Origin of the sequence: Xanthomonas pisi DSM 18956 (assembly GCF_001010415.1) — a bacterium.
Taxonomy (GTDB): Bacteria; Pseudomonadota; Gammaproteobacteria; order Xanthomonadales; family Xanthomonadaceae; genus Xanthomonas; species Xanthomonas pisi.
This window is the reverse complement of sequence record NZ_JPLE01000058.1, coordinates 1-57,671: the sequence shown is the minus strand read 5'-3', so window position 1 is coordinate 57,671 and position 57,671 is coordinate 1. Positions and strand designations below refer to the sequence as shown.

The following is a 57,671-nucleotide window of genomic DNA, read 5'->3' as shown; positions in this document are numbered from 1 at the left end:
GGCGACAACGATGGCGTGCCATGTGAGGACCAGCTGTGCCGTTGAACGGCGACGACTGAACGCCCCCCCCCCAACGCCGCAGGTGAACCAAACCAGCGTGTAATTGCCGGGTACTTGCGGGCGACGTATTGAAATCAGCGTGTTCACGTGGCGCAAACGCAAACCGGTCTCGCTCACCTGACGTGCAAATCGCTTGTAACGGCCTTCAGTCCATCAGCAGACGCGAACCATATCCGCAAGCGCCTATCAGCGGCCAGCCTCATCCAGCCACGCACGCAAGCGCTGGCCATCGAACGGCCAGTCCAGCTCGCGCCCGCGTGCATCGCGTAGCACCGGCACACGTGCCCCATAAGCGGACTCAAGCGCCGCATCGTCGTCGATAAAGACGCTAGCGAACTCGCCGGCACGCACCTGCGCCAGCACTTCCACGGCCTGGTCGCAGAGGTGGCAATCGTCGCGCTGGTACAGGGTCAGGGCCATCGAACAGGTCTCATGCTGCGCTGCAGCCGTGCCGCAATCATCGAACGACTAGAATAGCCGCCTTTACGCTCACCTCTCCGGCACGCATGGCTGTCAGCACGTTCGACCTGTTCAAGATCGGTATCGGTCCAAGTTCCTCCCACACCGTGGGGCCGATGCGCGCCGCCGAGCGTTTCGTGCATCGCTGGTTGCTCGATGCCGGCCGCCTGCAGGACGTGGTGCGCATCCGCGCCGAAGTGTTCGGCTCGCTGGCGCTGACCGGCCGCGGCCATGGCACCGACAAGGCCGTGTTGCTCGGGCTGGAAGGCCACCGCCCCAACCTGATCGACCCGGACATCATCCCCGCCACGCTGGAGCGCATCCGCTCCAGCAAGCGCATCGCCCTGATGGGGCAGCACGAAATCGGCTTCGACGAGAAGCGCGACCTGCCGATGAACAAGCGGCAGAAGCTGCCGTACCACACCAATGGCATGCGCTTCACCGCGTACGCCGCCGACGACAGCGTGATCGCGACGCGCGATTACTACTCGGTGGGCGGCGGCTTTGTGGTCAACCAGGACGACGCCGCCGACGACCGCATCGTAGCCGACGAAACGCCGCTGCCCTACCCCTTCCTCAGCGGCGACGAACTGCTCGCGCAATGCGCACGCAGCGGCCTGAGCATTGCCGCGCTGATGTTCGAAAACGAAAAGAGCTGGCGCAGCGAGGACGAGATCCGCACCGGCCTGCGCGAACTGTGGGCGGCCATGCAGTCCTGCGTGGAGCGCGGTATCCGCCAGGAAGGCACCTTGCCGGGTGGCCTGAACGTGTCGCGGCGCGCACCGGCGTTGTATCGCGAACTGTCGTCCAAGCCGGAAGCGGCCATGCGCGACCCGCTGACCACGCTGGACTGGGTCAACCTGTATGCACTTGCCGTCAACGAGGAAAACGCGGCCGGTGGCCGCGTGGTCACCGCGCCCACCAACGGCGCGGCCGGCATCATCCCGGCGGTGCTGCATTACTTCGACCGCTTCTGCCCCGGCGCATCCGAGCAGCGCATCTTCGATTTCCTGCTCACCGCTGCGGCCATCGGCATTCTCTACAAGGAGAACGCCTCCATTTCCGGCGCCGAAGTCGGCTGCCAGGGCGAGGTGGGCGTGGCCTGCTCGATGGCCGCCGGCGGCCTGGTCGCCGCGCTGGGCGGCAATCCGGGGCAAATCGAGAACGCCGCGGAAATCGGCATGGAACACAACCTTGGCCTGACCTGCGATCCGATCGGCGGGCTGGTGCAGATCCCATGCATCGAACGCAACGCCATGGGCGCGGTCAAGGCGATCAACGCCAGCCGCATGGCCATGCGTGGCGACGGCAAGCACAAGGTGTCGCTGGACAAGGTCATCAAGACCATGCGCGACACCGGCCGCGACATGCAGGACAAATACAAGGAAACCAGCCGCGGCGGCCTGGCGGTGAACGTCATCGAGTGCTGAGTCTGCCGGTGGCGTGATGCGATCAGAACGCATCGCATCACGCCGGGTTGATCCAGTAATAGGCACCACTGCAGCAGCCCTCAACCGGCCTGCGCCTGCGGCAGAAGACAAGCCCGCATCGCCATGCCATTCCGCAGAAGGCCCCCTTCTCCCGCCTGCGGGAGAAGGTGCCCGAAGGGCGGATGAGGGCACGTCAGCCCGCCATACCCCCTCGCCGCGGCACCGCCCGGATCCACGCCTCCACCACGGTGCGCCAGGTAGCCTTCCGGCACGGATCCCGGATGGAGAACACGATGCGACATCTTGCCTGTGCACTCGCACTGACCCTGGCCTGCGGCCCGCTGATGGCTCAACAAGCCAGCTACGGCCCGCGTCTTGAAGGCTTCGATTACCCCTACCCGGTCAAGACACACGCGTTCACCTCGCAGCAGCAGCCGCTGGAGATGGCGTACCTGGATGTCGCACCCACCGGCAAGCCGAACGGACGCACCGCCGTGCTGCTGCATGGCAAGAATTTCTGCGCGGCCACCTGGGAATCCAGCATCGCGGCCCTGAGCAAGGCCGGCTACCGCGTGATCGCGCCGGACCAGGTGGGCTTCTGCAAATCCAGCAAACCGGCCGCCTATCAATTCTCCTTCGCGCAGCTGGCCGACAACACCCACGCATTGCTGAAAACACTGGGGATCGACCGCGCAGTGGTCGTCGGCCACTCGATGGGCGGCATGCTCGCGATCCGCTACGCGCTGATGTACCCGCAGGCCACCGAACACCTCGCCCTGGTCGACCCGATCGGCCTGGAAGACTGGAACGCCGAAGGCATCCCGTGGCGCAGCGTGGATGCCTGGTACGACAACGAACTGAAAAGCAGTTTCGAGCGCATCAAGAAATATCAGATGGACGTGTATTACGCCGGTCAATGGAAGCCCGAATTCGAACGCTGGGCGCGCATGCAGGCCGGCATGTCGCTGGGCAACGGCAAGCAGGCGGTCGCCTGGAATCAGGCGCTGACTTACGACATGGTGTTCAACCAACCGGTCGTGTATGAGCTGCCCAAGCTGTCGGTACCGACGACGTTGTTTATCGGCCTCAAGGACCGCACCGCGATCGGCAAGGACACCGCACCGCCGCAGGTCAAGGCGCGCGTCGGCGACTACACCAAGCTCGGCAAGCAGGCAGCTGCGGCCATTCCGAAGGCGACCCTGATCGAATTCGCCGACCTGGGGCACTCGCCGCAGGTACAGGACCCGGCGCGTTTCAATGCCGCACTGTTGAAGGCCATCGCGCAGTAATTGCAGCAGCGCACGGCCATCGGCCGCCGTGCGTTACTCCCCTGCCAACCGCTGCCGGGTACTGCCGGTTGCGGCCATCCCGCAGCGTTTGAAGACGACACGGCAGGCAACGGCAGCACAGGCCGCAGCCATCATTGGCTACTCACCATGAGGCGAGCGAGCAGGCAGGTTGCCGCACGAAGAACGGCACCCTCGCCTGCCAGGCGATGGTGCGGGTGCAGGGCGCAGACAGCCTCCCGGTCCGACCGCCACCCACCAGGGTGCCCGCACCAATCAGCGGTAAGCCCGCGGCAGAACCAACGCATCTGCCGCGCAACGAAAGCATCAATCCGCCACGATCCGCAGCACATCGTCCAGCAGCGCGGCCGCCGTGACCTCCGCACCCGCACCCGGGCCCTGGATCAACAACGGCTGCTCGCGGTAACGGTCGCTGCTGATCGCGACACGGTTGTCGGTTCCGGCACCGCCCGCCAAGGGGTGATCCAGCGCCAGCTCGCGCAGTCCCACGCTTGCGCCATGCGCGTCCACCCGGCCCACGAAACGCAGACACCGCCCCGCTGCGCGTGCCTGCTGCCAGCGCGCGCTGACGACGGCATCCAGTTCGCCCAGGCGTGCATCCAGTTGTCCGATCGGCACGCTGGTGAGGCCGGCAGGCACCAGCGACTCCACGTGCACCTGTTCGGCCTCCAGTTGCCATCCGGCCGCACGCGCCAGGATCAGCAGCTTGCGCCGTACATCCTCGCCGGACAGGTCGATCCGCGGATCCGGCTCGGTATAACCCGACGCCACCGCTTCGCGCACGCACTGCGAAAACGCGCCGCTGCCGTCATAGCGATGAAACAGCCACGCCAACGATCCCGACAGCACACCCTCGATCGAATGGATATGGTCGCCACCTGCCACCAGCGCGCGCACGCTGCTCAGCACCGGCAACCCGGCGCCCACGGTGGCGCTGTCGCCATACTGCGCGCCGGTGGCATGGCGGGCGGCAAGCAGCGCCTGCGCACGCGACAACGCCGTGCCCTGGCCCAGCTTGTTGGCGGTCACCACATGCACGCCGCGGCCCAACCACTCCACATGCCAATCGGCCACCACATCGCTGGCCGTGGCATCCACCAGCACATCGCCAGCACGCAGCGCGACGGTTTCGGCCCACGGCTGCAGCACGGCCTGTCCACGCGGTGCGGCGTTGGCCTGCAGCAATGCCTGCTCCGCGCTCACGCCGCAATCCTGGGCGATTCGCGAATTGGCCAACCAGTCGAAGCGCGGCAACTGCAATTGACGCTGCTGCAGCGCGGTGTAGCGCGTCACGAATGCGCGGCCCACCGTCCCGGTGCCCAGCAATGCCAGCCGTGGTGTCGGCGTCACTGCTGCCGCCGACGCCCGGCGCGAAACAGGCAGCACAGTGCTCACGCGTCGACCTGCTTGCGGTTGGTGGCGGTCAGGGTCGCTTCGGCACGCGCCAGGCCGGCGCGCAGGTCGATCAACAGGTCCTCTGCCGATTCGATCCCGATCGACAACCGCAGCAACCCGTCGGAAATTCCGGCAGCCGCGCGCGCTTCGGCAGTCATCGCCGCATGCGTCATCGAAGCCGGATGCGCGATCAGGCTTTCCACGCCGCCCAGCGATTCGGCCAGCGTGAAGTAGCGCAGTCCATCGACGAAGGCGCGTACCGCCGCTTCGCCACCGTTCAACTCGAAACTCATCATCGCGCCGAAGCCCTTCTGCTGACGCGCCGCCAGGGCATGGCCCGGATGCGTCGCCAGCCCGGGGAAATACACCTGATTGACCGCCGCGTGCCCGTCCAGCAGCGCGGCGATCGCGTCGGCATTTTCCTGATGTACGCGCAGGCGCGCATCCAGCGTGCGCAGGCCACGCAAGGTCAGGAAGGCATCGAACGGCGAGCCGGTCAGGCCCAGCGCGTTGGCCCACCACACCAGTTGCTGGTGCAGCTCCGCATCGCGCGCCACCACCGCACCGCCCACCACATCGCTATGGCCGTTGATGTATTTGGTGGTCGAATGCAGTACCAGGTCGGCACCGAATTCCAGCGGTTTTTGCAGTGCCGGCGACAGGAAGGTGTTGTCCACCACGGTCAACGCACCCACCTTCTTCGCCGCTTCGATGACAAAGCGCAGATCGGTGATGCGCAGCAGCGGGTTGGACGGGGTCTCGATCAGCACCAGCTTGGGCGACTGGGCCAATGCATCGGCCAGCGAACGCGGGTCGGTGAGGTCGGCGGTGATCAGCGCGAAGTGGCCCTTCTTGGCCAGCGCATTGAACAGGCGCCAGCTGCCGCCGTACGCATCGTGCGGCACCACCAGCGTATCGCCGGGCTGCAGCACGGCGTTGAGCACCAGGTTGATCGCGCCCATGCCGGTGGAGGTGATGACGCCGCCAGCACCACCTTCCAGTTCGGCCAACGCCTCGCCGAGCAGATCGCGGGTGGGATTGCCGCTGCGGGTGTAGTCGTATTGACGCTTGTTGCCGAACCCGTCGAAGGAGAAGTTCGACGACAGCACGATCGGCGGAGTCACCGCACCGTAGGCGGTATCGCGGTCGATGCCTGCGCGCACGGCGGCAGTGGCGGCGGTACAGGGGGCGTCGGCGGGGTCACGATAGCTCATGCGGTTTCTCCGGTAATGCGAAGGGCAGTAGTGAGGATCGCGTCGATGCGATCGATTTCTTTCAGGAAGGCGTCGTGGCCGTAGGGCGAACGCAACACACGCAGGCTGCCGCGCGGCCCCAGGCCTTCGACCAGGCTGACCATGTCGGCCAGCGGCACCAGGCGATCGCCTTCCACCGCCACCACGACGGTGGGCACGCTGACCTGGGCCGGGTCGATGCGATGCAGGTCGATGGATTCGGACAGGCGCAAGTACGCGGTGACCGGCGTGCGGGCCACGTATTGCGCACCGGCGGCATCCAGATAGTCTTCGGCGGCAACCCGCACGCGGCCATTGATCACTTCCGGCGGCGCATCGAAGCGCTCGCTGAATTCTTCCGGGGTGCGGTAGCTGAGCATGGCGAACTGCCGTGCCAGCGCCAGCCCATGATTTTCTGCGCACTGCAGCTGGCCCAGCGCCACCGCACGGCGCTGCAGTGCGCGCCACGCTGCGGCATACGGATGCGCGCGGTGCGCCCCGCTCACCGCAATCAAGGTGCCGACGCGAGCGACATGACGGGTCGCGAACTGCAAACCGACCAGCGCGCCGTATGAGTAGCCGACAAAGCCGTGCAGGCGCGCGATTCCCAGCGTGTCGAGCAGTGCGGCGATGGCATCGGCCTGGTCGGCGGTGTCGATCGGCGCATCCAGGGTCCCGTCGGCGCCGAGGAAATCGAAGGCCAACAGGCGACGCGATGCCGGGTCCAGCGCGCGGCCCGCACCGACCAGGCCATCCACCCAGCCCTTCTCGGGGAACACAGCGCTGGCCGCGAGGTGCCGATGGGCGGAGATGCCGCCGGCGACGAACACCACCGGCGCATTGGCAGCGCCGATCAGTTCGTAGCGCAGGCGCACCTCGCGCATGCCGGCATGACGCATCGGCAACGACACGGCGATGTCGCCGCGCAACGCGATCACGCCGTCGGTGTCGGCGGCAGGGGTGTCTAGGTCATCAGTGGTCGTTGGCGATGCTGTGGTCACGAGGCTCATGGCGATATCCGGGGTGGATCGGCCATCGAGCTTCGCGGGAGCTCGCGTTCGACGTGCGCAAGGCACGATTCGAACCATCTTTCGGCGGACGCGAAGGTCCCCGCAGGATTTGGCACCAAACGCGGGCGCTTGCGCGCTCCGCTGGCTGCCCCGGCATCAAAGGGCCTGTCCCTCCGCCGGTCTCGATGGTGAGGCTAAGATGCCACCGCATTTTTGCGATGTCAATCGCTTCATGCGGATGGAAAGATATATTTTCATCCGATACCACCGGGTAGCGTGATGCACCGCATACTTGCGGCTCCGTTCGCTCAAGCCAATCGCGTGCATCACCGCGTCTTTCGCTCCCTTTCGCCCGTCATAACTGCGGTGTTGGTCGCCGCCCTGCTGGCAGGTGCGTCGCCCGCCGCTGCGCAACAACGCTGGCATTGGAACGGCGGCGCGGCACCGTCCTCGCCGCGCTCCATGGCGACGCCAGTCGCCTCCGCCACAACGGACCCCAGCCCGGCCCTGCAACTGGAATGGCAGGCACCGGTCTATCTGGCATGGGTGACCAACCCGCTGGCCGGGCCTGCGCAGGTCCGGCTGAGCGCCCCACCCAACGAGGATTACCGGGCCGTGCCGCAACTGCCGCTCACGGTGCTGATGGCTGCGCACGAGCGTCGCCTGCTGGCACGGCTATACCCGGCCAGCAACCAGCGCACCCTGGGCGGGCTGGGACTCAAGCTCGACATCGTGCCTGGCGATCCGCAGGCGCAGCCGCAGCCGGCGGGCTATCAGCTGCCGTTCCGCGATGCGCCGGTGCAGGTGGATCAAGGCTTCGGCGGCCGGTTCAGCCATGCCGACCTGCCCAACTGGTATGCGGTGGACTTCGCCCTCCCCCAGGGCACGCCGGTGCTGGCCGCGCGCGAGGGCGTCGTCATGGAGACTCGCAAGGACGTCGCCGAAAGCAGCGCCCACGACCCTGCCGCAGGCGGCGGCAACCTGGTGCGGGTGCTGCACGCCGACGGCAGCATGGCGCTGTACGCCCACCTGGCCCCGAACGGCGTGGCGGTGCGCGCCGGCCAGCGGGTCGGCACCGGCGAACGACTCGGCGCCTCCGGCAATACCGGCTACAGCACCGCCGCGCACCTGCATTTTTCGGTGCAGCGCAACACGGATCTGCAACTGGTGTCGGTGCCGTTCCGGATGTGGGGCCCGCAGGGCGAGCTGCACTTCCCCTCGCCGGCCCCTTAGCGCCCCGGCGCCCCGATGCCGCCTGGCTGCGGGTCCGCAAAGGCCCGCTGCGCCGAAGCCGCTATAATCACCGGCTTCCTCAGTTTCCGCAGGCGTCCGACCGGGCGCGCACCGCCCATGTCCGAAGTCTCCAACGAAGCCGCGCGCCGCCGCACCTTCGCCATCATTTCCCACCCCGACGCCGGCAAGACCACGCTGACCGAGAAGCTGCTGCTGTTCGGCGGTGCGATCCAGATGGCCGGCTCGGTGAAAGGCCGCAAGGCCGCCCGTCACGCCACCTCGGACTGGATGGCGCTGGAAAAGGAGCGCGGCATCTCGGTGACCTCCTCGGTGATGCAGTTCCCGTACGAGGGCAAGATCGTCAACCTGCTCGACACCCCCGGCCACGCCGACTTCGGCGAGGACACCTATCGCGTGCTCACCGCAGTGGACTCGGCGCTGATGGTGATCGACGTGGCCAAGGGCGTGGAAGAACGCACCATCAAGCTGATGGAAGTCTGCCGCCTGCGCGACACCCCCATCATGACCTTCATCAACAAGCTCGATCGCGAAGGCAAGAACCCGATCGATCTGCTGGATGAAGTGGAAACCGTGCTGGGCATCCAGTGCGCGCCGGTGACCTGGCCGATCGGCATGGGCCAGCGCCTGAAGGGCGTGGTGCATCTAATCAGCGGCGAGGTGCACCTGTACGAGCAGGGCCGCAACTTCACCCGCCAGGATTCGACCATCTTCCCGTCCCTGGAGGCACCCGGCCTGGCCGAAAAGATCGGCGAGCAGATGCTGGCCGAGTTGCGCGACGAACTGGAACTGGTGCAAGGCGCCAGCAACGCCTTCGATCTGGACGCCTACCGCGCCGGCCAGCAGACACCGGTGTTCTTCGGCTCGGGCGTCAACAATTTCGGCGTGCAGCCGCTGCTGGACTTCTTCATCGAGCACGCACCGCCGCCGCAGGCACGCGACACCACCGGACGCCGGGTCGAGGCGACCGAAGCCAAGCTCAGCGGCTTCGTGTTCAAGATCCAGGCCAACATGGACCCGCAGCATCGCGACCGCGTGGCCTTCATGCGCGTGTGCTCGGGCAAGTTCACCGCCGGCATGAAAGCGCTGCACGTGCGCAGCGGCAAGGACCTCAAACTCGCCAACGCACTGACCTTCATGGCCAGCGACCGCGAAATCGCCGCCGAAGCGTGGCCGGGCGACGTCATCGGCATCCACAACCACGGCACCATTTCCATCGGCGACACCTTCACCGAAGGCGAATCGCTGTCGTTCACCGGCATCCCCAACTTCGCGCCGGAACTGTTCCGCCGCGCACGCCTGCGCGACCCGCTCAAGCTCAAGCAGCTGCAGAAGGGCCTGGCGCAGCTGTCCGAGGAAGGCGCCACGCAGTTCTTCCGCCCGTTGATGAGCAACGATCTGATCCTGGGCGCGGTCGGCGTACTGCAGTTCGACGTGGTGGCCTACCGGCTCAAGGACGAATACGGCGTGGACGCGATCTTCGAGCCGGTGAGCGTCACCACCGCGCGCTGGGTGCATTGCGACAATGCCAAGAAGCTGGAGGAATTCCGCGAGAAGAACGCCGGCAATCTGGGCGTGGATGCGGCCGGTCAGCTGGTCTATCTCGCACCGACGCGCGTCAACCTGCAGCTGGCGCAAGAACGTGCGCCGGATGTGCGCTTCTCGGCAACACGCGAACACGCGCACGCCAAGGCGATCGATTGACCCGCGCTTGAACCGCAGCAAGCGGACCCCGCTGCCGGCAATGCGAATTGCTCGCAGTTACGGTACCTTTTTGGCATGAACGCAGACGCCTCCCCCTCGACCGACCTGCGCGACGAAATCGCCAGCGCGGTGACCCACGGCCTGGGTGCCATCGCCGCCCTGGCAGGCGGTTCGGTGCTGATCACACTGGCCGCCATCCATGGCGACGGCTGGCAACTGGCCACCTCCATCGTGTTCAGTGCCACGCTAGTGTTGCTCTACGTCGCCTCCACGCTGTTCCATGCCATCCCGCACGTCGGTGCCAAGGCACGCTTGCAGGTGCTCGACCACTGCGCGATCTACCTGCTGATCGCCGGCACCTACACGCCCTTTACCTTGATCAATCTGCGCGGCCCCTGGGGCTGGAGCCTGTTTGCTGCAATCTGGACCATCGCGGCGGCCGGCGTGATCTTCAAGCTATTTTTCACCGGCCGCTTCCGCCTGTTGTCGACCGCCCTCTATCTGGCGATGGGCTGGCTGATCATCGTGGCCATCAAGCCTCTGCTGGTTGCGGTGGACACCTGGTCGCTGTGCTGGCTGCTCGCTGGCGGGCTTTTCTATACGTTGGGCACCTACTTCTATCAGCGCGACACGCAACGCTACTTCCATGCGATCTGGCACCTGTTCGTGCTCGCCGGTAGCGCCTGCCACTTCGTTGCGGTGGTCGAACAGGTCATGTGACCCAACAGTGCCGGCGTGTTCGCACGCCGTGCACGAGTCATCGCCAACCATGCGCACGTGAACAACGTGACTCATGCCGCCGATCCCCGCGCCTCCCGTATGCGCCGCCGTCGACGCTGGCTGATCGGGCTTGGCGGTGTTGCTGCGGTCCTGGCGATCTTCGTGTTGCTGTTCGAGTGGAACTGGCTACGCGGCCCGGTCGAACGCATCGTCAGCGCCAAGACCGGCCGCGATTTCCGGCTGGGATACCTGGATGTGGACCTGGGCCGCACGACCACGGTTCGCGGCGAGCGACTGCAGCTGGCCAATGCCGCATGGTCCAAGCGCGGTGCGATGGCAGAAATGCGCGCTGCCGAGATCGACGTCGAACTATGGCCCCTGCTGCGCGGCAAGGTGCGGCTGCCGGAAATCCGTCTCGATCAGCCCACTGTCCTGCTGGAAGCCGGCAACGACACGCACCCGGGCAACTGGGTGTTCGACGATCAGGATGGCAATGGCAACATGCCGCGGCTGGGCCGGCTGCTGGTGACCAAGGGACGGCTGCATTACATCGACGACGCCGCACGGTCGGATATCGATGTGGCCATCGCTAGCCTGGCGCCTGCACGCAGCGATCAACGTACAGCACCGATCGGCATCGACGGCAAGGGCCGCTGGAAGGGTTACCCATTCACGCTGAAAGGCAGCACGGCCTCGCCGCTCGAGTTGAGCCAGAGCGAGCATCCCTTCCGCATCGATCTGCGCGGCAGTGCCGGCGCCACCCGCACGCATGTGCGCGGCACCCTGACCAATCCGTTCCAGTTCCGTGTCTTCGATCTGCAGATGGCGCTCAGTGGCCAGGACATGCAAGATCTCTACCCGCTGACCGGCGTCGCCATGCCCGCCACGCCGCCGTACACCCTCGATGGGCGGCTGCGCCGCGATGGCCAGGTGTGGCGCTACGAGACGTTCACCGGCACCGCCGGCGACAGCGATCTGTCCGGCACGGCCGAGGTGGATCTGCGCAACAAACGCCCGTTGCTGCGTGCCGACCTCGCTTCCAAGCGGCTGGATTTCGACGACCTGGCCGGTTTTGTCGGCGCACCGCCCAAAACAGGCGCCGACGAATCGGCCAATGCACAGCAGAAGAAACAGGCAGCGCAACTTGCCGCCAGCGCGCGGATCCTGCCGACCACGCCCTACGACCTGTCCAAACTGCGCGCGATGGATGCACAGGTGCGTTGGCGCGCGCAGCGCATCAATGCGCCGTCCTGGCCACTGGACGACATGGATGCGTCGCTGACATTGAAGGACGGCCTGCTGCAGCTGGACCCGCTGAATTTCGGCGTGGCCGGTGGAGACATCCGCTCGACCATCCGCATGGATGCACGCAACCCGGTCATCGTCACGCAGCTGAAAGCAGGCATTCGCGGCATCCGGCTGGACCGGCTGTTTCCAGATGCCGCGCTCGCCAGGCAGGCCTCAGGCGCAATCGGGGGCGAGCTGGATCTGCGTGGCCGCGGCAATTCGATCGCCGCGATGCTCGGCAGCGCGGACGGCTCGATCGGCGTCGGCATGGGCCGCGGTCATGTCGGCAACCTGATCATGGAACTGGCCGGCCTGGACATCGCCGAATCGCTGAAATACCTGTTCACCGCCGACCGGCAGATTCCGGTGCGTTGCATGTTCGGCGATTTCGCCGTCAAGGACGGCCTCATGCAATCGCGCGCGCTGGCCTTCGACAGTACCGACACCATCATCATCGGCGAGGGCAACATCAGCTTGAAGGATGAAACACTGGATCTGCTGCTGCGCCCGCGCCCCAAGGACCGCAGCATCCTCAGCCTGCGCTCGCCGCTGCGCGTGGGCGGAACCTTCAAGGACCCGTCGTTTCATCCCGACTACAAGGCGCTCGGCCTGCGTGGCGCAATCGCGATCGGCCTGGGCATGATCGCCCCGCCCGCCGCCCTGCTGGCCACCTTCGAACCGGGACCGGGCAAGGACAGCAACTGCGGTGGCAAGTACGCCAAGTAACTGCCGGCGCCGGCCTCAGCTGGCGATATAGCGCTGCAGTTGATCGATGTCGCGCTGCTGCATCTCGATCACCGCCTTGACCAGGTCGCCGATCGAGATCACGCCCTGCACGCGGCCATTTTCCACCACCGGCAGATGCCGGAAGCGGCCATCGGTCATCAACTGCATGCAGCGGTCCACGGTCTCGGACGGCGACACCGTCACCACCTGCGCACTCATGATCTCCGCCACGCTGGTGGTGGCCGACGAGCGATCGCGCAATACCACCTTGCGCGCGTAATCGCGTTCGGACACGATGCCGACCAGTCGCTCCCCGTCCATCACCAACACCGCACCGATGCCCTTTTCGGCCATCAGCCGGATCGCCTCGATCACTGCGGCATCGGCCGCAACCGCGAATACCTCAACCTGTTTGGTCCCCAACAGCTGTCGTACGGTCTGCATGGCCCGCTCCGCGCTTGGTCTGGTCGTCGCAGACTACTCCCACCGCGCCGCGGTGGGTATCGACCAGGTACAGCGGACGCTGCTTGGCCTCGTCGTACAACCTGCCCAGGTATTCGCCGATCAATCCCAACGCAATCAACTGGATGCCGCCCAGAAACAGGATCACCGACATCATGGTCGGCCAGCCGGCCACCGGGTCGCCGATCAGCGCCGCCTTGACCACCACCCAGGCCCCGAACAGAAATGCCACCAGCGCCGTCATCAGCCCCAGGTAGGTCGCTGCGCGCAACGGCACCGTGGAAAAACTGGTGATGCCGTCCAGTGCGAAGTTCCATAGCCGCCACACCGTGAACTTGCTATCCCCGGACAAGCGCGGCTCGCGCCGGTACGGCAATGCCACCTGACGGAATCCCACCCAGCCGAACAAGCCCTTCATGAAGCGGTGCCGCTCGCGCAACTGCTGCAAGGCCTGCACCACACGTGGCGAGAGCAGTCGGAAATCGCCGGTATCGGCCGGGATCGGGGTGCGCGACAAGCGCCGAATGACGCGATAGAACGCGTGCGCCGCGCCGCGCTTGAGCCAGCCCTCGCCCTCGCGAAAGATGCGCGTCCCGAAGATGTTGTCGTAGCCGGCGCGCCAGAGGGCGACGAACTCGGGAATCAGTTCCGGCGGATCCTGCCCGTCTGCATCGAGCAGCACCACCGCGCCCGGCAGCACATGATCCAGGCCTGCGGACACCGCCACTTCCTTGCCGAAATTCCGCGATAGCCGAAGCGCGCTGACCTGCGCATCGTCCCGCGCAAGTGCCTGCAGGACGTTCCAGGTATCGTCGGTACTGCCGTCATCGACATACAGCACACGCGTCTGCAAGCCATGCAAGCCCGCCAGCACCGTACACAGGCGCGGATGCAACAGCGGAATGCTGGCTTCTTCGTTGAAGGCCGCGATCACCACCGTGAGGCGTTCGGTGACGGCCGGCAATTGCGCGGGGGCGATGGTACTCACCTCACCGCGCCTGCAGGTACGCAGCGCCGCCCAGCTGGCGCGCCTGCCGCTGGATCCAGGCGGTGCGTCGCTGCACGTAGGCGCCAGGCCGGCGCGCATCGTAGCGGCGCGGAGAGGGCAATACCGCGGCCAGACGCGCCGACTCGGTGGGCGACAGGCCTGCCGCATCCTTGCCCCAGAACTGCCGCGCGGCCGCCTGTGCGCCGTATACCCCGTCGCCGAATTCGGCCACGTTGAGGTACATCTCCAGAATGCGCTGCTTGGGCCATAACAGCTCGATCAAGACGGTGTACCAGGCTTCCAGGCCTTTGCGCACCCAGCTGCGCCCCTGCCAGAGAAAGACATTCTTGGCGACCTGCTGACTGATCGTGCTGGCCCCGCGCACGCGCCCGCCACGCGCATTGTGATCGCGTGCCTTCTCGATCGCCTGCAGATCGAAGCCGTGGTGCATCGGAAACTGCTGATCCTCGGCAGCGACCACCGAAATCGGCAGGCTGGAAGCGATCTGATCGTAATCGCGCCACTGCTGGTGCAGGGAAAAGCTCCCGTCCCCCTCGCCCCAGGCCTCCAGGTAGCGCCCGACCATCATGCTGCTGATCGGCGGGTCGACCACCCGCAGCACCAGCACCTGCAGCACGCTCGCCGCGGCGAACAGCAGCGGCGCCGCCAGGATCCAGCGCAGCCAGCGCCGCCGCCGTGGTGGTGTCACCTGCTTGCCATCCAATGCATCCGTCCCCATTAGTTCGCTTCGACCTTCAATCCCGATGCCTGCCGCATTATCCGGCAACCGGCGTCCCTTACGTCCGATGTCTCCATGACCGATCACGATCAGCTTTCCCGTTTCCTGCTGCCTGCCGCCGGCGTGCGTGGAGTCCATGTGCGTCTGACCAAGGCCTGGCACGATGTCCAGGGCGCAGCCGAGTACCCGCCTGCCGCGCGCCAGCTGCTGGGCGAAGCGGCGGTGGCAGCCGCCCTGTTCACCGGCCACACCAAGGTCGACGGGCGCCTGTCGGTGCAGCTGCGCGGCAATGACACCCTGCGCACCCTGTTTGCCGAATGCACCGCTGCGGGCACCTTGCGCGGCATCGTGCAACTGGCCGAGGGTGCCGACGCGCCCACCGACCTGCGCGAGCTGGGCGAGGCCGCGCTGCTGGCGATCACCATCGAAAACCCCGGCCTGGACCCACGCGAACCGCAGCGCTACCAGAGCTTGGTGGGCATGCAGGCCCCGGATCTGGCCGAAGCCTTCGAAACCTATTTCCAGCAGTCCGAGCAGTTGCCGACCCGCCTGTTGCTGGCCGCCGGCCCGGATCAGGCCGCCGGCCTGCTGCTGCAGAAGCTGCCTGGCGATGAAGGCGACAACGACGGCTGGACCCGCATCGGCGCCCTGTTCGACACCCTCGGCGCGCCCGAGCTGTTGTCGGTGGCCGGCGAAGACCTGCTGCACCGCCTGTTCCATGAAGAAGACCCGCAGCTGCTGGGCGGCAAACCGCTGAGCTTCGGCTGCTCCTGCTCCCGCGAGCGGGTTGCCTCCATGCTGGAATCGCTGGGTGAAGAAGAGGCACGCGCAGCCGCTGAAGCGACTGGAGAGGTGGAGGTCCGCTGCGAGTTCTGTGGCCGCGAGTATCACTTTCCGTTGACCGAGCTGGCCGTACTTTTCAGTAAGGCGCAGCCCTCTCAGCAGGCACCGGAACGGTTGCAATAGATAGCATCTGCGCTGCGTTTCGGGGAACGCGACCACTTGTTAAATAATCATAAACGCCCTAGCATTCCCATTGCCCGCTCTCGGGAACTTAACAACTGCCCCTGGGTCTGAACTCTGGTATGCGACACCTTCTGCGCCTTCCGCTCGCTTTGCTGGTTGCCCTTGCGGCAGCCACGGGTGTGCATGCGCAGTCGGCGTCCCAGCAGTTGCGCGAGAGCACCATCCTGCCGGTGTGGAACAAGGGCAGCGGCAAGGTGGAGGCCTTTCTCTACCTGGAACCCACTGGCGAGCAGAAGGCCGGCGCGCGCTGGCATTTCGGCCGCAATTCGCTGGATGCCGCGTTCGGCCTGACCTCGGGCGATTCGCTGGGCCTACTCTGCAATAGCAGCCGTGGCACCAACATCAGCGGTCTCGCCAGTCACTGCCTGCTCGCCGGCATCGGCGACGATGAAGAAGACAGCGCTGCCGCATCGCGTCGCGTGTCCGGCACGCTGGGCTTCAACCGTGGCAGCGGCCGCGTCGGCGTCACCGCCGGCGCCGGTCGCGACACCCTGCCGGCCTGGTTGATCGGCGCCGGCAAGGCGCCCCTGACCCGTGTCGAGCAGAACGATCTGACCGTGTTCGGCCAGAAGAACATCGGCCGCGAAGGCTTCGTTTCGATCGGCGGCACCTACGCCCGCGCGCGCCTGGTCCCGCTGGCCGACGTCTCCCCGGCCATCGCCGACCAGTGGGACAGCAAGACCCTGAGCGTCGGCGGCGGCTACGGCGCCTTCAGCGCCAATGTCATCGGCCGCGTCGTCGATGTCCCAGGCCAGCCGGAAAAATGGGAAGGCCTGGGCCTGGGCCTGACCTGGCGCACCCCGTGGAGCGGCCAGTTGACGGTCGGCGCGGAGAACGTCATCTCGCGCGGCAAGAACCCGTTTGCGCCGAATAACGAGAGCAACAGTGACGGGACGATCCCGTACGTCAGGTATGAGCAAGACCTGTAATCTTCTTCCGTTTTGAAATCATAACGCCACCGTCACATACGGTGGCGTTTTCGTTCATAGGAACAAAAGTTAACGGGACTTTAATTTTTAGGGACGGCCATATACCATCGGTTCACCCTGACGCTTTGGGACCGCATCTTCGGACCCGCCTGCCAGGCCAACCTAACCGTTACACGGAGAGAGAGCCCATGAAGTGCACGTCAAGCAAACTGCGTGACGCCGTTGTACTTGCGCTTGTTGTTGGAGGAGCTTATTCATCGACATCCTTCGCACAGGACACATCCGCCGGCACAACAACCAACCTCGACAAAATTGAAGTGACCGGATCACGCATTAAGCGCGCTGATCTGGAGACTTCCAGCCCCGTATTCGTGATTGATCGTCAAACGATCCAGAGTTCCGGCGCGGCAACTGTCGGCGAATTTCTCCAGCGCACGCCTGCCATTGCCGGCGCCGCCACCAATCCTCAGGTCAACAATGGCGGTGGCGCAGGCGCGGCTACAGTTGATCTGCGCGGACTTGGTGTCAACCGATCACTCGTCTTGGTCGACGGTAGGCGCTGGATTGGCACCGTCAGCAACGCGAACGGCGCGGTGGACATCAACTCCATCCCTCTAGGTCTGATTGAACGCGTCGAGGTGCTGAAGGATGGCGCATCGGCCATCTACGGCTCTGACGCGATTGGCGGTGTCGTCAACTTCATTCTCCGCAAGAATTTTGACGGTGTTGAAGCAAGCGCCTATTACGGAACATCGTCACGCGGTGACGCGTCGACTGAGCGGTATGACGCCGTTTTCGGCATGACAAACGATCGTGGCAGCCTCATGCTTGGCGCAAGCTACGATAAAGCCGAAGAAGTACGTGCGGCAGATCGCACCTACTCAAGCCAGCCTTATCAACTTTACGCTGGCGAAAAAGGCATTGGTGGGACGAGCCGCATTTTGACTGGCCGCTATGTCGTGCCGCGTGGGAATGCCACTGGCGTCAATTTAGCTGACCCCAATTGTGGCGCTGGCGCGAACGTTACTCTTACGCGAATCGATGGGCGTCCTGGCTCGTCACCTTCGGACTTTCGTTGCTTCAATCCGCAAACCGATGTTTATAACTATCAGGCCGATGGAAACTTGACGCTGACACCGCAGGAGCGGACCAGCCTCTTCATGAACGGCACTTACAAGCTCAGTGACAACGTCGAAGCGTTTGTACTTGGCTCGTGGCTGCGGACCGAGTCCTCCTTTGCGCTGGCACCTCTGCCGTTCGACGGCCGACCTGCAGTGGATGACGTTCCGATCAGCGCCAATAGTTTGTACAACCCCTTCGGAGTCGATATTACGGACGCGCGTCTGCGCCTTCGTGATTTCATCCCCACGCGCACGACCCGCTTCGTAACGGAGACCTACCAGATCACCGGAGGTCTTCGCGGAGCGTTTGGTGACAGCAGCTGGAGTTGGGATGCATCGTACGGGTACGGCCGCTCACCACAGTCATCGTCGGTGAAAGGGTATTTGTTCAGCCCTGGCCTCACCGCAGCACTGGGCCCGTCCATGATCGATCCAGCAACCGGAAATCCTATTTGCGTCCGGACGCCAGGCAACCCTGCCACGGCCATCAATGGCTGCTTGCCGGTCAACTTCCTGGGGCCGGCACCAGATGCGAGCACGGCTGCAGGACGGGCTCAATTGACTGCGCTTGGCCTGATCAATCCAACCATTACCAATACCAACGAAAACACTCTCAAAGTTTTCAACGCCAACGCAACAGGTGACCTGTTTGATATCCCCGCAGGAACCGTCTCATTGGCCGTTGGCGTGGAGCGACGCGAGGAGTCAGCAAGTTCGACCAGTGATTTCCTCACGATCATTCCACCGGGTGAAACTGTCTGCTTGACCACGCAGGAAGCATGTACGTTTGGTGATATTTCTGGAAAGTTTGACGTCAACGAAATCTACGCCGAAGTACTAGTCCCACTGCTGACCGATGCGCCTTTCGCAGAGAAGCTCAATCTGACACTTGGAACCCGTTACTCGGATTACTCCAATTTCGGCGGCACCAACAACTCGAAAATCGGGCTGGAATGGAAGCCTTTCTCCGACCTGTTGATCCGCGGCACCTACGCAGACGTCTTCCGCGCACCTACGATTGGTGACCTGTTTTCACCCACAGCACCAAGCGCAAACAGCTATGTCGATCCTTGTAACGGTTACTCGGGGCAGGCGACAGCCGATCCGCGCGCCTGCGCAGGTGTCGCGCCTGACGGCTCCTTCCGTCAGAGCAACAACCAGGTCACCTCTTTCCAGGTCTCCAACCCGAACCTCCAGCCAGAAGAAGGCGACGTTTTCACGTATGGTTTCGTGTATAGCCCGAGCTGGCTCGAAGGCTTTAGCGTAACCGCCGACTATTGGCGCGTAAGCCTGGATCAGTTCATCACCAATCTTCCAGAAACCGTGATGCTGAACCAGTGCTACCAATTCGGCCGCTACTGCGACACCTTCATTCGCGACGAAGCAGGCGACGTTGCGCAAATGACGAACGTGATCGGCAACTTTGGTGAGCTGCGGACCAGCGGCGTCGATCTCGGGTTCCGCTACACCACTCAGGAAGCTGCGTGGGGCAAGCTCTCGTGGAATCTCGATACAACATATATCCGTCAGTACGACGTTCGTCTGTTGTCTGGAGATCCGACTAGCGACGTCGGAGCATTCCCGGGCATTCCGGAAAGCAAAGGACTCGCCGGCACGTTCGTTGATTCCGCATCGTCGGGGTTCGGGAATATCGCACGCTGGCGCGCGCTTAACGATTTGACCTGGACTTATGGCAACCTGAATGCAAGCCTGACAACACGGTATGTCCACCACGTCAACGAAGCACCGGATGTCGCAGAAGTAGGTACCGACGGCTATGTGGCCAAGCGTCAGGTACCCTCCTATACCCAGACGGACTTCCAGCTCGGGTATCGCCTTGAATCGTTGAATAACAGTACGATTCAAATCGGTGTTCGCAACCTGGCGGATCGTCAGCCGCCACTGGTTTATTCCGGCTTCAATGCCTCCACCGACTTGCGGACCTACGATGCCATCGGCAGGTACTACTGGATGCGCTGGACTGCACGATTCTGATCTGAAAAAGGAAAAGGAGGATGCCGCTTTTGCGGCATCCTCCTCTCCGGGTCACCTTCGGCATTTCATTCGAACAAAAGACAATAGTTTGTCCGCACAGTTGTGCGCCAAGCTGATCGATTCTTTTCAGGCGCTCAGCGAATTTCACGAAAGAAATGGTCAAGGCATTCGCCAGGGTCTGGAGGAAAGCGCCTGGACGGAGTTGGATATCTCCAAACTGTCCGATCGTGCCTTTCTGGGATTCTTCCGCTCGCTGATCAGCGAGGAGCTCAAGCGCTATAACACTGAAATAGACCTGGACATTGCGATCCCTGATAGCCCGCTACTCAGCCCACTGATTCTCAAGCGCTATCGCGCGGAAAGCGATGAACGCTTCCAGACACATTTCGACTCCATAAACAACGTATGCGATCGATACCTTGTTTTTCTGTGGTATCTCAACGATGTCTCGGAAGGTGGCGAAACTTGGTTTCCAGGGTTGGACTATGGTGTCAAACCAAGAGCCGGCAGGCTTTTAATGTTTCCACCATATTGGATGTACGCCCACCAAGGCAGGCCACCGCATAGTGGAGACAAATACATACTTTCCACCTACCTCCGCTTTCCGCAACGCTGACTAAGCGTAGCCATAACGACGACGCCATGGCGCAAGAAGGCTTAGCGTGCGCTGCGAGAAATGGTGCCGGTAATTCTCCCATCGCCCAATTGCTCGATCATTGATTGGCTCGATAACCTGGGCATAACTCGGCGTATTGATTCGTGTCGACCGCGACATGGCATGCTCTTGAAAGTTCGCCAGGGCGTCGTCCCATTTAGACTCAAGGAAGCCTAACAGTGCAGAGACATGCGCAGGCATGTCATTCACCAGGTCTTCGTAACGAAGTTCATGGACATGGGCATTTGCCAATGTTCTATGACGCTCCCAATGAGACATTACCTTCACATAAGTCTCTGCAGAGGCTTCCAACGTTGCAAACGAAAGCGCACCTCCACGCATGCCAAATGCCTGCATGTAACAGCTCAGCACGCAGTCGTGTGGGTCCCGCAAAAGAAAAATATACCTCGCCTGCGGAAATATTCGTGCGATGTAAGGGACCCGAGTGAGATTCAAAGGATACTTATCGACAAGACCCGGCCCTAGAGAGATGTACTTGGCGGCAACTGCATAATAAAAATCTCTCGCCAGACCGATCTGATCGTCAGAAAGTGTAGCCAGCCAATCATCTAGTTGCGGCCAGGCAAAATGCTTACTTGAGCGCAGACTAGCGATGGCCTCTTCTAGCGCCGGGCGTTCATCCAATACCGCAAAATCCGGGTGCGCGTCCAATATGCGCTCTAACAAGGTCGTACCTGATCGCGGGAAACCCACGAGGAATGTCGGATCTTCCGAACGCTCGCCCTTTCTTGAATTACGCCAAGCCAAGGGAACAGGATTCGTCAACGATTCATCCAACCACCCCAGCGCGTGATCAGTTGGCTGCCCCGGAAATCGCTGATTGTATGCCGCAACAGCACGTAGATGGCCGCGATTCAACGCGGCCATCGCTTCATCAAAGCGGCTATCAGCATCAGCATTCTTGGCGCGCTCAAACTCCAGCAACGCTCCAATTGCTCCATCCCCAACGATCGCAATGCCGGAGGCCAGGCATTTCTCAGCGGATTCGTATTCCTTTTTTCGGCGCAATACTCGACCCAATGCGAGCGCCTTCATCGGCGACATCTCGCTCCCGATAACGCTTCCGTGCTGCAGATAACCTTCAGCCTCCTCCAGACGATTAAGTCTCTCAAGCAAAAGAACAAGCTGCATCCGCAACTCACTCGTTGCGTGCGTATCATCAAGAAGATCTTTGTAGAGTATCAACGCGCGTGCTTCTTCGCCGCAATTCGCAAGTAACCAGGCGAAGCTCTCACACTGGGCACGCGACATTCTGTAATGTTCAAGATGAGCAAGACAAGATCTCATCTCGTCGAATCGCTCAAGCTCCATCAAGCATTGCGAATAAGCCAGAGCGACATCAGATGCCTCCGGCTCCTGCCGCCAAGCATTTTTAAGGATTTTTTCTGCCTGCTGGTATCTTTGTAGATAAAGCAATGCCAACCCTTGACCCAACTGACAAGCCACTTCATTCCCAGCACCCCGTTTCGCAGCCTCCTCAAAGGCTACCAACGAACCCGAGAAGTCCTCTAGCTCAAGCAATAGATTGCCGATATTTATTAGGTATGAGGGCTCACCAGGATGAAGACCCGCCAGATGCCAATAAGCATGACAGGCATCAATCAGCAAGTTGCCGTTATGCAACTCTTCCGCAAATCGCTGCCAAGCGACTGCATTTGAGAGATCGGGCGCGACCTCGTCACAAATCCAGGCTCGCATTCTTTCTCGGTGATCAGACAGCAACGTAACCATCGCCGAATGATCTCACATCCCGACAGACAACACAGCGCAGGAACTTCATGCCTCTGGTTGGAGCGAATACCGCGAGTTCGCCGAAGAGTCTCAACCGAATTAAAAAGCTCTGCCCGACCCTTACCAGCTCGGATCTTCGCATAAATCGTACAAACAGCTACGCCCCCGGAATCGGGGGCGTAGCTTAAGTCAAGCATTCAAACCGCGTATCAGAAACGTTGGGTGTAACGCATGTACAAGAAGCGACCAATGTCGAAGCCGCCGAAGTAAGAAACGTTTGCGCTCGGCTGGCTATACAGGGTCGGACCAACGCGGTCGAACACGTTATTGGCACCGGCAGCAATCGTGGCATTCCAGGGAGCATTCCAACGAACCTGGACGTCATTGAAGACGGTCGCGCCACGCTCATTGGTCGGGTTACCAACGGAAACGCCCTGGTTGTTCGGAGCGCGGTAGTTGGGATCGCTGCACTCGTCCGGGAACAGGGACGCACTCAAGCAGCTTTCCTTCAGACCGGAGAAGTAACGCACCGTCCAGCTTGCACCGAAATCACCCTTGTCCCAATTGAATGCGACGTTGGACCGGATGCGGAAGTGCGTACCCGTGGTGGTCCCCGCCCAGCCCACGCCAGTGAACGGGTTCGGATTGGTCACGGAATTACGGGTGGTAACCAACTCGTCGCGGCTGGTGTAGGTGGTCGTCCACTTGACGCCAAACGTTCCGGCCGTATCGGTGGCCAGGCGGTAGCCTAGATCCAGATCGTAGCCCTCAACCTCACGGTAACCCGCGTTGATCGAGGTGCGGTTCAAGGTGTTGACGATGCCCGTAACGGGATCACGAGTGAACGCGTTGCAGCGCTCGGCAATGCCGTTGATGTAGCAGTCGTTGAGAATCAGATTAGCCGTATCGCCGATGATGGTGTTCTCGACACGGATCTGCCACCAGTCAAGCGACACGTTCAAACCATTGACGAAGCCAGGGCTCCAGACAAAGCCCAACGTCTTGGACGTCGAGGTTTCCGGGGTCAGCTGATCGTTGGAGCCGGACAGGAATGCCAGAGGCGTTTGCGACGAGGCTGCCGTGGTGGGCACGAAACCCTGCGCCTGCTGACGGAAGGTCGCCGCGTTGACGGGCAGCGCGGCAGCACAGCGTGCGCGTACAGCTGCGCTGGTGCGAGAGGCACCGAACTGGACGTCGCAAGGATCGGTGTACGAATCGAAGCTCTGCGAACCACCGCCATAAAGGTCGGAGATGGTCGGCGCACGGAAGCCCTCGGCCCAAGTGCCGCGGACCAGCAACGACTGGAACGGCTTCCACTTGAAGCCGAACTTGCTGTTTACGGTGTCGCCGAACGTGTTGTAGTCGGAATAGCGGCTTGCCAGGCTCAGACTCAGCTCCTGAGCAAATGGCAGATCAGCCAAAATCGGCACGTTGAGCTCGGCGTAGACTTCTTCCACCTTGTAGCTGCCGCCGGTGGGGAAGTTGGCAAGACCGGAGGTGTTGCCCGACTGCGCCAGCGCGTCGGGACTGAACTCGCCCTCTTCCTTACGCTGTTCAGCGCCCACGGCAAAACCGAGATCGCCAGCAGGCAGGGTGAACAAGCTACCCGACAAGTTGGCCGAGATGACCTTGGTCTTGGTATCTGCAGTTGCGTGCGTGGTGGGGATCAGGAAGTCCTGCAGAGCCTGATTGCCTGTCAACGCACCCGGACCGGAGAGACCGGCAGCGATGAACGGATTGAACGGCACGCACTGTGCCAGCGCAATCGGGGCAGCAGCGGAGCCGCACTGTGCAACGCCGGATGCATTGATGAAGGACGGACCCACAGCTGCACGCAGCGAGGTCAGGTTGAGATCACCGTAACCGCTCTGCACCAGCTTATTGTTGTTATAGAGGTAACCCACATCCCAGTCGAAGATGCGGTCGCCTACATTGAACGAGCCATCGAACGTACCCGAGAAGCGATAAGTGGTCAGCTCGGCACGCGTGGTGCGCGGCACCTCAGTCGTACGCCGCCACCAGTTCGGAATGTCACGGTTGAGCGGATTGAACGCGCTGTCCACCGACAGCGGCGAACCGAATGCCAGGGCCTGATACGGGTAGCCCGCAATCTGGCGCTCGGAATCACGATTGCTGTACAACACGTTGGTACGGAAGCGGACCTTGTCCGTCAGATCGTAAGAGCCATCCACAAACAGCGAGCGGCGTTCCTGCGGAGTACGCAGGTCGGTCCAGCGGTTGGTGTTGGTCTTGTCCTGGGTGACGGTCTGGTCGGTGTTCTGGACGCGGTAGTCGGCCGGGTTGTCCGGATTGCCGCCGTCGCGCACCAGGACGCGGACTTCACGATTCGGGTTGGTTGCGGTGGCGGCAGGGTAGCGAACATTGGGGAGCGCGTCGGCCGGACGGCTGACGAATCCACCGAACTCACCGACCGCGGTCCAACCAAAATCCGGGTGGTTGGACGAACGCGGGAACTCCGAATACGGACGGTCGGAGGCCGCAACCTTGTTTTCCTTGGCGTACTCGATGCCAACGGTCAAGCTTCCGCGCTCGCCGGTCACACCCATTACGAAGTCGGCATTGGTCGTCTCGCCGTCGCCCTGCGAATACTGGCCGTAATAAACGCTGCCAGTCGCGCCATCGAAATTGGTGCGGGTGATGATGTTGATGACGCCGGCGATGGCATCGGAACCGTAGATCGAGGAGGCGCCATCCTTCAGCACTTCGATGCGATCGATCGAGGACACAGGAACGGTGGAGATGTCCTGCAGGCCGTCGGTGGTGATGCCCAGACGCTTGCCGTTGACCAGCACGAGCGTACGCGCTGCACCCAGGTCGCGCAGGCTGATATAGGTACCGCCGACCGCTTCGCCGGACGACAGCGGCGAGGCGCGGCTGATCGGCGGCGTGCCGACTGCGCTGATGTTCTGCAGGATGTCGGCGACTGACGAGAAACCCTGCTTCTCGATGTCCGCGCGGCTGACGGTCAGAATCGGCTGCGCGGTTTCGGTATCCACCTGGCGGATGCGCGAACCGGTCACTTCGATGCGATCAAGGTTGGTCGCGCCGGTGTCCTGGGCGAAGGCGATCGTAGGCAGTGCCGAGGCCGAAGCGCCAACCGCGATGGCGAATGAAATCGCGTCGCGAAGCTTGCTGGTCTTGTGAATCATTGAGCTCTCTCTCTCCAAGATCTGGTAATGGCGTGATGAACAACCGTTCGAGGGATCGAAAAAGCGAACCCAAAACGAAGGTAGAACGGATAGTAGCTATCAATTTGGAGAAATTAAAGATGCGTTAACAAAAAATTGCCTTCTCGTGAATTTAGCCGTCAATTGTGATACCAGGTTTATTATTGAGACCACTAAAGGCACACACCTGCATGCCGATAACGCTGCAAATGCATGCCGTGCACCCGCAAGCGAACACAGGCATGACCGGGCGCAGAAATGACTGCACGGCAACCTCGATGGGCGCTGTGCATACATTCGAAACCTATAAGTGGACTGGAAGCCGCAGCTCCCGGCCGCGTTCGCTCACCCAGGAATCAACGTCTGAATTACATGCTCGACATAGGATTCGAATTCTTCGCGGGCCTGCTTGGGTTGCTGCAGCTGTAGAGAGAGCTGCAGGAAGCCGACGTAGGCCGCGTAGGCCAGGCGCGCGCGGTGCTGGGCGTCGGTACGGGACAGGCCGGCCTGGCGGAACGAGGCAATCAGGTAATCGAGGCGGCGCTGCGAGACACGGTCGATGACCGGGCGCACCGCCGGGTGGTCGAGTGCCTTGAGCAACTCGCTGTAGATCACGTGCGGCGTGACTTCATGGGCGACCAGTTGGAACAGCGCACGCAGGCGGGCGCTGGGGTCGGGCACATCTTCCAGGCTGCCGAACACTTCCTTCTGTTCGAAAATTTCCCAGCGCTCCAGGGCCGCCTGCAACAGCGCGTCGCGCGAGGGGAAATGCCAGTAGAAGCTGCCCTTGGTGACGCCGAGACGGCGCGCCAGTGGCTCCACCGCTACGGCGCCCACCCCTTGTTCGGCGATCAGGTCCAGCGCGGCCTGCGCCCAGTCGTCCGCGCTGAGGCGGTTGCCGCGACCGGAACTGGCACGGGGCGTGGTCGGGCTGGATTCGGTGATGTCATTCATGGCGCGATTTAACCATACGCCTGAGTCAGTTGCAGTATGTATCACAAAAATGACAGACAACTGCCACGATTCAATGGCTTAACCGTCCATACCAGAGAGTATTGACAGCGGGCGGGCAGCCTCCATACCATTAGGTATGGTCACCTCTCCTTCTACGCTTGCCCCCCTTGCGGCCATGTCGCGCGTCAGCGCTGGCGACGTGGAGTTGGCTGTGTCGATACGGGGTGAGCAGCACGCACCAACAGCGGTGCTGGCGCATGGGTTTGGGCAGACGCGGCATGCCTGGGAAGCGACGGCAACCGCGCTGGCGCAGGCCGGCTACCGCGCACTTTCGTACGATGCGCGCGGCCATGGCGATTCGAGCTTCAATGCGCTCGACCTGCCCTATTCGCCCACGCAGTTCACCGACGACCTGATCGTGTTGGCAGGCGAGCAGCCGCAGCCGCCGGTACTGGTGGCTGCCTCGATGGGCGGCCTGTTCGGGCTGCTTGCCGAGGCGCGTTGGCCGGGGCTGTTTCGCGCGATCGTGCTGGTCGACATCACGCCGCGGTGGGATACCGCAGGCGTGGAGCGCATCCTGCGCTTCATGACCGCGCATCCGGATGGATTTGCTTCGCTGGATGCGGCGGCCGATGCAATTGCCGCGTATCTGCCGCATCGCCCGCGCAAGACTGCGCAGCAGTTGCAGGCATTGCTGCGTCAGCGCGCAGATGGCCGTTGGCACTGGCACTGGGACCCGCGCCTGGTCGACGAACTGGCCGGTCGGGATGCGCAGCTGCAGCAGCACGCCTTGGCGGAAGCGGCAGCGCAGGTACGCTGCCCGATGCTGTTGATCAGCGGCGGGCGCAGCGATCTGGTCACCCCGGACAACATCACCGAGTTCCTCTCGATCGCCCCGCACGCGCAGCACGTGCAACTGGCCGACGCCACGCACATGCTGGCCGGCGACGACAACACCACCTTTACCGCAACCGTGTTGCATTATCTGGACGCACTGCCCTCGGTTGGCACCATTGCAGCGTCCAACATCACCGAGCATGTCACTGGAGCAAGACCATGAGCATCGTTGCACCGTTCCTCCTCGTCATCCTGGCGGCGGGTATCGCTGCCTATCACCGCATGCGCCTTGCCACCTGGGTTGCGATCAGCGCCTGCGTGCTGGTGGCGTGCTGGCTGCTGGATGCGAACCTCGTCGCCACCATTGTCGCCGCGGCGCTGGTGGTGCTGGTATCCGCTCCGGTGCTGTTGCCGTTCCTGCGCAAGCCGTTGCTGACCACGCCGCTGATGGCGTTCTTCCGCAAGGTGCTGCCGCCGCTGTCGCAGACCGAGCGCATTGCGCTGGAAACCGGCTCGGTCGGCTTCGAGGGCGAGCTGTTCACCGGCGACCCCGATTGGCAGAAGCTGCTCAACTATCCCAAGCCGCAGTTGACCGCCGAAGAGCAGGCCTTCCTGGATGGGCCGGTGGAAGAACTATGCAAGATGGTCAACGACTGGGAAATCACCCACGTCCACGCCGACCTGCCGCCGGAGCTGTGGGACTTCATCAAGAAGAACAAGTTCTTCGGCATGATCATTCCCAAGCAGTACGGCGGCCTGGGCTTCAGCGCACTGGCGCACCACAAGGTGATCCAGAAGCTGTCCTCGATTTCCAGCGTGGTCAGTTCCACCGTCGGCGTGCCGAACTCGCTCGGACCGGGTGAGCTGCTGCTGCATTACGGCACCCCGGAACAGAAAGACTATTACCTGCCGCGTCTGGCAATCGGTGCGGAAGTGCCGTGCTTCGGCCTGACCGGTCCGTTCGCCGGCTCCGATGCCACCTCGATCCCGGACTACGGCATCGTCTGCAAGGGCGAGTGGAACGGCGCCAACGTGCTCGGCGTCAAGCTCACCTTCGACAAGCGTTACATCACCCTGGCACCGGTAGCGTCCTTGATCGGGCTGGCGTTCCGCGCCTACGACCCGGACGGCCTGATCGGCGACAAGAAGGATATCGGCATCACCCTGGCGCTGCTGCCGCGCGAAACACCCGGCGTTGAAATCGGCCGTCGCCACTTTCCGTTGAACTCGCCGTTCCAGAACGGCCCGATCCATGGCGAAGAAGTGTTCATCCCGCTGAGCCAGTTGATCGGCGGCGTGGAAATGGTGGGCAAGGGCTGGAACATGCTCAACGAGTGTCTGGCGGTGGGTCGTTCGATCACCCTGCCCTCCACCGCCAGCGGTGGCGGCAAGTATGCGGCGGTGGTGACCGGTGCGTATGCGCGCATCCGCAAGCAGTTCGGCCTGTCGGTCGGTCGCTTCGAGGGCGTGGAAGAAGCGCTGGCGCGCATCGGCGGCAAGGCGTATGCGATCAGTGCGCTGGCGCAGGCCACTGCCGCAGCGGTCGACCGTGGCGACGTGCCGTCGGTGCCATCGGCGATCGCCAAGTACCACTGCACCACCATGGGCCGCGAAGTGGTCAGCGACATGATGGACGTGATCGGCGGCAAGGGCATCATCCTGGGGCCGCGCAACTTCGCCGGCCGCGCCTGGCAGGCTGCGCCGATCGGCGTGACCGTGGAAGGCGCCAACATCATGACCCGCAGCCTGCTGATCTTCGGCCAGGGCGCGATCCTGTGCCATCCGTGGGTGATGAAGGAAATGAAGGCGGCGCAGGATCCGGATACGCGCCGCGGTCTGGAAGAGTTCGACCAGAGCCTGTTCGGGCATATCCGCTTCGGCATTTCCAACGCCGTGCGTTCGTTCTGGTTCGGTCTGACCGGTGCGCGCATCGGCGCAGCGCCGGGCGATGCATACACGCGTCGCTTCTTCCGCAAGCTGGATCGCTACTCGGCCAACCTGGCATTGATGGCCGATGTGTCGATGCTGATGCTGGGCGGCAAGTTGAAGTTCAAGGAATCGTTGTCCGGTCGCCTGGGCGATGTGCTGAGCCATATCTACATGACCAGCGCGATGCTCAAGCGCTACCACGACGAAGGCGCACCGGCCACCGACCAGCCGCTGCTGGCCTGGGCGTTCCACGACAGCGTGCACAAGATCGAAACCGCGCTGTCGGCAGCGCTGCGCAACTTCCCGATCCGCCCGGTGGGCTGGCTGATGTGGGTGCTGATCTTCCCGCTGGGCCGTCGCGCCGAAGCGCCGGGCGATCGCCTGGGCCATCGCGTGGCATCGATCCTGATGGCACCCAACGAAGCGCGCGACCGTCTGGCTCAGGGCGTCTTCCTGACCCCGTGCGCCAACAACCCGGGCGGGCGTATCGCCAGCTATCTGACCAAGGCGGTGATGGCCGAGCCGGTGGAGCGCAAGTTCCTCAAGGCGCTCAAGACCAAGGGCATCGAGGCGCTGGATTTCCCGGCGCAGCTGGACGAAGCGGTGGCCGAGGGCGTGCTCACCCTGGACGAGCGCAAGCTGCTGGAAGAGCTGCGCGAGATCATGATGGACACCATCACCGTGGACGACTTCGATCCGCACGAGCTGCGTGCGGCCAGCTTCTACGACAAGCCGCAGGCACAACAGCCGCGCGAAGCGGCGTAAGACTCAGGTCGAGGCGATGTGCGAGGACGGCGGGCTTACAGCCCGCCGTCGGCGTTTGTGGAGATTGGCGATCTTGGAGACCGACCATCCCGCGACTGCGCGACCTGACGGCGTCGCCTTCGACCAGTTCACAGCAACTGCGCTCCGGGCTGCTGCAGGAACGGGCTTGCCCACGACAAGGTGCTGCCGGTAACGCCTCCTCGCAGACAAGCCGGCTCCCGCGGGCAGCGAGCAAGCCGGCTTAGTGCGGCAGCCACACCAGGCCGAGTGCGATCAACGCCGGCAACGCCTGCACGAAGAAGATGCGGCGGTTGACGCTGTAGGCGCCGTAGCAACCCGCCACCACCACGCACCCCAGGAAGAAGCTCAGCACATCGGCCCGTGCTGCCAGCGCGCCCCAAAGCAGGCCTGCGGCCAGGAAGCCGTTGTAGAGGCCCTGGTTGGCCGCCAGCACGCGGGTGGCCTGCGCCTTCTCCAGTGTGTTGCGGAAGGTCTTCAGACCCACTGGGTGCGTCCACAGCGCCATCTCCAGCACCAGGATGTAGACATGCAGCAGACCGACAAGGATGCCGGCGATGATCGCGAACAGGGACATGGCGAGAAAGTCGTGTGGACGTGGCGGCAAGCATAGCCGCGATGCGGCGCCATCTGCCTGGCAAGACGCACAGCGTGCGACCGGTGCATCGCAACGCGCTGGCGTCACCGGCGCAGCACTGGACGATGCAGGGTGAGCGGCGGCGCATGCGGGCCGTCATCGATGGGCCGCCGATGGCGCGCATCGCATCGGGATGGATGTCCCGTGCAAGCGACATCAGGCATCAGCGATTGGCCGCACGCGCTGTGTGCGTCACCGCTGCATGAGTCTCCAGCGCGCAGCCACACCGCAGCCGCACACCCAGGGCGTTATCGGCCCTGCGACTCCGCTGCCCGCCCGTCCGCCACAGCATCGCGCTCTGCAGGCAGCTTGCGTGCTTCGCGCAGCAGGCCGAACGTGCCCAGCGTCATGCCCGCTGCCGCCAATAGCCCGACCCCGAACACCGCAGTGGACCCCAGGCCCGACACCAGCTTGTGGATCCACACAAAGCTCAGGTCGCCGCCGCGATAGACCACCGTATCGATCGCCGCACCGGCCTTGTAGCGCCATTCGCGGCTGACCCGCGTGTACAGGGTTTCGCGCGCCGGCTTGGCCAGCGCAAACTCGCCCGAGCGCGTGATCACCTGCACGATGGCGATCATCAGCGGCAACGGCGAGGCCGCCAGCACCGCATACCCCAAGGTGATGGCCACTCCCGGAATCAGCAATGCCGGTGCAATGCCGAAGCGCGACAGCAGCGCGCGCGTCACCAGCAATTGCAGCAGCAGGGCGAGCGCATTGACCGCCAGGTCGATGCTGGCGTAATACGCGGTGCTGGCCGCCGCATCGGTATAGAGCCTGCGCACCAGCGCCGCCTGCTCGTTGTAGAGCAAGGTGCCCACGCCCACGCCGAACAAGGTCATCAGCGCCAGCCAACGCAGCAACGGCTCGCGCACGATCAGCTTGAGGCCGCCAAGCACGTCGCCACCGATCGGGACTTCGCCGGAGTCCAGTTGGCGCTCCTGTTCACGCGCCACCGCCCACAGGCGCAAGCGCAGCACGCACACCACGCAGACCGTCAGGAACCCGGCCGACACCAGCATCAGATGCGCAATGCCGATGCGCTCGACCAGGGTGCGGGTGAGGATCGGCCCGAGAAACGCGCCCAGGGTGCCCGCCGCGCCGATATAGCCGTAGTAGTTGCGCGCTTCGGCATTGCTGAAGACATCGGCCATGAAGCTCCAGAACACGGCCACGGCAAACAGGTTGAAGACCGTGAGCCACAAAAAGAACGCCATCCCGCGCCCTGGCACGCCGGTGTCGAACAGCACGTAGAACAGCAGCAGGGTCGCAATGAAGAAACCGTAGACCACCGGCAGGAACACGCGCCGCGGATAGCGGCTGACCAGCGCGCCATACACCGGCTGCAGCAGCAGCATGATCAGAAACGTGCAGGTAAACAGCACCTGCAAGGTGAAATCCTTCAGCGGCATGCCGTGCGCAGTGAAGAAACCGATCATGCCGGCCGGAAACAACGCGGCCACATCCGACGATGCACCCATCGCCTCGCGCACCGGGCGCAGCACGTAGTAGCCGCTGAGCAGGCAGAAGAAATACAGGAACGACCACGCCAGCGGTGGCGAACTGCGCAGTGCAGCGCCCAGACGGCCAACCGCCGAGTGCGGTGCAGAGGGACTGGTCATGGCGTCAATAGCCCCCGTGCGAACGAGCCCGACAGCAAGAACATGGCAGCGGCAGCCCCTGACGAAGTAGCGCGCAAGTTAGCCGATGCAGCGCAGCACCACCAGCAGCGGAGGCAGGACGCTGCGACGCGCGCGTGGGGCGCCCGGCACGGCGCTTGCAACCCACTGCGCAGCACCTTCGGGGCGTTGCCACGGCCTTGAACGGCGCGATTTCTGAACCCAAATCGTCAATAGGATCAATATGATGCCCATTCATCTTCCGGCAGTTTGTGCTATTGCAAAGCGCGGCGCTAGAATCGCTCCAGGCAGTGGAACAGGCGGCACAACCATGACAGTAATGCGCAGGCGCCGACGGTTCCGTCCGTTGGCCATCGGGCTGCTCGGGGCGTTATTGCCTCTGGCCCTCTCTTCCACGGCACAGACGCCCGCGCCCACCGCTTCTGCGCTGCAGCCTGCAACGCTTGCGCAGTCGCCCACCGCCCCGCTTCCGTATCGCAGCTCGTTGCCGGCCAGCAGCGTGTTGGCGCCGGCCGCCGGCTTCGACGTGGCGGCATTCGAATCGATGGCCGATCAGTTGACCTACGGCAACCGCGTCCCCGGTATGGCGATGGCCATCGTGCAGGGCGGCAAGGTGCTCAGTGCGCGCGGCTATGGCGTGACCGACGTCAATCACCCGCAGCCGGTCGATGCGCATACCGTCTTCCGCCTGGCGTCGCTGTCCAAGGCCTTCGCCGGCACCATGGCCGGCCTGCTGGTCAACGATGGCGTGTTGCGTTGGGACAGCAAGGTGGTCGACTACGTGCCCGGCTTCCAGCTGAGCGACAACCTCGCCACCCGCCAGCTCACCGTCGCCGAGGTACTCAGCCATCGTGTCGGCCTGACCCGCAACGCCTACGACCGCGATATCGAATCCAACGTCGACTACTACTCGCTGAGCCACAAGCTGGCTGCCGCGCCGCTGCGGTGTGCGCCGGGCGACTGCTATGCGTATCAGAACGTCGCCTTCAGCCTGGTTGGCGATGTGGTCTTTGCCGCCTCCGGCAGCTTCTACGAGCAGTCGGTGGAGCGCCGCATCTTCAAGCCGCTCGGCATGAACGATGCCAGCATGGGCCTGGCCGGCATCCAGGCCAGCCCGCATTGGGCGCGCCCGCATGTGCGTAGCCGCAACGGTTGGGTGTCGCTGACGCCCAAGCCCACCTATTACCGTCTCGCTCCTGCAGCCGGCGTCAATGCCAGCGCCAGCGACATGGCGCAGTGGCTGCTCGCCCATACCGGCCATCGCCCCGACGTGTTGCCTGCGCCGCTGCTGGCGACCTTGCATGCGCCGTTGATCTCCACGCCAGGCGAAATGCGTTCGGGCTGGCGCCACGAGCGCGTGGACGCGGCCAGCTACGCGCTGGGCTGGCGCGTGTTCGACTACGCAGGCCATCAAGTGATCTTCCATGCAGGTGCGGTGCAGGGCTACCGCGGCCTGGTCGCGTTGCTGCCCGAGCGCGACGTCGGCATCGCCATCATGTGGAACGGCGAAAGCGGCCTGCCCTCCGGCATGCTGCCGACCATCCTGGACCGCGCACTCGGCTTGCCGGCCAAGCGTTGGCTGGACATCGATGTGGACGGCGATTTCGGTAGCGAGAACATGCTGGCAGAGAAGGCAGACCCGGCCGGCAAGGGCGCATCGTCCGGCAAGTCGGTGGCGTCGCCGCGTTGAGTTGAAGCGTCGCAACCGACGCGGCGCGTGATGCATGACCACAGGCGGCCTTGGCCGCCTGTGTCGTTTCTGGTCGCCGGGAAGTGCAGGTGGATTGCGTGCAATTCGGCAGGCAGGCGCCGGGCAGACCGCCTGGTGCAAGCGCTGCAAGCTCATCCTTCACCAGGGAAGGACGGCAGGACTTCGTTCGTCGTCGTTGCGACGACAGCAGCGGCTGCAGCGACCGGACAGCAGATCGATGCGGGATGCGTGCGCTGTACCGCGACCGCTGCCGGTTTCATCACTGGACCTCCGACACCCGACGCTACGCCACGACGCGTCCAACCAAGTCGTCTGGCAGTTTCGTGCTCGGACTGCAGGTACGGGTAGTGCGAGCACGACGACCGGTCATTGCATCCGGAAGAGCGGTGGTTCGAGGAATCGCACCGCCGGGCGACGACGGGAAGATCCTTGATGAGTTCCGCTAGCGCCACCGATAGCGGCACAGCCTGGAATCATCGCCGCCTCCAAGGCGGTCAGCGGGTGGGCGGCGCGCCCGACGCGCCGGACCCAGCGATTCGCCGCGACATCCCGTCGAGCCATCGCCGGTCTGGCACTGTCGTTGCCGTTGCCGGCAAGGCGCCAGACCCACATCGCGTCGCCTCAAGAGCGGCTGGCATTCGCGCGCTGCAACGGGCCTGGCCACGGTGTCGCCCAATAAAAAAGCTCCCTCCCCGCTGGGCGTCGGGGAGAGAGCTCGATGTTTACGGCGATCGGGTGTTACAAATCAGATCAGCGGTGCCGGAGTTGCGGGCAGCGCGACCGGAGCGGCCTTCTTCTTGCGAGCGGCCGGCTTCTTCTTGGCGACCTTCTTCACAGCAGTCTTCTTGGTGGCGGACTTCTTGGTCGCCTTCTTCGCTACTGCCTTTTTGGCGACTTTCTTGGCGGTCTTCTTGACGGCCTTTTTGGCGGCAGTCTTCTTGGTCGCCTTCTTCGCGGTCTTCTTCACTGCCTTCTTGGCGGCAGTCTTCTTGGTTGCCTTCTTGGCGGTCTTCTTCACTGCCTTCTTGGCGGTCGCCTTCTTTGCAGTCTTCTTGACGGCCTTCTTGGCAGCAGTCTTCTTCACTGCCTTCTTGGCGGTTGCCTTCTTGGCGACCTTCTTGGTCGCCTTCTTGGCGGCGGTCTTCTTCACTGCCTTTTTGGCGGTGGGTTTCTTTTTCGCAGCTTTTTTAGTGGCCATGTAATTGGCTCCTCGTCAGTGAACTATGGAGTTGAAACGCCCAGTTGAACCAAACCCCGCGCCGGCATGCCGTCGTCGGGTACCGTCCGCAGGTAATGCGCGACGGGACGGATACAGAAACACCCGCATCGAACGGCGACACGGGTGCGTGGTCGAAACGACAACTGCTTTTCTGGAGAGAAGCGGACCCGACTCCACCTTTGAGCGTACTTCGGTGGACGTCTTGAACAAGCGTGTCGGCTCGATGTCGATTCTGCTCACTCTCTTTCGCAGCAATGTCTGCTGGGCGAAACCTAATCACGCTTTTTTTTACTGTCAACACTCTTTTGCAATTTTTTTTCAGTCGACCATCGCCATCTTCTCCATCGAGGTCCGGCAAGTACACCGCGCGTAGCCCGCCGAGCGGGCTCGCAGCAAGCGCCCACGCAACAGCGTTTTCGAAAAAGCACTTCTTTTCCGCTGTTTTTCTCAACCGCTCCAAATCTGCACGCCATCGACGCCGGTAACGCTGCGGCCACACGCTGCACGTTGCGGCATCGTCCGCCGCCTGTCCGCCAGCTGAAAATTTTTTATCCGGCAACTCCACTTCCGGCGTCGCACAAGCAGAAATGCGCAAACTTATTGCGCCGTTCGATCGCCATGCACGTGCGCTTGCGCATCGCCAGCAGCATCTCGCACGACATCGATCCGTCGTCGGCGCGCGTTGCACGCGTCGATTTTTTTTCACCGAGCACACGCCGGATCCTCACGAACGACTCACGTCAGAAATCCGACGCACCGGCCTGCAGGTGGTGGTGCGTCGACACGTCGGACATGGACGCAACCGCGCGCATCGCATCAAGTCAGCACCGACTGCCTTGCAGGCGACCGTGCAATCGTCCATCCGATCACGCTCTCGTGCACACATCACGACCGCGTCGGTGGCAGCGCACCCAAAAAAATGGCCGCTCTGCGAGCGGCCATCGGTGTGCAGCAGGGACGACGGACTCAGTGGTCGTCGTCTTCCAGCAGCTCGGCGTAGTCATCCGGCGACAGCAGGTCGTTGAGCTCTTCCTTGTCGTCGAGTTCGACCACGAAGATCCAGCCTTCGCCGTAGGCGTCTTCGTTGATGGTCTCAGGCTTGTCGCTCAGCGCGCTGTTGACCTCGACGACGGTGCCGCTGACGGGGCTGTAGACGTCGGAGGCGGCCTTGACGGACTCCACCACCGCCGCGCCGTTGCCGGCCTGCACGGTATCGCCGACGCCGGGCAGTTCGACGTAGACCAGGTCGCCCAGCAAGCCCTGCGCGTGGTCGGAGATACCGACGGTCACGCGGCCGCTGCTTTCGACGCGGGCCCACTCGTGGGATTTGAGGAACTTGAGGTCGCCAGGGATCTCGCTCATGGGTGTGCTCCGGGGAAACTGGGGTTGGGGACAGGTGGTTAGTTTAGACCGCGCGACAAGACAGGTGCACGCGTGTCGGCATGGGCAGGTTGCATGTGCTGACAGGATGCCGGCCGACTGCGGCCGGCATCAGGCGACTCAGTCGCCGAGGACGCCGGGCTGCGCCTGACCGTCGCGCACGAACGGAAACTTCACCGCGCGCAACGGCACCTGCTTGCCGCGGATATCCACGCGCAGGTCGTCGATGCTGCCGGCCGGTACGCGTGCGAATGCGATCGCCTTGCCCAGCGTTGGCGAGAACGTGCCGGACAGAATCTCGCCCTGGCCGGCAGCGGTGAACACGCTCTGGCCGTGGCGCAGCACCCCCTTCTCGTCCATCACCACGCCGATCATCTGCCGCGGTGCGCCTTGCGCCTTTTGCGTTTCGAGCACGGCCCGGCCGATGAAGTCGCGGCCTTCGTCGAGCGCGATGGTCCAGGCCAGCGCGGCTTCGTACGGGCTCACTGCATCGTCCATGTCCTGCCCGTAAAGATTCATGCCCGCTTCCAGACGCAGCGTGTCGCGCGCGCCAAGACCGGCCGGCTTGACGCCCTGTGCGAGCAACGCATTCCAGAAGGCGACTGCCGCATCCTGCGGCAACACGATTTCAAAACCGTCTTCGCCGGTGTAACCGGTGCGCGCAAGAAACAGATCGATGCCATCGCGCGAGCGCGTCTGCAAGGCGGCGAAACGGCCGAGCTTGCTCGCTGCCGCAGCGTCGGCCGGATCGAGCAGATCGATGACCTTGGCGCGCGCATTGGGGCCCTGCACTGCGATCATCGCGAAGTCGCCGCGCTCTTCCACGCGTACCTCGAAGCGTGCGGCCTGTTCGCCGATCCACTGCAGATCCTTTTCGCGGGTGGCGGCGTTGACCACCAGACGGAAGAAGTCTTCGGTCATGAAATAGACGATGAGGTCGTCGATCACCCCGCCCTGCGGATTGAGCATGCAGGTGTACAGCGCCTTGCCCGACACCTTGAGCTTGTCCACCGAGTTGGCGAGCAGGTAGCGCAGGAACTCGCGCACGCGAGCGCCGTGCAGGTCGACCACGGTCATGTGGCTGACGTCGAACATGCCGGCATCGCGACGCACCTGATGGTGTTCGTCCAGCTGCGAGCCGTAGTGGATCGGCATGTCCCAACCGCCGAAGTCGACCATCTTGGCGCCGAGCGCACGATGGGTGTCGTTGAGGATGGTCTTCTGGGTCATGGGCGCCGGTCCAAGGGAAAGATGCCCATTATCGCTGCCCTGCCGTCGTTGCGGGCAACCGTGTGTGCGCGCGGGCACAGCGATCACCGAACGACGCAAGCCGGCAACCGCACGCCGCGCTGCAGCAATGCGCGACCGGGTGGTACGCCCTGTCCCGGCGATCAGCTGCTGGATTGCACCAGCAAGGTCATGCCATCGACGCCGACGATGCGCACCGGTGCGCCGGCGGGCAGGTCCGGACCGCTGACCACCCAGAACGCATCGTCGACCTTGGCACGGCCTCGGCCATCGTGGATGGCTTGATCGAGCAGCACGCGGCGGCCGATCAATTGCTCGGCACGCTTGTTGAGCAGGGGGCGATCGCTCTGCCGCCCCTTGCCGCGAAACCAGCTGCGATAGACCTGCACCGACACGAAGCTGAGCACCACGAACGCCACGATCTGCACCAGCATCGACATGCCCGGCAACACGAGCACGAGGGCGCAGACGGCAGCGGCGGCGATCCCCATCCACAGCAGGAACGCTCCCGGCACCAGGGTCTCTGCGGCGATCAACAGCAGCGCCAGCACCGCCCAGATCACAACGTCCCAGCGCATGGCTCAGCCTCCGGCACGCGGCGGCATCGGCGGCACGCGCACGGCGGGTGCGTCGGGCTTGCCGATCGCTTCCTTGGCCAGTTCGGCGATGCCGGCAATCGAGCCGATGATGCCGCTGGACTCCATCGGCATCAGCACGAACTTCTGGTTGGGCGCGGTGGCCAGCGCCTTGAACGCCTCCACATACTTCTGCGCGACGAAATAATTGATCGCCTGCACGCTGCCGTTGGCGATCGCATCGGAGACCACCTGGGTGGCGCGCGCTTCGGCCTCGGCCAGACGCTCGCGCGCCTCGGCGTCGCGGAAGGCGGCTTCCTTGCGGCCTTCGGCTTCGAGCACGGCGGCCTGTTTCTCGCCATCGGCGCGCAGGATTTCCGATTGACGCGAGCCTTCGGCCTCCAGAATCTGCGCGCGCTTTTCGCGCTCGGCCTTCATCTGCCGCGCCATCGAGTCGATCAGATCGCGCGGCGGCTGGATGTCGCGAATTTCGATCCGCGTCACCTTGATGCCCCACGGGTTGGTGGCCTGGTCGACCACGCTCAGCAACTGCGCATTGATGGTCTCGCGCTGGCTCAGCGATTCGTCCAGATCCATCGAGCCAATCACGGTGCGGATATTGGTCTGCACCAGCGCGATGCTGGCGATCTCCAGATTGGAGACCTCATAGGCGGCCTTGGCGGCGTCCAAGACCTGGAAGAACACCACGCCGTCCACGCGCACCACCGCGTTGTCCTTGGTGATGACGTCCTGGCTGGGGACGTCGAGCACCTGTTCCATCATGTTGATCTTGCGGCCGACGCCGTAGACCACCGGCACCAGAAAGTGCAGCCCCGGACTCATGGTATGGGTGTAGCGGCCGAAGCGTTCCACTGTCCACTGAAATCCCTGCGGCACCATGCGCACCGTCTTGAACAACACGATGACGCCGGCGACCAGAACGGCGATGGCCAAAAACGAAGTCGGAAACATGTGCCCCCCTTGCATGTGACGAGTCGATCCCGGCAACAGTATGCACCCGCACCGTAACTCGCCGGCTGGGGTGCTGCAGTGCAGGGATACGCTCGCGCCCCTTGCCGTGCCGGGCGGCGAGTGCTTCAGCGTGCGCAGATCGCGTGACCACCAGGCTCAGACAGTGCGCGGGGCGAACATGATGACGGCCATGCCGAGCAGACAGCAGGCGGCGCCAAGCAGGTCCCATCGGGTCGGGGTGATGCGGTCCACCCACCACAACCACATCAGGGCGCTGGCGATGTAGACCCCGCCATAGGCGGCGTATACGCGTCCGCTGGCAGCCGGATGCAGGCTCAACAGCCACACGAAGGTCGCAAGGCTCAGCGCGCTGGGCAGCAGCAGCCATGCACTGCCGCCTTTTCGTAACCATAGATAAGGAAGGTAGCAGCCGACCAGTTCGGCCACTGCAGTGGCAACGAACAGCAACAGCGTGGTCAGCGCAACGCTCATGCGCCGGTTGCGGCGCCGGTACCGACCACTGCGGCGGCGGACTCGTCGCGCTTGACCTGTCGCCACAGCGCTTCCTGCGCGTCTAGCGACAACGCATCCAGGGGGGTGCCCTGCGCGTGCGCATGGGCTTCCATCGCACGGAAGCGCCGTTCGAACTTCAGATTGGCATGCCGAAGCGCGGCGCCCACATCGACCTTGGCATGCCGTGCGAGATTGGCGCAGACGAACAGCACATCGCCCAGTTCGTCTTCCAGACGCGCCTGATTGTCGGCGACCGGTCCGCGGGCGAATTCCACCCGCAGCTCCTCGATTTCTTCCTGCAATTTTTCCAGCACCGGCGCCGGGCTGGGCCAGTCGAAGCCCACCCGCGCCGCGCGCGATTGCAACTTGGTGGAGCGCTGCCACTCCGGCAGGCCACGTGCGATGCCGGCCAGCGCGGAGTCGTCCTGCTGCCCTGCGGCACGGCGTTCTTCGCGCTTGATCTGGTCCCAGTTGGCGCTTACCGCCTGCGCATCGTCCACCGTCTGCGCCGCGAACACGTGCGGGTGACGGCGAACGAGCTTGTCGCTGAGCGTGGCGACCACGTCGGCGAAGTCGAACGCGCCCTGCTCGGACGCCATCTGCGCATGGAAGACCACCTGCAGCAACAGGTCGCCCAACTCGTCGCGCAGCCCCGGCAGGTCGTTGCGATCGATCGCGTCGGCGACCTCGTAGGCTTCTTCGATGGTGTACGGCGCGATGCTGGCGAAGCTCTGCTCCACATCCCAGGGGCAACCATGCTCACGGTCGCGCAGGCGCGCCATCAACTGCAGCAGGCCTTGGATATCGCCGGTGGGCGGAGTCTGGAGCATGGTTTATTCCTGAAGCAGTCTTGGAGGGCGCATCCGCGGTGAGATCTTCTGCGCATTGCGGTATCGCGCGTGGCAGCAAGCCCGGCGCGCGATGCAGCCGCAGTGTACCGGTCGGCCGATGCGGCCCCTGCGCGTGCGCAGCACCTGCCATGCAACCCGCGCCCGGCAGGCGGGCCTGCTCAGGCCAGCCAGTCGCGCCAGGGCAGATTGGGATCGCCCAGCGCGATGAAGTCGCCATTGAGCAAGGTGTCGCGGCGGTTGTAGCGGAACGGCTTGCCGGAACCACCGGCCAGCAGCACACCGCCGGCTGCGTGCAGCACGCATTGGCCAGCCGCGGTGTCCCATTCGGAGGTGGGGCCGAAGCGCGGGTAGACATCCAGCTCGCCTTCGGCAATGCGGCAGAACTTCAACGAGGAACCTTGCGCCACCACGTCGATCTGCCCCATGCGCTCCAACGCAGCTGCGGTACGCGCATCGCGGTGCGAGCGACTGGCGGCAACCCGCAAGGGGGCGGCAGCCGGCATGCGGGTGTGCAGCATTTCGTCGCGATCGCCGTCGCGGCGGAAAGCGTTCTCGCCGCGTGCGGCGTACCAGACCCGGCCATCGACCGGTGCCTGCACCACGCCCAGCACCGGCGCGCCCATGTGGATGAGTGCGATGTTGACGCTGAACTCGCCATTGCGCTTGACGAACTCGCGGGTGCCATCCAGCGGATCGACCAGCCAGTAGCTGGTCCAGTACTGACGCTCTTCCCAGGCGATGTGCGCGGACTCTTCCGACAGCACCGGCACGTCGGGCGTGACCCGGCGCAGGCCGTCGACGATGACGCGATTGGCGGCTAGGTCGGCCTGGGTCAGCGGGCTGGCATCGTCCTTGATCTCCACGGCGAAGTCCTGCGCGTACACCTGCATGATGGCCTCGCCCGCTTCGCGGGCAATGGCGATCACGGTCTCGCGCAATTCCATCGGGATGCGGATCATGGGTTGCGCTCCAGCCACTCGCGCGCGATGAACAGGGCGGCCAGCGAGCGGCCTTCGGAGAAATCTTCGCGCAGCATCAATTCGTCCAGACGTGCGATTGGCCAGGGCACCACTTCCATCTCTTCCGGCTCATCGCCGACCAAGCGCTCGGGGTAGAGGTCGCGCGCCAGCACCAACCAGGATTGGTGACTCATATAAGTAGGAGCGAGCGTCATCGCGCGCAGCACCTGTACCTGGCGCGCACCGTAGCCGGCTTCTTCCTTGAGCTCGCGGTCGGCCGCCTGCTCCGGCGTCTCGCCGGCATCGATGCGCCCCTTGACCAGACCCAGCTCGTAGCGATGCACGCCGGCGGCGTATTCGCGCACCAGCAGCACGGTGGTCTGGTCGAGCATCGGCACCACGACCACGGCACCGTGGCCCTGGCTGAGTTGACGTTCGTAGAGGCGGCGCTGCCCGTTGGAAAACTCCAGATCCAGTTGCTGGCGACGGAACGGCCCGTCGCCCAGATCGGTGATCTTGTGGATGGTCGGCAGACGCGGGCTCATGCGTGGCACGCAGCCGCGGAGCGGACCGATAGAATAGGCAGATGCATCGACATGTTCATGAGCCCGAAATCCTAGCAGACCCTGCAGCCTCCGAAGCTGCCGAACATTGGCGGCAACGCGATCTTGCCGTGCTCTGGCACCCGTGCACGCAGATGCGCGAGCATCCGCACACGCTTCCGCTGGTCCCCATCGCCGCTGGCCAGGGTGCGTGGCTGATCGGTCACGACGGCCGTCGCTATCTGGACGCGGTGAGCAGCTGGTGGACCAACCTGTTCGGCCATGCCGAGCCGCGCATCGGCGCAGCCATCGCGCAGCAGGCCGGCACCCTGGAGCAGGTGATGCTGGCCGGCTTCACGCATGCGCCGGCAGTGCAACTGGCCGAGCGCCTGCTGGCGATCGCGCCGCGCCAGCCCGACCGCGCGCCGCTGGCCAAGGTGTTCTATGCCGACAACGGCTCGGCCGGCGTCGAAGTGGCCTTGAAGATGGCCTTCCATTATTTCCACAACCGCGGCGAGCACCGCCGCACGCGCTTCATCGCACTGGAAAACGGCTACCACGGCGAGACCATCGGCGCGTTGTCGGTCGGCGACATCCCGCTGTATCGGCGCGTGTATGCGCCATTGCTGCTGGAGTCGATCTTTGCGCCCTCGCCCGATGCCTACCTGGCCGAGCCGGGCCAGAGCGCGGAAGACTATGCGCTGCAGGCGGCCGATGCGCTGCAGGCACTGTTCGAACAATCGCCCGGCGAAATCTGCGCATTGATCCTGGAACCGCGCGTGCAGTGCGCCGGCGGCATGCGCATGTACCACCCGGCGTATCTGCGGCGTGCGCGCGAACTGTGCGACGCGCATGGCGCGTTCCTGATCGCCGACGAGATCGCCACCGGCTTCGGACGCACCGGCACGCTGTTCGCGTGCGAACAGGCCGGCGTGATGCCCGATCTGTTGTGCCTGTCCAAGGGATTGACCGGCGGCTTCCTGCCGCTCTCGGCGGTGCTGGCCACGCAGCAGTTGTACGACGCGTTTCTGGACGATTCGCGCGAGCGCGCGTTTCTGCATTCGCATAGCTACACCGGCAACCCCCTGGCGTGCGCGGCGGCATTGGCGACGTTGCAGATCTTCGCAGACGACGACGTGATTGCGCGCAACCAGGACACCGCCGGGCGCATGAGCGCCTTCGCTGCGCAGATCGGCGAGCACAGCGCAGTGGCGGACGTGCGCCAGGCCGGCATGATCGTGGCCTTCGAACTGACCCAGGGCGGCGACAAGCGCACGCCCTTCCCTGCCGCGGCACGGGTCGGGTTGAAGGCGTATCGCGCGGCGCTGGAACGCGGCGTCGTGCTGCGCCCGCTGGGCGACGTGCTGTACTGGATGCCCCCTTACTGCGTGGACGACGCGCAGCTGGCCTTGCTTGCCGCGACCACCCGTCACGCCATCGAGGAGGCCGTCGCATGCGCCTGACCCGCTCCCATGTCGCGTTGCCGCTGCACTGCGACCAGGAAGTGACCCTGCCCGAAGAGTCCGCCAATCATCTGCTGCGCGTGCTGCGCCTGCGCGAGGGCGATGCCTGCATCCTGTTCAACGGCGATGGCAGCGACTACCACGCGCGCATCACCGTGGCCGGCAAGCGCGAGGCACGCGCACTGGTCGAGCGTGCGCAAGCGCTGTCCAACGAATCGCCCTTGCGCGTCACGCTGCTGCAGGGCATCGCGCGCGGCGAAAAAATGGATCTGATCCTGCAGAAGGCCACCGAGCTGGGGGTTGCGGCCATCGTGCCGGTCAACGCCGAACGTACCGAGGTCAAGCTCGATGCGGCGCGCATGGAAAAACGCCTCGCGCATTGGCGCAGTGTCGTTGTCTCGGCCTGCGAACAATCCGGCCGCGCACGCGTGCCGACCGTCGCAACGCCGCTGGGCTTGCAAGAGGCGGCGCAGGCCAGCGACCCGCAGGCGCGACGGCTGACCCTGGACCCGCAGGGCGAGCATCGCCTGTCCACGCTGAGTGCGAATATCGACCAGGGACTCATCGTGGCGATCGGGCCGGAAGGCGGTTGGTCGCCACGCGACCGCGCCACGTTGGCCGATGCCGGTTTCACCGGCCTGCAATTGGGTCCACGCATCCTGCGCACCGAAACCGCCGGACTGGCGGCCATTGCGGCATTGCAGGCGCGGTTCGGGGATCTGTAGGTTCGGCGAGCCGCAGGACATCGCGGTCGCTGACGCGCAGTACGGCCAATGCACTGCGTCGTGAGACCGGACGATTGTCGTGGCCAGCAACCCGAGTAGGGGCGCACCTGGGCGCGAGAAGCGTCACCGGTAATACCCCGTCGCACCCGGGGGTGCGCTCCTACGGGAGGCGGCGATGCGATTGACGATCGGTCTGGCACAGCGACACTGGAATGACCGCAGATACGCAAAATTCCAGGCCCACGCGTAGGAGCGCACCTGGGCGCGAGAGGCATCATCGGTAACGCCAAGTCGCGCCCAGGTGCGCTCCTACGGTGTAGCGCGCGTCAGCGGCCGTGTTGCAGAAACCAGCTGGCCGCGCCGATCACGCCGAGCTGGCCGTGTTCGACGATGCTGACCGGCACCTGTTCCAGCGCGGGCCGCAGCGTGCCCTTGTCGAGCAGGCGGGCGGCGAAGTCGCTGGCGGCGATGAACCCGGCGATCTGCGGCAAGAATCCGCCGGCCAGATAGACGCCACTGCGGATGCCATAAAGCAGCATCATGTCTCCGACCACGCTGCCCATGAACCCGCAGAACGCCTGCAGCGCATCGCGCGCGAGCGCGTCGTTGCCGGCCAATGCGGCGGCGGTGACATCGGCCGGGCCCTGATGCACGGCCGTCTCGCCACGCAGCGCGGCCAAGGCGGTGTAGAGATTCAACAGGCCCGGGCCGGACAACAAGGTTTCGGTGCCCACGTGGGTGCGCGTGCGGCGCAGCTCCTGCAGCAGGGCCACTTCCAGATCGCTGGCAGCGGCGAGCGCGGCATGGCCGGCCTCGGTCGGCAACACCATCGGAGTGGCGCCATTGGGAATCCACACCGCCGCGCCCAGTCCGGTTCCGGGACCGAGGACCAGCGCCGGGCCGGGTGCGCCCTGGGCGGGACCGGACAGCTGCATGACCTGATTGCCGGTCATGTAATTGGCTGCGTAGGCGACCGCTTCGAAATCGTTGACCAAATGCAATGCCTGCATGCCGAGCTGGCGACGAATCTGTTCCGGCGCCAATACCCACGGCAGGTTCGCCGTGATCACGCTGCCGTCTTCCAGCGCATAACCGGCACTGGCGATCACACCGCGCCGCACAGGCGCGCATCCCAGCTCTGCAAAGAACGCGGACATGATCTCGGCCAGTCCCGGGTAATCGGCGCAGCGATACTTGCGATAGTCCAGCACCGTGACCGGCTTGCGCGCATCGGTGCTTGCGCAGACCAGCGCAAGGCGCACATGCGTCCCTCCCACGTCTGCGGCAACGAAGGTGTCGGGGCGCGGAAAGGCCACCGCGTCCATTGGGCTGCTTGCGCTCACGCATTCTCCTGATAAGTGGCAGCGGGCTGGCGTCATGTCCCGCTGTCCGACGAACGGCAGTGGGTAGACAACGTTGTCAGTAATTGCCGTGTAACGCAACTGTGGCGGCCACGATCAGCGCGATCTCCCGCACCACCCATCATCCACGAAAAATCCGCACGCATCACGGAGATTTCCGCACAAAAACCGAGCGTACACGACTGGAACGCCGCTTAGCCATTGAAAGCGCCAATTGCGCACCAGGGGCACGGCTCCATGTGTGCGCAAGCGCTCAGCCACTTGCGGGATTACGTCGCAGAAAATGCTGCATTGCAGCGCAATCGCAGCCACATCAGAGATCTGTGACGATGTGTTGACAACGCTGTCAGCGCTACGCGAGACTCGATCCGAATCGAGGTTCTGGCAGGAGGGGCGGGAACTGTTCGGTACTTGAAGAACGGCGCTTCCCTCGCCTGTCACCCCAGATTCGCGAGTGGCGCGTCATCCGACGTTCGACTCGCCGATGTCGCATTCGCTTCACCGCTTCACCACACGGGGGACACCTCCTCTACCACGCGAATCGACGCCACCTGTTTCCAGTGCGGAACCCAGGAGTGCGATCACCGCGATCGGTCAGGGCGTGTTGTTTTGCCGGCCACGCCGAGCGCGTGACGCCTTTGACGGCGACGCGCTCACAGCACTAACCAACGAGGTTTAGCCATGCACAGCCGCACCACGACGTTAGCACTCTGTATCACCGCCGCTCTGTACTGCTCCGGCTCTGCAATGGCTGCCGGACAAGAACAACAAGCCGCCGCTGGCACCACGCCATCTGCCACCACCGAGTTGGACACGATCACCGTCACCGGCTACCGCGCGTCGCTGGAGAAGAGCCAGGCGGTCAAGCGCTCGGCCAACTCCATCGTCGATGCGATCAGCGCCGAAGACATCGGCAAGTTCCCGGACATCAATGCGGCCGAATCGCTGTCGCACCTGCCGGGCATCAGCGTCGACCGCCAGTTCGGCGAAGGCGAGAAGGTCAGCATCAACGGTACCGACCCGGCGTTGAACCGCGTCCTGCTCAATGGCCAGACCATCGCCTCGGGCGACTGGGGCGGCAACCCGACCGACACCAGCGGCCGTACCTTCAACTACACACTGCTGTCGCCGGAAATCATCGGCCTGATGGAGGTCTACAAGACCCCTGAAGCGCGCATCGACGAAGGCTCGATCGGCGGCACCGTGATCGTGCACACCCGCAAGCCGCTGGACCTGCCCAAGAACACCATCCGCGGCTCGGTCGGCTACAACTACAACGACCGTTCGGAAGAAGGCAATCCGCGCGGCTCGGCGCTGTGGAGCTGGAAGAACGACGACGAAACCTTCGGCGCGTTGATCTCCGCCACGCACGACAAGCAGGACCTGGCGCGCGCCGGTATCGAATACTTCGGCTACACCACCGGCGCCAACATCCCCCCGACTGCCACCATCACCGGCGACAGCAGCAACGTTGCGACCGCCCGCGTGCCAGCCGGCATCAACAGCGCATTCTTCCAGCAGACCCGCGAGCGCAGCGGCGTGCAGGGCGCGTTGCAGTGGAAGCCCAACGACCAGAACGAGTTCAACCTCACCGGTCTGTACATCAAGGGCAAGTACAACAACTTCAGTCAGTCGCGCTATGTCTGCCCGGCCTGCAACAACGACATGCAGAAGATCACCCAGGCGAACGTGCAGAACGGCATCGTCACCTCGGCCACCGTCAGCGATGGCGCCGCCGGCCAGCCGTACGCGCAGTTGGATGCCAACTACCGCGAAAGCACCGTCACCACCAAGAGCCTGAACCTGCGTCACGACTGGTCCGGCGAGAAGTGGGTCTTCACCACCCAGGTCGGCGACACCAAGGCCACCGGCGGCAAGAATCCCGAATACCTGATGAAGTTCCTGATGACCGACGGCGGTTACAACTATGCCTTCGACGGTCAGAACACCGCAGTGAATTACGACAACGGCGGTGCCTCCAACTGGACGCTGCCGGGTTCGCCGGCAGGTCTGCCGGCCGGTTCGCAGGATTCCAGCGCCATGCAGGCCGGCGGCATCTTCTATCAGAAGAGCAAGGACGAAGAAAAGTATTTCCAGTGGGATGCCGCGCGTGACTTGGCGTGGGGGCCGTTCACCAAGTTGCTGTTCGGTTACAAGTACATCAACCACAACAATGGCGTGGAAGCACGTGGTAACCGCATCAACACCACCGACCCGGTTTCGCTGACGCAGTTCAACCCGGGCACCACGCCGAGTGGCCTGTACGACGGGCTGGGCGCCAGCGGCGACCTAACCACCTGGCCGACCGCCAATCTGGAGACGGTGCGCCGCTATCTGCTCGGTCAGCCGCAGGGTCCGTACCGGACCGACTTCGGCTCCTCGTTTGACGTCAAGGAAATCACCCAGAACGTCTATACCCAGTTGAACTTCGAGTCGGGGCAGTGGCGCGGCAACGTCGGCGTCCGTCTGATCGACACCACCGACAAGTCGGAGTTCTGGCAGAGCCAGGACGGTGGCGCGACCTTCAATCGCGTTGCCGAAACCAACGACTACCGCAAGGCGCTGCCCAGCTTCAACATCGCCTACGACATCACCGACGATGCCGTGCTGCGCTTCTCGGCAGCCAAGGTCATCGCCCGTCCGCGCTATGCCGATCTGGCCGGCTCGTTCACCATCAACAGCGGTAACGGCAACCTGACCGCCAATGGCGGCAACCCGGACCTGAAGCCGTACGAATCGACCAACTACGACGTGGCGGCCGAGTGGTACTTCGCTCCGTCCAGCATGCTGTCGGGCGAAGTGTTCTATCGCGACATCAGTTCCTACATCGTCAACACCACGGTCAGCCAGCAGCTCAACCCGGCGCCGCCTGCGGTGGCCGGCATCTACCAGGTAACCACGCCGGTCAACGTGTCCGATGCGAAGGTCAAGGGCGTTGCGGTCAATTACCAGCAGTCGCTGGGCCTGGGCTTCGGCGTACAGGCGAACTACACCTTTGCCGAATCCGATTCGAGCTCGGGACTGAACCTGCCGTACCTGTCGCGCGATACCTACAACATCATCCCGTACTGGGAACATGGCGACTGGATGGTGCGCGTCAACTACAGCTACCGCTCAAAGTACTTCACCCAGATCGGTCGCCTGTCGTCGCAGGACTTTGCCGACAGCTACAAGCAGCTGGACCTGACCGCCTCGTATCAGATCACCGACTACATGGGCATCACCTTCGGCGCCACCAACCTGCTGGATTCCACGTACCGCCTCTTCAGCAACACGCGGGCCGCGCCAACGGCGTTCTACAAGAACGGCCGCGGCTATCAAGCCCAGCTGAACTTCAAGTTCTGATGTAGCACCGGCGCGCCACCGACCCTCCACGGTGGCGCGCTTTTTTTGCGCGGTGCGTTGCATGCAGCGCACCGCTCGATGTTGTACCAAGGAGTGGTACTGGCCACGCCCCTTCGCGGTTGAGGGAGCATGGCCAGGCCCGCTTTTGCCATCCACGTGCCGGCTGCGCTGCAACCGACATGTCTTGCTTGAAGGAGTGCAGTTCCCATGACGACCGATAGCCGCCTTGCGGCTCCATCCCGCCGCCACGCCGGAGCTGCACCCAGAACGCGAATGCTCGCGCTCGGTCTGCTGCTCGCCTTGCCTGCTGCCACGCTCAGCGCGCAATCGCCCACCGCGGCGACCGCCACCACGCTCAGCCCCGAGGTCATCGACCAGCAGTGGCTCGACGCCACTGCCAAGTACGCCCCCGAACGCGAGCGCCTGGTGCGCGAAGCCGAAGCCGGCGCACGCAAGGGTCCGTTCCGCCCCGACTGGGCTGCACTCAAGGCCTATCAATCGCCGGCGTGGTACGACAACGCCAAGTTCGGCATCTTCATCCATTGGGGCGTGTTCTCGGTGCCGGCGTTCGGCAGCGAGTGGTATTCGCGCAACATGTATCGGCAAGGCTCCAAGGAATTCGCCCATCACGTGGCCACCTATGGCCCGCAGGCGAGCTCCGGCTACAAGGACCTGATTCCCAAGTTCACCGCACCCAAGTTCGACCCCAATGGCTGGGCCAAGCTGTTCCGCGAAGCGGGCGCACGCTATGTGGTGCCGGTGGCCGAACACCATGACGGCTTTGCGCTCTACGACTCCAAGCTGTCCGACTGGACCGCGATGAAGATGGGGCCCAGGCGCGACCTGCTGGGTGAGCTGTCCACCGCTATCCGTGCGCAGGGCCTGCACTTCGGGCTGTCGTCGCACCGTGCCGAACACAACTGGTTCTTCGATGGCGGGCGCACCTTCGATTCGGACGTCAACGACCCGCGCTATGCGGCGCTGTACGGCCCGGCGCAGGTGCGCCTGCCCGGCAAGGACGATGCCGACGTCGCCAACGACTGGACGCCGGTGTCGCAGGCATGGCTGGACGACTGGCTGGCCCGCACTACCGAATTGATCGACACCTATCAGCCGGACCTGATCTATTTCGATTGGTGGATCGCGCACCCGACTTTCCGTCGCAGCCTGCCGACCATGCTGGCCTACTACTACAACCAGGGCGCGGCACGCACTCAAGCCGATCGCGGCGTGGTGGTGAACTACAAGCTCGGTGCGTTCCCGGAAGGGGCCGGCACGCTGGATATCGAACGCGGCCAGCTCACCGGCATCCATCCCACCCATTGGCAGACCGATACCTCGGTCAGCAATGCCTCGTGGGGCTACATCGAAAACGACACCTACAAGTCGCCGACCTTCATCATCCACATGCTGGCCGACGTGGTGGCCAAGAACGGCAACCTGATGCTCAACATCGGCCCGCGTGCCGATGGCTCGATCCCGGATACCGAGCGCGGCATCCTGCTGGCGATCGGCAAGTGGCTCAAGACCAACGGTAGCGCGATCTACGACAGCAAGCCGTGGCGCGTGTATGGCGAAGGCCCGACCGAAGTGGTGGGCGGCACCTTCCAGGACGTCAAGACCAAGCCGTATACGGCCGAGGATTTCCGCTTCACCACCCGCGATGGCGCGCTGTACGCGATCGAGCTCGGCTGGCCGACCGATGGCGAGGCGGTGATCCGCTCGCTCAAGGCCGCCGATGGCGTGCGCGGTGTGACCCTGCTGGCCAACGGCAAGAAGATCCCGTTCGAACAGCGCAACGATGGCCTGCATCTGCGCCTTCCCGTAAAGCCGGTCGGCGAGAGCGCGTACGTGTTCCGCATCGATCTTTCTTCCCCTACTCCCTGACGGATGTTGTCTTCCATGAGCAAACGATTGACCTGGATGTTGCTTGCGCTGGCGTTTGCCTGCGTCCCGGCCCTGGCCAAGAACCCCACGGCGTTGTTCTATCTGATGAACACGCAGAAATCGACCAACTCGTTCATCGCCAACGTCGACAAGATCGATGTGGTGGTGCCGACCTGGTACGGCGTGGATCAGAACGGCCTGGTCAACGGCACGCCCAACATGTATCTGTACGACATCGCCAAGCAGAAGAAGCTGCGGGTGATGCCGATCCTGTCGATGACCACCGGCCGCGACGGCTTCCACAAGCTGATGCACGACGAAGCCGCCAAGAAGCGCATGATCGAATCGCTGCTGATCCACGGCAAGCAGCACAAGTACTACGGCTTCCAGTTCGATTTCGAGAACATCGCCTGGACCGATCGCGACGCCTACACCTTGATGGTCAAGCAGACCGCCGACGCATTGCACAAGGCCGGCTTCAAGATGTCGGTGGCGGTGGTGCCCAATGCCCCAGGTCACGCCGAAGGCGGCCAGTTCTCCAAGTGGATGTGGGAATACTGGCGCGGCGCTTACGACCTCAAGGCGCTGGGCCAGGCCGCGGATCTGATCAGCATCATGACCTACGACCAGCACACCCGCTGGACCACGCCCGGCCCGGTGGATGGCATGGTGTGGATGAAGAAGCACCTGGATTACGCGATCACCCAGGTACCGAAGGAAAAACTCTCGCTGGGCATCGCCACCTACGGCTATCGCTGGTTCACCGGCAATCCGGTCAAGGAAGACGGCACCGAGGCGTCGAACATCTCCGCAACCTACATCGATGCCGACGAATCCTTCCCGCTGGCGATCGAACAGAACGCCACCGTGCAGTGGGATCCGGTCGAGCAGGAATCGTGGTTCTACTTCTACCGCGACGACATGCGCGAGTGGGTGTTCCGCCCGGATGCGCGCAGCTTCAAGGCACGCTACGAGTTGACCAAGCAATACGGCCTGGAAGGGTTCAGTTGCTGGGTGCTGGGCGCCGAAGACCCGAAGGTCTGGGACGAGTTGCCGACCGCGCAACGCTGAACCGCGTTGCCTGCCTGGCGCACGCCGATGAAGCGTGCGCCAGTGCCTGTGTGAGCTGCGGCGGCTTTGCTACTGTGCGTGGCTGTCGCGTATCGCCATCGTCGGCATGACCGGGCGATGGTGTCGATGCGATATGGTGTTGTTCCACCTGGCTGCGCGCATGCAACCGCGCAGCGACACGCTCTGCGCTACCTCGGGAAGTGATTGCATGATCTCCAACACCAGATTGACGCCACGCATGTTGTTGTCGAGGGCGCTGCTGTTGGACATGCCGTTCTCCATGACACCAGTGTCGATGCGGTTACCGTCGCGGTTGCTTGCATTGTCGTTGGCCGCACTGGTGCTGGCGGGTTGCGGCAAACGCGACGCAGGCACGGCACCGGCAGCCGCCCACTCGGGTGCTACCGCGACGGCACCCTCCGCAACTGCCCCGCTTCCGCTGATTCCCGCACCGGTGGAGGCCAAGCGCCACGCCGGCAGTTTTACCGTCGGCACCGGCACGGTGATCTCCATCGTGGCAGGCGACGCCGATGCGCGTCGCAGTGCCGAGCATCTTGCCGGCCTGCTCAAACGCACGCGCGGGCTTGCGCTGGAGGTGCGTGCAGAAGCCACGCCCTCGCCGGCCAGCATCCGCCTGGAACGCAACGCGCAGGCAGTGGTGACGCAGAAAGAAGGCTACAGCCTGGATGTGGATGCCAAAGGCATGCGCATCGCCGCACGCGATGGCGCCGGCCTGTTCTATGGCGCGGTCAGCGCCTGGCAATTGATGACCCCGGATGCGCGCAAGGGCGAGGTAGCGGTGCCCGGCGTCAGCATCCGTGACTGGCCGCGCTTTGGCTGGCGGGGTCAGCACCTGGATGTGGCCCGCCACTTCCATGACGTCGCCACCGTCAAGCATGTGCTGGACGCGATGGCCGTGCACAAGCTCAATGTGCTGCATTGGCACCTCACCGACGACCAGGGCTGGCGCATCGAAATCAAGCGTTACCCCAAACTCACCGAGGTCGGTGCCTGGCGCACCCCGCCGGGTGCGGGCAGACACGGCACGCCGGAGCGCTACGGTGGCTTTTACACGCAGGAGCAGATCAGCGAGATCGTCGCGTATGCGGCGCGCCTGCATATCACCGTGCTGCCCGAACTGGACATGCCCGGGCATGCGCAGGCCGCGGTGGCCGCGTATCCGGAAGAAGTCGGCGTGCCCGGCCAGCGCACGCAGGTGGGTGTGGACTGGGGCGTCAACCCGTACCTGTTCAACACCAGCGAACGCAGCCTGACGTTCATTACCAATGTGCTGGATGAAGTGCTGACGTTGTTTCCGTCGACCTACATCCACATCGGCGGCGATGAGGCGGTCAAGGATCAATGGGAAGCCTCGCCGGCCGTTCGCGCGCAGATGCGCAAGCTGGGCGTCAAGGATGCCCATGCCATGCAAGGCTGGTTCAACGAGCAGCTTGCGACCTACCTCACCAAACACGGCCGGCGCATGATCGGCTGGGACGAGATTCTTGAAGGCGGCGTGCCGGCCAGCGCATCGGTGATGTCGTGGCGCGGCGTCGAAGGTGCAGTGACCGCAGCCAGGCAGGGCCACGATGTGGTGCTGGCACCGGGCGACTGGCTGTATCTGGACAACCTGCAGACCACACGCAGCGACGAGCCCAACGGTCGCCTGACGGTGTTGCCGCTGTCCAAGGTCTACGCATTCGACCCGTTGCCGGCCGGGCTCAGTGCAGAACAGGCCCGGCACGTGCTGGGCGCACAAGGCGCGTTGTGGTCCGAATACATCCCCTCGCGCTGGCATGTGGATCACGCGCTGTTCCCGCGTCTGTCTGCGGTTGCGGAAGTGACTTGGTCGCCGCAGACGGCACGCAACTGGGACAGCTTTCTGGCGCGCATGCCGGCACAGCTGCAGCGCTACAAGGCGCTGGACATCGCCTACAGCGACGGCGCATTCGCCGCCGATATCGCCCTGGAAAACGGCCCCAACCCGGTGCTCGCCGGCGGCCCGGCCAAGGTGACGTTGAGCACGCAGACCGGCGCAGGCGCACTGCATTACACCGTCGACGGCAGCGACCCCACCCCGGCATCGCCGCGCTATGAGGCGCCGTTTGCGCTCAGCCTGCCGACCACGGTCAAGGCCACCGCATTCACCGCCGACGGCGTGCCGCTGGCCGCCACGCGCAGCCGCACCTTCGACCGCGCCTCGCTGTTGCGCGTGGACACGCAAGGCCTGCGCGACTGCGTCCAACAAGGTGCGCTCGGCCTGCGCCTGCCCTTGCTGCCGGAAATGACCGGCGCCGCGACGCCGGTCTACAACGTCGACCTGTTCCATGCCTGCCGGCTGTATCCGCAGGCACGGCTGGATGGCGTCGGCGCGATCCGGATCGAGGCCGTGCGCCTGCCCAACAACTTCGGCCTGGCGCACGAGCAATCCAAGGTGGTGCAGTACCCGGCCAAGACCCGTGGCGGCGAACTGGAAGTGCGCCAGGGCTGCGATGGCGAGCTGATCGCCAGCGTGCAACTCCCCAGGAGCGACGCCCTGGGCGAACAGTTCACCCTGGAGACCCCGCTGCCTGCACGCACCGGCATCCATGATCTCTGCCTGCGCTTCACCGCGCCGATTCGCGGCCCGCTGTATGCCATCGGCGCCGTCCAACTGATTGAAACCACCGCGCAGGCGCCCCCCGCCGCCACGCGCTGACCCCTCCAAGGAGAGTTACCCATGCCTCTGTCGCACCGCACTGCCCCCGCACTGTCCCTGCTCACGCCAGCCCGTCTCGGGCTTGCCCTGAGCTTTGCACTCTCGCAGGCCTGGGCGGCACCGCCTACGGCAGTGAACCTGGACAGCGGCTGGCAGGTGCGCCTGGTGCCGGGGCAGGAACAGGCCAAGAGCTATCCCAAGGCGGCCGGCTGGATGCCGGCGCAGGTGCCGGGCGTGGTGCAGACCGACCTGATCGCCGCCAAGGTGGTGCCGGACCCGTTCCTGCGCGACAACGAGGGCAAGATCCAGTGGGCGGGCCTGAGCGATTGGCAGTACCAGACCCGTTTCAGCGTGGATGCGGCCACGCTCAAGCGCGAGCACGTGGAACTGGTGTTCGATGGCCTGGACACGCTGGCCGAGGTCACCCTCAACGGCAAGAAGCTGCTCAGTGCCGACAACATGTTCCGGCAGTGGCGCGTGGACGCCAAATCGCTGCTCAAGCGTGGCGACAACGTGCTGGAAATCACCTTCTTCTCGCCGATCAAGAAGATCCAGCCGTGGCTGGCCAAGCAGCCGTATGCGCTGCCGGGCGCCTACGATTCGGCGTTCGGCGACGAGCCGGACGGGCGCCACAGCTCCACCTACGTGCGCAAGGCGCCGTATAGCTACGGCTGGGACTGGGGCCCGCGCATGGTCAATGCCGGCATCTGGAAGGATGTGCGCGTGGAAGCGTGGGACGCGGTGCGCGTGGACGGCTTGCATATCGCCCAGCAACGCGTGGACGCCGACAGCGCGCACTTGCAGGCGCAGCTGGAGCTGCAGGCCGGCCGCAGCGGGCCGGTGCAGGTGACGCTGGATGTGATTGGCCCGGATGGGCAAAACGTCGGCCAGTTCACCCAGGATGCGGTGATCGACCCGGGCCAGAACCGCATCGATGTGCCGGTGCGCATCGCCAAGCCCAAGCGCTGGTTCCCGGCCGGCTACGGCGCGCAGGACCGCTACACCTTCGTGGCCAGCGTGCGCGATGCCGATGGCGACAGCCAGCAGATCAAGCGCGTCACCGGCCTGCGCTCGGTGGAGCTGCGCCGAGAAAAGGACAAATGGGGCAAGAGCATGGAGATCGTGATCAACGGCATCCCGATCTTCGCCAAGGGCGCCAACCTGATCCCGCTGGATGCGTTCCCCTCGCGCGTCACTGCCGAGCGCATGCGCAGCACCTTGCAGGATGCGCGCGACGCCAACATGAACATGCTGCGCATGTGGGGCGGCGGGCATTACCAGGACGACCACTTCTACGAGGTGGCCGACGAGCTGGGCATCATGATCTGGCAGGATTTCATGTTCGGTGGTGCGGTGCCTCCGTACGACGTGGAGTTCCGCGAGAACACGCGGCAGGAGGCGATCGAACAGGTCAAGCGTCTGCGCGATCACCCCAGCATCGTGTTGTGGTGCGGCAATAACGAGGTGCAGACCGGCTGGGAAAACTGGGGCGACCGGGTCAAGTTCAAGCAATCGCTGGACCCGGAAGAACGCACCCGCGTCGAACGCGGCATGACCACCCTGTTCGGCACCGTGTTCCGCGAAGTGGTGGCCACTTACGACAGCGACGTGCCGTACTGGGCCACCTCGCCCGGTACCGACTTCGATGGCGCCGCCGACCAGACAAACGATGGCGACATGCACTACTGGAAGGTCTGGGGCGGCCCCGCGCTGCCGGTGACCGAATACCTCAACGTCACCCCGCGCTTCATGTCCGAGTACGGGCTGCAGTCGTTCCCAGACATGCGCACCGTGCGCGTCTTTGCCGATGCGGCCGACATGGATCCGGAATCGCCGGTGATGCGTGCACACCAGAAGTTCGACAAGGGCAACGGCAACAAGCGGCTGATGCTGTACATCCGCCGCGAGTTCGGCGAGCCCAAGGACTTCGAGAGCTTCGTATACCTGAGCCAGCTGATGCAGGCCGAAGGCATCAACCTGGCCGCCTCGCACCTGCGCGCCTCGCGTCCGCAGTCGATGGGCTCGCTGTACTGGCAACTCAACGATGTATGGCCGGGCGCGTCGTGGTCCAGCGTGGACTACTACGGCCGCTGGAAGGCGCTGCAGTACCATGCGCGCCGCTTCTATGCGCCGGAGATGATCGCCGCATTGCGCAACGACAAGGGCCAGACCGAGGTGTCGCTCGTCTCCGACCGCACCACTCCGCTGGCGGCCCGCTGGCGCATGCGGGTGATGGGCATGGACGGCAAGTTGCTGAGCAAGCGCGAGGAAAAGGCCACCGTCAAACCGCTCAGCAGCCTGCAGGTGGGCAACTTCAGCGACAAGCAACTGCTGGGCCGCGCCGATCCGAAACGCAGCTACGCGGTGTTCGAGTTGTTCGATGGCGAGAAGCTGCTCTCGCGCGAGGTGGTGTTCTTCGCGCCGGCCAAGCAGCTGGCGTTGCCGGCTGCCAAGATCGACAGTCAGTGGCGCGCCGATGGCGATGGCTATGCGCTGACCTTGCGTAGCGACACGCTGGCGCGCGAGGTGTGGCTGTCGTTCGGCGATGTGGATGCCACGCTGTCCGACAACGCCTTTGACCTGCTACCGGGCGAGCCGCTGACCGTGCATGTGAGCAGCAAGGCGGCGCTGGCGCAGTTGCAATCGGCGCTACAGGTGCGCGATCTGGCCGCCACGCTGGCTGGTGCTCCGCCGGAGCCGCAGGAGGCAGCGGCTGCGAAATGAAGAGCGAGACGGCCCCTCATCCGCCCTTCGGGCACCTTCTCCCGCGGAGCGGGAGAAGGACGTGATATCCGCTCATGCGTGCGCATCTCTCGCTCGTGCGTCTCTCGCTCGCGCGTCTCTCGCGTGCGCTTCTCTCGCTCGCGCGGCATCTTTCCGCACCGAATGTCCTTCTCCCGCTGGCGGGAGAAGGTGCCCCGCAGGGGCGGATGAG

The 57,671-nt window shown here is 64.1% G+C and carries 42 protein-coding genes, 1 pseudogene and 1 riboswitch (1 of these 44 running past the window's edge); of the genes and pseudogenes, 21 read left to right on the top strand and 22 right to left on the bottom strand.

The features are described 5' to 3' along the window. Positions 1-45, top strand: partial view of a cold shock domain-containing protein gene (locus Y887_RS19205; protein WP_342749432.1) — the 3' end only. Its footprint begins 588 nt before the window's first position; the window shows 45 of its 633 coding nt (coding positions 589-633); its start codon lies beyond the left edge, outside the window; it ends in the stop codon at positions 43-45. Between the two features lie 201 nt (positions 46-246). Here Y887_RS19205 and Y887_RS13750 read toward each other — a convergent pair whose 3' ends face one another. Further along, positions 247-480 carry a glutaredoxin family protein gene (locus tag Y887_RS13750; RefSeq protein WP_046964870.1) on the bottom strand — a complete coding sequence of 78 codons (234 nt, stop codon included), beginning with the start codon at positions 478-480 and terminating at the stop codon, positions 247-249. A gap of 86 nt (positions 481-566) precedes the next feature. Between Y887_RS13750 and Y887_RS13745 the strand changes: the two genes are divergently transcribed. Both Y887_RS13745 and Y887_RS13740 read left to right on the top strand, forming a co-directional pair. Then, a complete protein-coding gene (locus Y887_RS13745) occupies positions 567-1,949 on the top strand; it encodes an L-serine ammonia-lyase (protein WP_046964869.1) in 1,383 nt (460 codons plus the stop codon). A gap of 281 nt (positions 1,950-2,230) precedes the next feature. After that, positions 2,231-3,238, top strand: a complete 1,008-nt coding sequence (locus Y887_RS13740; protein WP_046964868.1) for an alpha/beta fold hydrolase — start codon at positions 2,231-2,233, stop codon at positions 3,236-3,238. A 324-nt stretch (positions 3,239-3,562) separates the two neighbouring features. On the opposite strand, the gene Y887_RS13735 is transcribed toward Y887_RS13740, so the two are convergent. The 3 genes from Y887_RS13735 to metX are packed head-to-tail and all read right to left on the bottom strand — an operon-like array spanning position 3,563 to position 6,893. Next, entirely contained in the window at positions 3,563-4,651 is a 1,089-nt protein-coding gene (locus tag Y887_RS13735) for a homoserine dehydrogenase family protein (protein WP_046964867.1), read from the bottom strand. Then, on the bottom strand, positions 4,648-5,865 hold the full coding sequence (locus Y887_RS13730) for an O-succinylhomoserine (thiol)-lyase (protein WP_046964866.1): 1,218 nt from the start codon (positions 5,863-5,865) through the stop codon (positions 4,648-4,650). The genes Y887_RS13735 and Y887_RS13730 overlap by 4 nt, the downstream gene beginning before the upstream one ends. After that, the gene (gene metX, locus Y887_RS13725; protein WP_046964865.1) at positions 5,862-6,893 is read right to left on the bottom strand and encodes a homoserine O-succinyltransferase MetX; all 1,032 of its coding nucleotides are present in this window, start codon (positions 6,891-6,893) and stop codon (positions 5,862-5,864) included. Before metX ends, Y887_RS13730 begins: the two co-directional genes overlap by 4 nt. 71 nt (positions 6,894-6,964) lie before the next feature. After that, positions 6,965-7,085, bottom strand: a riboswitch (SAM riboswitch). 129 nt (positions 7,086-7,214) lie between these two features. Here metX and Y887_RS13720 point away from each other — a divergent pair. The 4 genes from Y887_RS13720 to Y887_RS13705 all read left to right on the top strand — a co-directional run bounded on the left by Y887_RS13720 (position 7,215) and on the right by Y887_RS13705 (position 12,581). Then, entirely contained in the window at positions 7,215-8,126 is a 912-nt protein-coding gene (locus tag Y887_RS13720; RefSeq protein WP_046964864.1) for a M23 family metallopeptidase, read from the top strand. 117 nt (positions 8,127-8,243) lie between these two features. Then, on the top strand, positions 8,244-9,848 hold the full coding sequence (locus tag Y887_RS13715) for a peptide chain release factor 3 (RefSeq protein WP_046964863.1): 1,605 nt from the start codon (positions 8,244-8,246) through the stop codon (positions 9,846-9,848). A 75-nt stretch (positions 9,849-9,923) separates the two neighbouring features. Further along, positions 9,924-10,568 (top strand): PAQR family membrane homeostasis protein TrhA, encoded by a 645-nt coding sequence (gene trhA / locus Y887_RS13710; RefSeq protein WP_046964862.1) that lies wholly within the window; start codon positions 9,924-9,926, stop codon positions 10,566-10,568. A 99-nt stretch (positions 10,569-10,667) separates the two neighbouring features. Then, the gene (locus Y887_RS13705) at positions 10,668-12,581 is read left to right on the top strand and encodes an AsmA family protein (protein WP_084726039.1); all 1,914 of its coding nucleotides are present in this window, start codon (positions 10,668-10,670) and stop codon (positions 12,579-12,581) included. Positions 12,582-12,596: 15 nt separating this feature from the next. Here the strand turns inward: Y887_RS13705 and Y887_RS13700 are convergent, their stop codons facing one another. From Y887_RS13700 to mtgA, 3 genes are read right to left on the bottom strand one after another with little or no spacing between them, the layout of a single operon-like run. Next, complete coding sequence (locus tag Y887_RS13700; RefSeq protein WP_046964861.1) at positions 12,597-13,025, bottom strand: CBS domain-containing protein; 429 nt, start codon at positions 13,023-13,025, stop codon at positions 12,597-12,599. Next, positions 12,985-14,031, bottom strand: coding sequence for a glycosyltransferase family 2 protein (locus Y887_RS13695; protein WP_046964860.1), 1,047 nt, complete (start codon positions 14,029-14,031; stop codon positions 12,985-12,987). The genes Y887_RS13700 and Y887_RS13695 overlap by 41 nt, the downstream gene beginning before the upstream one ends. A 1-nt stretch (position 14,032) precedes the next feature. Further along, the gene (gene mtgA, locus Y887_RS13690) at positions 14,033-14,770 is read right to left on the bottom strand and encodes a monofunctional biosynthetic peptidoglycan transglycosylase (protein ID WP_046964859.1); all 738 of its coding nucleotides are present in this window, start codon (positions 14,768-14,770) and stop codon (positions 14,033-14,035) included. A 75-nt stretch (positions 14,771-14,845) separates the two neighbouring features. Between mtgA and hslO the strand changes: the two genes are divergently transcribed. The 4 genes from hslO (at position 14,846) to Y887_RS13670 (ending at position 20,457) form a co-directional block, all read left to right on the top strand. After that, positions 14,846-15,736, top strand: coding sequence for an Hsp33 family molecular chaperone HslO (hslO, locus tag Y887_RS13685; protein WP_046964858.1), 891 nt, complete (start codon positions 14,846-14,848; stop codon positions 15,734-15,736). Positions 15,737-15,888: 152 nt separating this feature from the next. After that, a complete protein-coding gene (locus tag Y887_RS13680) occupies positions 15,889-16,725 on the top strand; it encodes an XOO1806 family protein (RefSeq protein ID WP_046964878.1) in 837 nt (278 codons plus the stop codon). A 188-nt stretch (positions 16,726-16,913) separates the two neighbouring features. Then, positions 16,914-19,841, top strand: coding sequence for a TonB-dependent receptor plug domain-containing protein (locus Y887_RS19200; protein WP_046964857.1), 2,928 nt, complete (start codon positions 16,914-16,916; stop codon positions 19,839-19,841). Beyond that, the gene (locus Y887_RS13670; RefSeq protein WP_084726037.1) at positions 19,795-20,457 is read left to right on the top strand and encodes a 2OG-Fe(II) oxygenase; all 663 of its coding nucleotides are present in this window, start codon (positions 19,795-19,797) and stop codon (positions 20,455-20,457) included. Before Y887_RS19200 ends, Y887_RS13670 begins: the two co-directional genes overlap by 47 nt. Here the strand turns inward: Y887_RS13670 and Y887_RS19195 are convergent, their stop codons facing one another. The 3 genes from Y887_RS19195 to Y887_RS13655 all read right to left on the bottom strand — a co-directional run bounded on the left by Y887_RS19195 (position 20,458) and on the right by Y887_RS13655 (position 26,390). Then, positions 20,458-22,215: a sulfotransferase gene (locus Y887_RS19195; protein WP_162199169.1), complete on the bottom strand. Its 1,758-nt coding sequence runs from the start codon at positions 22,213-22,215 to the stop codon at positions 20,458-20,460. Positions 22,216-22,457: 242 nt separating this feature from the next. Next, a complete protein-coding gene (locus Y887_RS13660) occupies positions 22,458-25,418 on the bottom strand; it encodes a TonB-dependent receptor domain-containing protein (protein WP_046964855.1) in 2,961 nt (986 codons plus the stop codon). A 363-nt stretch (positions 25,419-25,781) separates the two neighbouring features. Further along, complete coding sequence (locus Y887_RS13655) at positions 25,782-26,390, bottom strand: TetR/AcrR family transcriptional regulator (protein ID WP_046964854.1); 609 nt, start codon at positions 26,388-26,390, stop codon at positions 25,782-25,784. Between the two features lie 136 nt (positions 26,391-26,526). Between Y887_RS13655 and Y887_RS13650 the strand changes: the two genes are divergently transcribed. Together Y887_RS13650 and Y887_RS13645 are read left to right on the top strand one after the other, a co-directional pair. Then, positions 26,527-27,450, top strand: a complete 924-nt coding sequence (locus tag Y887_RS13650) for an alpha/beta fold hydrolase (RefSeq protein ID WP_046964853.1) — start codon at positions 26,527-26,529, stop codon at positions 27,448-27,450. After that, positions 27,447-29,921: an acyl-CoA dehydrogenase gene (locus Y887_RS13645; protein WP_046964852.1), complete on the top strand. Its 2,475-nt coding sequence runs from the start codon at positions 27,447-27,449 to the stop codon at positions 29,919-29,921. Before Y887_RS13650 ends, Y887_RS13645 begins: the two co-directional genes overlap by 4 nt. 241 nt (positions 29,922-30,162) lie before the next feature. Here the strand turns inward: Y887_RS13645 and Y887_RS13640 are convergent, their stop codons facing one another. Further along, complete coding sequence (locus tag Y887_RS13640) at positions 30,163-30,516, bottom strand: DUF1304 domain-containing protein (RefSeq protein ID WP_046964851.1); 354 nt, start codon at positions 30,514-30,516, stop codon at positions 30,163-30,165. A 308-nt stretch (positions 30,517-30,824) separates the two neighbouring features. After that, on the bottom strand, positions 30,825-32,198 hold the full coding sequence (locus Y887_RS13630) for an NTP/NDP exchange transporter (protein ID WP_046964849.1): 1,374 nt from the start codon (positions 32,196-32,198) through the stop codon (positions 30,825-30,827). A gap of 328 nt (positions 32,199-32,526) precedes the next feature. Here Y887_RS13630 and Y887_RS13625 point away from each other — a divergent pair, with 328 nt between their 5' ends. Then, a complete protein-coding gene (locus tag Y887_RS13625) occupies positions 32,527-33,906 on the top strand; it encodes a serine hydrolase domain-containing protein (RefSeq protein WP_046964848.1) in 1,380 nt (459 codons plus the stop codon). 766 nt (positions 33,907-34,672) lie between these two features. Here the strand turns inward: Y887_RS13625 and Y887_RS19190 are convergent. From Y887_RS19190 to nudE, 9 genes and pseudogenes are all read right to left on the bottom strand, one after another. Next, positions 34,673-35,125, bottom strand: a complete 453-nt coding sequence (locus Y887_RS19190; RefSeq protein WP_084726035.1) for a histidine biosynthesis protein HisIE — start codon at positions 35,123-35,125, stop codon at positions 34,673-34,675. Positions 35,126-36,112: 987 nt separating this feature from the next. Next, positions 36,113-36,508 (bottom strand): glycine cleavage system protein GcvH, encoded by a 396-nt coding sequence (gcvH, locus tag Y887_RS13610; RefSeq protein ID WP_046964845.1) that lies wholly within the window; start codon positions 36,506-36,508, stop codon positions 36,113-36,115. A 138-nt stretch (positions 36,509-36,646) separates the two neighbouring features. Next, on the bottom strand, positions 36,647-37,756 hold the full coding sequence (gene gcvT / locus Y887_RS13605) for a glycine cleavage system aminomethyltransferase GcvT (RefSeq protein ID WP_046964844.1): 1,110 nt from the start codon (positions 37,754-37,756) through the stop codon (positions 36,647-36,649). Positions 37,757-37,917: 161 nt separating this feature from the next. Next, positions 37,918-38,352: an NfeD family protein gene (locus tag Y887_RS13600; RefSeq protein WP_046964843.1), complete on the bottom strand. Its 435-nt coding sequence runs from the start codon at positions 38,350-38,352 to the stop codon at positions 37,918-37,920. A 3-nt stretch (positions 38,353-38,355) separates the two neighbouring features. Next, positions 38,356-39,321 carry an SPFH domain-containing protein gene (locus Y887_RS13595; protein ID WP_046964842.1) on the bottom strand — a complete coding sequence of 322 codons (966 nt, stop codon included), beginning with the start codon at positions 39,319-39,321 and terminating at the stop codon, positions 38,356-38,358. A gap of 156 nt (positions 39,322-39,477) precedes the next feature. Continuing rightward, positions 39,478-39,813 carry a YnfA family protein gene (locus Y887_RS13590; RefSeq protein ID WP_046964841.1) on the bottom strand — a complete coding sequence of 112 codons (336 nt, stop codon included), beginning with the start codon at positions 39,811-39,813 and terminating at the stop codon, positions 39,478-39,480. 41 nt (positions 39,814-39,854) lie between these two features. Further along, positions 39,855-40,664: pseudogene (gene mazG, locus Y887_RS13585) on the bottom strand (nucleoside triphosphate pyrophosphohydrolase); the annotation flags it as partial. 179 nt (positions 40,665-40,843) lie between these two features. Further along, positions 40,844-41,644, bottom strand: a complete 801-nt coding sequence (gene cysQ / locus Y887_RS13580) for a 3'(2'),5'-bisphosphate nucleotidase CysQ (protein WP_046964839.1) — start codon at positions 41,642-41,644, stop codon at positions 40,844-40,846. Further along, on the bottom strand, positions 41,641-42,189 hold the full coding sequence (gene nudE / locus Y887_RS13575; RefSeq protein WP_046964838.1) for an ADP compounds hydrolase NudE: 549 nt from the start codon (positions 42,187-42,189) through the stop codon (positions 41,641-41,643). Before nudE ends, cysQ begins: the two co-directional genes overlap by 4 nt. A gap of 41 nt (positions 42,190-42,230) precedes the next feature. Here nudE and bioA point away from each other — a divergent pair, with 41 nt between their 5' ends. Both bioA and Y887_RS13565 read left to right on the top strand, forming a co-directional pair. Next, a complete protein-coding gene (bioA, locus tag Y887_RS13570; RefSeq protein ID WP_046964837.1) occupies positions 42,231-43,649 on the top strand; it encodes an adenosylmethionine--8-amino-7-oxononanoate transaminase in 1,419 nt (472 codons plus the stop codon). After that, positions 43,640-44,374, top strand: a complete 735-nt coding sequence (locus tag Y887_RS13565; protein WP_046964836.1) for a 16S rRNA (uracil(1498)-N(3))-methyltransferase — start codon at positions 43,640-43,642, stop codon at positions 44,372-44,374. The genes bioA and Y887_RS13565 overlap by 10 nt, the downstream gene beginning before the upstream one ends. 326 nt (positions 44,375-44,700) lie before the next feature. On the opposite strand, the gene Y887_RS13560 is transcribed toward Y887_RS13565, so the two are convergent. Beyond that, positions 44,701-45,699, bottom strand: coding sequence for a glucokinase family protein (locus tag Y887_RS13560; RefSeq protein WP_181113184.1), 999 nt, complete (start codon positions 45,697-45,699; stop codon positions 44,701-44,703). 717 nt (positions 45,700-46,416) lie between these two features. Here Y887_RS13560 and Y887_RS13555 point away from each other — a divergent pair. From Y887_RS13555 to Y887_RS20690, 5 genes are all read left to right on the top strand, one after another. Then, the gene (locus Y887_RS13555) at positions 46,417-49,080 is read left to right on the top strand and encodes a TonB-dependent receptor (protein WP_046964834.1); all 2,664 of its coding nucleotides are present in this window, start codon (positions 46,417-46,419) and stop codon (positions 49,078-49,080) included. Between the two features lie 207 nt (positions 49,081-49,287). Then, entirely contained in the window at positions 49,288-50,967 is a 1,680-nt protein-coding gene (locus tag Y887_RS13550; RefSeq protein WP_046964833.1) for an alpha-L-fucosidase, read from the top strand. Positions 50,968-50,970: 3 nt separating this feature from the next. Beyond that, positions 50,971-52,038 (top strand): glycosyl hydrolase family 18 protein, encoded by a 1,068-nt coding sequence (locus tag Y887_RS13545; protein WP_046964832.1) that lies wholly within the window; start codon positions 50,971-50,973, stop codon positions 52,036-52,038. 268 nt (positions 52,039-52,306) lie between these two features. Further along, on the top strand, positions 52,307-54,736 hold the full coding sequence (locus tag Y887_RS13540; protein ID WP_046964876.1) for a family 20 glycosylhydrolase: 2,430 nt from the start codon (positions 52,307-52,309) through the stop codon (positions 54,734-54,736). A 21-nt stretch (positions 54,737-54,757) separates the two neighbouring features. After that, on the top strand, positions 54,758-57,460 hold the full coding sequence (locus Y887_RS20690; RefSeq protein WP_046964831.1) for a beta-mannosidase: 2,703 nt from the start codon (positions 54,758-54,760) through the stop codon (positions 57,458-57,460). Positions 57,461-57,671: the final 211 nt, after the last annotated feature.

What these genes read in the sequence shown, in the direction of transcription:
- Y887_RS13750 (WP_046964870.1), bottom strand. Translation starts at nt 480, where the DNA reads ATGGCCCTGACCCTGTACCAGCGCGACGATTGCCACCTCTGCGACCAG.
- Y887_RS13745 (WP_046964869.1), top strand. Translation starts at nt 567, where the DNA reads ATGGCTGTCAGCACGTTCGACCTGTTCAAGATCGGTATCGGTCCAAGT.
- Y887_RS13740 (WP_046964868.1), top strand. Translation starts at nt 2,231, where the DNA reads ATGGAGAACACGATGCGACATCTTGCCTGTGCACTCGCACTGACCCTG.
- Y887_RS13730 (WP_046964866.1), bottom strand. Translation starts at nt 5,865, where the DNA reads ATGAGCTATCGTGACCCCGCCGACGCCCCCTGTACCGCCGCCACTGCC.
- metX (WP_046964865.1), bottom strand. Translation starts at nt 6,893, where the DNA reads ATGAGCCTCGTGACCACAGCATCGCCAACGACCACTGATGACCTAGAC.
- Y887_RS13715 (WP_046964863.1), top strand. Translation starts at nt 8,244, where the DNA reads ATGTCCGAAGTCTCCAACGAAGCCGCGCGCCGCCGCACCTTCGCCATC.
- trhA (WP_046964862.1), top strand. Translation starts at nt 9,924, where the DNA reads ATGAACGCAGACGCCTCCCCCTCGACCGACCTGCGCGACGAAATCGCC.
- Y887_RS13705 (WP_084726039.1), top strand. Translation starts at nt 10,668, where the DNA reads ATGCGCCGCCGTCGACGCTGGCTGATCGGGCTTGGCGGTGTTGCTGCG.
- Y887_RS13700 (WP_046964861.1), bottom strand. Translation starts at nt 13,025, where the DNA reads ATGCAGACCGTACGACAGCTGTTGGGGACCAAACAGGTTGAGGTATTC.
- mtgA (WP_046964859.1), bottom strand. Translation starts at nt 14,770, where the DNA reads ATGGGGACGGATGCATTGGATGGCAAGCAGGTGACACCACCACGGCGG.
- hslO (WP_046964858.1), top strand. Translation starts at nt 14,846, where the DNA reads ATGACCGATCACGATCAGCTTTCCCGTTTCCTGCTGCCTGCCGCCGGC.
- Y887_RS19200 (WP_046964857.1), top strand. Translation starts at nt 16,914, where the DNA reads ATGAAGTGCACGTCAAGCAAACTGCGTGACGCCGTTGTACTTGCGCTT.
- Y887_RS13670 (WP_084726037.1), top strand. Translation starts at nt 19,795, where the DNA reads ATGCCATCGGCAGGTACTACTGGATGCGCTGGACTGCACGATTCTGAT.
- Y887_RS19195 (WP_162199169.1), bottom strand. Translation starts at nt 22,215, where the DNA reads ATGCGAGCCTGGATTTGTGACGAGGTCGCGCCCGATCTCTCAAATGCA.
- Y887_RS13660 (WP_046964855.1), bottom strand. Translation starts at nt 25,418, where the DNA reads ATGATTCACAAGACCAGCAAGCTTCGCGACGCGATTTCATTCGCCATC.
- Y887_RS13655 (WP_046964854.1), bottom strand. Translation starts at nt 26,390, where the DNA reads ATGAATGACATCACCGAATCCAGCCCGACCACGCCCCGTGCCAGTTCC.
- Y887_RS13650 (WP_046964853.1), top strand. Translation starts at nt 26,527, where the DNA reads ATGGTCACCTCTCCTTCTACGCTTGCCCCCCTTGCGGCCATGTCGCGC.
- Y887_RS13645 (WP_046964852.1), top strand. Translation starts at nt 27,447, where the DNA reads ATGAGCATCGTTGCACCGTTCCTCCTCGTCATCCTGGCGGCGGGTATC.
- Y887_RS13640 (WP_046964851.1), bottom strand. Translation starts at nt 30,516, where the DNA reads ATGTCCCTGTTCGCGATCATCGCCGGCATCCTTGTCGGTCTGCTGCAT.
- Y887_RS13630 (WP_046964849.1), bottom strand. Translation starts at nt 32,198, where the DNA reads ATGACCAGTCCCTCTGCACCGCACTCGGCGGTTGGCCGTCTGGGCGCT.
- Y887_RS13625 (WP_046964848.1), top strand. Translation starts at nt 32,527, where the DNA reads ATGACAGTAATGCGCAGGCGCCGACGGTTCCGTCCGTTGGCCATCGGG.
- Y887_RS19190 (WP_084726035.1), bottom strand. Translation starts at nt 35,125, where the DNA reads ATGGCCACTAAAAAAGCTGCGAAAAAGAAACCCACCGCCAAAAAGGCA.
- gcvH (WP_046964845.1), bottom strand. Translation starts at nt 36,508, where the DNA reads ATGAGCGAGATCCCTGGCGACCTCAAGTTCCTCAAATCCCACGAGTGG.
- gcvT (WP_046964844.1), bottom strand. Translation starts at nt 37,756, where the DNA reads ATGACCCAGAAGACCATCCTCAACGACACCCATCGTGCGCTCGGCGCC.
- Y887_RS13600 (WP_046964843.1), bottom strand. Translation starts at nt 38,352, where the DNA reads ATGCGCTGGGACGTTGTGATCTGGGCGGTGCTGGCGCTGCTGTTGATC.
- Y887_RS13595 (WP_046964842.1), bottom strand. Translation starts at nt 39,321, where the DNA reads ATGTTTCCGACTTCGTTTTTGGCCATCGCCGTTCTGGTCGCCGGCGTC.
- Y887_RS13590 (WP_046964841.1), bottom strand. Translation starts at nt 39,813, where the DNA reads ATGAGCGTTGCGCTGACCACGCTGTTGCTGTTCGTTGCCACTGCAGTG.
- cysQ (WP_046964839.1), bottom strand. Translation starts at nt 41,644, where the DNA reads ATGATCCGCATCCCGATGGAATTGCGCGAGACCGTGATCGCCATTGCC.
- nudE (WP_046964838.1), bottom strand. Translation starts at nt 42,189, where the DNA reads ATGAGCCCGCGTCTGCCGACCATCCACAAGATCACCGATCTGGGCGAC.
- bioA (WP_046964837.1), top strand. Translation starts at nt 42,231, where the DNA reads ATGCATCGACATGTTCATGAGCCCGAAATCCTAGCAGACCCTGCAGCC.
- Y887_RS13565 (WP_046964836.1), top strand. Translation starts at nt 43,640, where the DNA reads ATGCGCCTGACCCGCTCCCATGTCGCGTTGCCGCTGCACTGCGACCAG.
- Y887_RS13560 (WP_181113184.1), bottom strand. Translation starts at nt 45,699, where the DNA reads ATGGACGCGGTGGCCTTTCCGCGCCCCGACACCTTCGTTGCCGCAGAC.
- Y887_RS13555 (WP_046964834.1), top strand. Translation starts at nt 46,417, where the DNA reads ATGCACAGCCGCACCACGACGTTAGCACTCTGTATCACCGCCGCTCTG.
- Y887_RS13550 (WP_046964833.1), top strand. Translation starts at nt 49,288, where the DNA reads ATGACGACCGATAGCCGCCTTGCGGCTCCATCCCGCCGCCACGCCGGA.
- Y887_RS13545 (WP_046964832.1), top strand. Translation starts at nt 50,971, where the DNA reads ATGTTGTCTTCCATGAGCAAACGATTGACCTGGATGTTGCTTGCGCTG.
- Y887_RS13540 (WP_046964876.1), top strand. Translation starts at nt 52,307, where the DNA reads ATGCCGTTCTCCATGACACCAGTGTCGATGCGGTTACCGTCGCGGTTG.
- Y887_RS20690 (WP_046964831.1), top strand. Translation starts at nt 54,758, where the DNA reads ATGCCTCTGTCGCACCGCACTGCCCCCGCACTGTCCCTGCTCACGCCA.